This is a genomic window from Candidatus Thalassolituus haligoni, assembly GCF_041222825.1.
GTDB classification, from domain to species: domain Bacteria; phylum Pseudomonadota; class Gammaproteobacteria; order Pseudomonadales; family Oceanobacteraceae; genus Oceanobacter; species Oceanobacter antarcticus.
The window spans coordinates 4,280,606-4,338,093 of the sequence record NZ_CP139482.1 but is presented as its reverse complement, the minus strand read 5'-3'; the positions used below and the strand labels follow the sequence as shown (position 1 = coordinate 4,338,093).

Below are 57,488 nucleotides of genomic sequence, written 5' to 3'. Positions count from 1 at the left end.
GATGACGACTTCTACTTCCACTGATTAACGTTAGGCATTCCTGAGTGACAGAACACGAGTCCAACAACCTGAACGACAACCTTCCGAATGACACCGCCACTTCCCTGCCTGAAGGGGATGAAATTGCGGCGGAGCAAGCGTCTGCAGACGACAAGCCGGTCTATCGTCGTGGTATCAAAAGCTTTGTGATCCGCGCCGGTCGCCTGACCAAAGGTCAGGAACAGGCCCTGGAGCGCAAATGGACGGAGTGGGGTCTGGAATTGGCCGACGGCCCAATCGTTCCGTCTGACGTGTTTGGGCGTGCCGCTCATACCGTACTGGAAATTGGCTATGGCATGGGCCAGTCACTGGTCGAAATGGCCGTTCAGGCCCCTGAAAAAAACTTTATCGGCGTGGAAGTCCATCTGCCAGGTGTGGGCTCCTTGCTGAATTTGGCGGAAGAAGCGGGGGTTATTAATGTGCGCACCTACAAGGATGATGCCATTGAAGTGCTGAAACTGATTCCGGATAACAGCATCGATACCATCCAACTGTTTTTCCCCGACCCGTGGCACAAGAAAAAACACCACAAGCGCCGCATTGTACAAACTGAATTCGCCCAGACCCTGCGCCGTATTCTCAAGCCGGGTGGCATCTTTCATATGGCCACCGACTGGGAAAACTATATGGAACACATGATCGAGGTAATGGATGCGCAAGCAGGGTACGAGAATATTGCTGGCTCCGGCCAGTGTGTTGAACGCCCGGACGAACGCCCGCTGACCCGCTTTGAAAAACGGGGTCAGGGTAAAGGCCACGGCGTTTGGGATATCAAGTACCGCAAAGCTGACTAACACCCGATAGTAATAGCAAAGATGCATCGTTAAGTGATGGCATCGGATACAGAATTAACTATTCAACGTCTGGCTTCGACGGCCGACGTCTGACGGAGCATCAACATGCAAAAGAAAGATAAAGAAAAAGTATTTGGTGGTGACTGGAGCGAAGCCCAACTGAGTGAATTTCTCAACGTCCCCAGCTACGATGGCGACAGCTCGGATTATATTGGTGCCATCCGTGCCTACCGCTACATGGTACCCGGCACGTTTGCCCAGTATATCGAACTGTTCAAGGCCCAGGGTCACGACCTGAATGCCACCAACGCTGCGGGTGACACCATTCTGGACACCATCAGCCAGCATGAGAAAGGCGCGGAATACGCCGAGATCCTGAAGGATGCAGGGGCCGTCTGACGTTCGACGTCGGGCGTTGTCTTCAAGTGGCAGAGGACGAATGTTGTCTGCTTTTACTGTTCAGACCATGCAATATCAAAATGCTTGGCCAGTTTTGCCAGGCGTTTATCCTCTGTCCACAGAACGCTTTCCGGGCTGATCAATACCGATGCCAGCAGGTTGATATCAATCCACCCGCATCCCATCCCAAAGAGCGGGTGTTGCTCAATAAAAACAAGCACCTCTTGCTGGGTTGAGTCTTTTTGGGGTTTAAGTGTGGCGAGCAAAGCTGGCCTGGCTTAATTTCCTCCCTGATTCATCCATCCCGTATTTCTTTGAACGAACAGCGCTACTCTGAGTCGCAATAACAGTGGTCTTGAGATTATGTTCAGGTTTTTCACTCAAATAACGAACAGGAGTAAGTCATGAAACTGATCGATAAGGTAGACAACGAGCCATTAGCAGCATTACGGGAGCAGCTGCAGCACGAGAGCGCTGTATTGCTGGAGGTGGAGGGTATCACTCCTTTTATGGTGCCGATGGCGGCGCAGCCGGATGCCGATGGCAAGCATATCTGGTTCTTTACTTCTAAAGATAATGAGCTATTTGGCCACCTGAGTGGTGAGCACAACGCTCGTATTTGTATCTCTAATGGTACCGAGAATTTTTGGGCTCAGGTGAACGGTTCGATCAAGGAGTTTTTCGACAGTGAGAAAGTTGCCGAGCACTGGTCTGTTGCAACGGAGTCCTGGTTCGAGCAGGGCAAGCTCGATAGCAAGCTGACACTGCTGGAGTTTACGGTGCATGAAGCAGATATTTCCTGCTCAACGGATAGCAGTCTGACATTCGGCTTTGAAACCATGAAAGCTCTGGTCGGTGATCAAGATGAGCCGCATATCAGTATCCATCGTCACCTCGTCGTAGAGTAATTTGGCGGTCAGTTGTTAACTGATTGGTGTCATTTTCAGCAAGCTCGACTGAGTGATTCGGCCTGGTGAGTGCAAGCTCAGCCGGGCTTTCCACGTGGAACATCTCCTTTTTAATCAACAAGGTATGCAGCGTTAACAATCAGGAAAATTTCTTTGGTCTGGCGCGTTGTACGCCATATGTCTACGTCCTTGCAGGATGTTTGAATTCCGTTTTGCCAAGCCGTGATTGGCTGGCTCTCGCGTAAGCGCTTATTCGTCTCTGTGTTCCCGCTGGCTTGAAATATTGGCACGGCGCCAGCCAGTCTTGCCTCACGTGGGTGGTAAGGATTCCTAAGTTAACCCCGTCTTAACCCTGCCTTAACCCATCAATGACTTATGCTGTGGCTATCAGAATTTATTGTTGGTGTTGCTCCGTTGCGATTGCGCACCTGTCCTAATTTTCGTTAGAGGTAGTCATCAGTAATGAAGCATCTTCCCCTCGTTGTCGGAGCCTTGATCGTAGGTGGCCTGCTGTCCGGTTGTCAGCAAGAACCGAATTCGTCATCTCGTGCCGAGATGACGCCTGAAGTCAGCGTTATTACGGTCAGTACTGCAAAAGTGGTGCTTACTCGGGAGCTCAAAGGCCGTACCACCGCGTCCATGGCAGCCGAAATACGGCCGCAGGTGGGGGGTATTATCAAGGAGAGGCTGTTCAAGGAAGGCTCAGACGTGAGCAAGGGGCAGGTATTGTACCAAATTGACCCGGCCAGCTATCAGGCGACTTATAACGAAGCCAAAGCCGATCTGAGAAGCGCTGAATCTTCCGTGCAATCGGCCCAACTCAAGGATCAGCGTTATACCGAGCTCGCAAAGATCGAGGGGATTTCCCAGCAGGATGCCGATGATGCTCATGCCACTTATATGGATGCTGTCGCCAGTATCGACAAATATAAGGCTGCTTTGGAAAGTGCCCGTATCAGTCTGGAATACACGGGTTTGAAAGCCCCGATTGCTGGACGCATCGGTATTTCCAGTGTGACTCCCGGTGCGTTGGTGTCGGCTTCTCAGGATACGGCGCTGGCAACCATTCGTGCCCTTGATCCGATTTATGTGGATATGGCTCAGTCGAGTACTGACTTGCTGGCCTTGCGCAAAACCCTGGCGCGCAACGGCGTGGATTCTGGTAGTGCCGAGGTGAGCCTGATTCTTGAAGATGGCAGCCGTTATGATCACAAAGGCCAGTTGCGTGTGCGTGAAGTGTCGGTGGATGAATCGACTGGCTCGGTGACTCTGCGGGCGGAATTCCCGAACCCTGACGGGCTGTTGCTGCCAGGCATGTTTGTCCGTGCCGAAATCAATGAAGCCGTGGATAACCAGGCTATCCTGGTGCCACAGCAGGGGATCGCGCACGACAATCAAGGCAATGCCGTGGCTCTGGTGGTGACTGCGGGGCATCAGGTTGAAAAACGATTTGTTGAAACCGAACGGTCGATCGGTAACCAGTGGCTGATCAGTTCCGGCCTTGAGGCGGGTGATCAGTTGATTGTCGAAGGCAGTAGCAAGGTCGCCGCTGGCAGTACCGTCAAAACTGTGGCAGCGATGGTTAATGAAGATGGGTCTATCAAGCTTGGTCTGACCAGTCGCAGCAGCGGCCAATAGGGGAGAGACCAAATGATTGCCAGTTTCTTTATCCAGCGCCCGGTGTTTGCCTGGGTCATTTCTATCGTCATTATGTTGTTTGGTGCTCAGTCAATTTTAACGTTGCCCATTTCCCAGTATCCGGATATTTCGCCTCCCAGTGTGCGCATCCAGACCACCTATACCGGTGCTTCCGCAGAAACGGTTGAAAACAGTGTGATCCAGGTGATCGAACAACAGCTGACCGGTATCGATGGCTTGTTGTATTTCAGTTCGTCCAGTTCAGCCTCTGGTCAGGCCACCATTTCGGCCACTTTCGAGCAGGGTACGGATCCGGATACTGCGCAAATGCAGGTGCAGAACAAGATTCAACAGATTACTTCGCGCTTGCCGGAATCGGTACAGTCCCAAGGGGTAACCGTGCAGAAATCGCAAAGTGATTTTCTGCTGATCGCTGCTATTTATGACAGTAAGGATGCTTCCAGTACCTACGATATTTCCGACTATATCGCCAGCAACCTGCAGGATCTGCTGGCCCGTATTGAAGGCGTCGGCAGCACGCAGGTATTTGGTGCCCAGTATGCTATGCGTATCTGGCTCGATCCGGTGAAACTGGCGACCTATGGTTTGATGCCGACCGATGTTGCCAGCGCGTTGTCGGCCCAGAATACCCAGATTGCGGCTGGTAATATCGGTGCCCAGCCCGCTCTGCCGACTCAAGAACTGAATGCCACGGTGACCGCCCAGTCCATTTTGCAAACCGCTGAGCAGTTTCGCGCCATTATTCTCAATCATGACAGTACCGGGGCTATCGTCACCCTGGGGGATGTTGCTCGGGTTGAGCGGGGTAGCGAGAGTTATGCCTTTGAAGGCAAGCTTAACGGCCACCCGGCTTCCGGTATTGGCATCAAGCTGGCACCGGATGCCAACGCCCTGTCTACGGCTACTCGGGTAAAGGAAGTCATCGCTACTTACGAGCAGACCTTGCCAGACGGTTATCAGGTTGCCTATCCCAAGGACAGTACGGACTTTATCAAGGTGTCCATTGAAGAAGTGGTAATGACCCTGTTCGAAGCCGTGGTGCTGGTGATTCTGGTGATTTATCTGTTTCTTGGCAGCTGGCGTGCAACCCTGATTCCGGCGGTGGCGGTGCCTGTGGTATTGCTGGGCACCTTCGGAGTGCTGGCAATCTTTGGTTATTCCATCAATACCCTGACCATGTTCGGTATGGTGCTGTCGATTGGTTTGCTGGTGGATGACGCGATTGTGGTGGTGGAAAACGTCGAACGAGTGATGCATGAAGAGCGGTTGTCACCGCGCCAGGCAACCATCAAGTCGATGTCAGAAATCAGCAGCGCGCTGATCGGTATTGCGGTGGTGCTATCGGCGGTGTTTCTGCCGATGGCATTTTTCAGTGGCTCAACCGGTGTGATCTACCGCCAGTTTTCCATCACGATCGTGTCGTCGATGATTCTGTCGGTGATCGTGGCGCTGACGTTGACCCCGACCTTGTGTGCCAGCCTGCTCCGGCCATCGGATGCCGATAAGCCCCGGCGCGGATTTTTTTCCTGGTTTAACCGCACATTCGACCGTTTGAGCCTGGGTTATAAAGGGGGCGTCGGCCGGTTTATTCATCAGCCTATTCGCTGGATTATTGGTTACGGCTTGATTATTGCCGCCTTGGCGCTGTTGCTGGTACGCCTGCCTACCGGTTTTCTGCCGGAGGAAGATCAGGGCAGTACCATGGTGCAATTCAGCCTGCCGACTGGCGCTTCGATCAATCGCACCTTGCAGGTCAGCAAGCAGGTTGAGGATTTTTACCTCAATCAGGAAGCGGACAATGTGAATGCGATATTCACTATTGCCGGGTTCAGTTTCTCTGGCAGCGGCCAGAATGCCGGCATGGGTTTTGTCTCCTTGAAAGACTGGTCTGAACGTACAGGTGAGGAAGATTCGGCCAGTGCTATTTCTGGCCGGGCAACCGGTACTCTGTCGGCCGTTCGTGACGCCAGTATTTTTGCCATGTCGCCGCCGGCTATTCGTGGCCTTGGCCAGAGCAACGGGTTTACCTTTGAACTGCAGGCGGCTCCGGGAACCAGCCGTGAACAGCTGGCAGCACTGAAGGATGAACTGTTGGCCAAGGCGAATGCCAGCGACAAGCTCAGTGCTGTCCGGCTTGGTTCTCTGGCCGATACGCCAGAGCTGAAACTGAATATCGACCAGTCCAAAGCAGTGGCTTTGGGGCTGTCGCTTGCGGATGTTTCCAGCACTCTCAGTTATGCCTGGGCGGGTTCTTATGTGAACGACTTCCTCGATAACGGCCGTATCAAGAAGGTTTATGTGCAAGGTGACGCCGAATACCGCTCAAAGCCGGAAGACCTGCAGCACTGGTATGTAAAAAGTGACGACGGCAGCATGACGCCTTTCTCGGCCTTCAGCTCGATTGGTTGGTCATCTGGGCCACAACTGCTGAGCCGTTATAACGGTCTGGCTTCCTATGAAATCCAGGGCGCAGCGGCAGACGGTGTCAGCTCTGGTGATGCCATGAATGAAATGGAAAAACTGGCCGCAGAACTGTCTGGCAAGGTCAGTTATGCCTGGAGTGGTCTGTCGTATCAGGAACGCCTGGCCAGTGGTCAGTCGTTGCAACTGTACGCGATTTCAATCTTGGTGGTGTTTCTGGCGCTGGCGGCTCTGTATGAAAGCTGGTCGGTGCCTTTCTCGGTCATTCTGGTGATTCCGCTGGGGGTGTTGGGGGCTGTTGTCGCCGCTACTGCTCGTGGTCTGGAGAACGACATCTACTTCCAGGTCGCGCTGTTAACCACTATTGGTTTGTCGTCGAAAAACGCCATTTTGATTGTGGAGTTTGCCGAAGCTGCTTATCAGAAAGGAGCTTCGCTACTGGATGCCACCATTGAAGGGGCCTTCTTGCGGCTGCGACCGATCCTGATGACCTCTCTGGCGTTTATTTTTGGCACCCTGCCGCTGGCGATATCCACCGGTGCTGGTGCCAACAGCCGTATCTCCATTGGCTCTGGCATTGTTGGCGGTACTCTGACGGCTACTGTACTGGCGATCTTCTTTGTACCGCTGTTTTTTGTACTGGTGCGCGGTGTGTTCCCGGCTCGCCAGCAGCAGAATGACGATGACAACCTTGATGCTGCAGGAGTCTGATATGACGACGCAAACCGTGACCCACCCGATCAGACCTGCCTTGCGACTGTTGCCTCTGGCGCTGGCCGTATTCTTTGCCGGATGCGCCAATCTGGCCCCGGATTACCAGACCCCGGATGCGCCGATAGCCGACTCCTGGCCTCAAGGTGAAGCCTATGGTGACAGCAATCTGGCCGGAAATAGCACCGTTGAACGTACTCGGGTGGCCGATCTTCCGTGGCAGACTTTTATTCAGGATGAGCGCCTGCGTAACGTGATTCAGCTGGCGCTGGATAACAACCGCGACCTGCGTGCCACACTGGCCGACGTTGCTGCTGCCCGTGCCACTTACAAAGGGCAGTCAGCGGCAGAATACCCGCAAATTGATGCGGCGCTGAGCGGTGCGCGCGCACGCACGGCCAACAGCTCTGGCGGAGCCACGACGGCCAACAGTGCCCAGGCTACCGTCGGTCTGAGTGCGTATGAAATCGATCTGTTCGGCAAAGCCAGTAACCTCACTGCCATGGATCGGGAAGCCTGGTTATCCAGCGCTGCAACTGCCCGTGCTGCACAGATTACCCTGATCAGTGAAACCGCCAATGCCTGGCTGACGCTGGCTGCGGATCAGAACCTGCTGGCACTGGCCAGAGAAACGGCAGAGAACGCCCGCAAAGCCATGGAAATCACCCGCCAACGGCTGGCGCTGGGGGTCGATTCTCGTGTTGATCTGAGTAGTGCCGAAACCACCTATTACAGTGCCCGTGCCGATATTGCCAGCTACACCACTCAGGTCGCCCAGGATAAAAACGCCCTGTGGTTGTTGGCGGGACACGAGCTGGATACCGGCCTGTTACCGGCTGCCTTGCCAGACAGCCAACAGCTGCTGACCGAGGTTGCGGCGGGGATTGCTTCCGAAGTCTTGCTGCAGCGTCCGGATGTACTGGCGGCAGAACACGATCTGAAGTCGGCTTATGCCAATATTGGCGTGGCCCGTGCCGCCTACTTCCCGTCACTGAGCCTGACGGCCACGGGTGGCTTGACCAGCGCGGCACTGGCCGACCTGTTCAGCGGTGGTGCCACTACCATCTGGAGTATTGCCCCGAGTTTGTCGCTGCCGATCTTCACCGCTGGTGGCACCGACGCCGATGTTGAATACGCCAAAGCCGGGCAGCAGAAGTCTCTGGCGACCTATGAATACACCCTACAAACCGCCTTTCGCGAAGTAGCCGACGTACTGGCTCGTCGTGGCACCCTGCAGGATCAGCTGAATGCTGAAACCGATTGGGTGAACTCCGCCCAGCGTAGCTACGACCTGTCCATGGCCCGCTACAAGCTGGGCGTCGACAGCTTCCAGGATACCCTGACATCACAACGTACACTGTACAGTGCTCGGCAATCCCTGATTGCAACGCGGATGACGGATCTGTCCAACCGCATTAATCTATATCGGGTGTTAGGGGGCGGCTTGGCAGCAGAAACAAAAACAACGGCTGCTACCGCCGTCGTGACCCACTAACTGGCTACAGTGAAACAGTGGAGAGGCAGGAAGGGCAAACCCCGATACCTGGATTCGGGGTTGATTGAGCTGCGGAAAGCCAATCGCTGGCGCAGGGTCAGAGACCCACGCCAGGATTGACTCCCTTAACGCACAATCCGTTAAAGGCAATAGCCACCATCGATGGTTACTGTGGCATTCCGTGCTCCCAGGCTGCTTTCCAGTGCCAGGTATTTAATCGCCGGGACAATATCTGCTGGTTCTAACATACGTCCAGCGGGGGTTTGGGACATGGCTTGTTGCAGTCCTGCTATGGCGTCGTTATCCATGCCGGATTTGGCCTGGATTTCAGTTGCGGTGACGCCAGGACGAACACAATTCACTCGAATACCCTTGTCGGCCAATTCCACGTTCATGGCACCCATGGCACCTTCAAATGCGGCTTTGCTGGCGGAATAGGCAATGGTGCTGGCAAAGGCCTTGCCGACAACAATACTGGAAACAAACACCATACTGCCTGGATTCTTCATACGCTGGCTCAGTGTCTGGGCCAGTAACAGAGGGCCAGTGAAATTGACGCGCATTGTATGTTCCAGTACGTCCAGAGTCATGGTGTCGAACGGCTGTGGCTCAAAAATCCCGGCATTGAGTATCAGCGCATCCAGATGGATACCTTGTGCGGTCAGGGTTGCTGACAGCTGCTCAATGTCTGCAGGTACTGCCTGATCGCATATCAGCCCTTGAACCGGGTTGCCGGTGTGTGTGGTGTTGAGGGAATGCAGTGCCTGATCAAGCTTTTCCGGGCGACGTCCGGTAATGATGACCTGATGGCCAAGTTGCTGAAAACTCTTGGCGGCGGAATAGCCGATGCCGGAGGTAGCGCCGGTAATCAAGATCTGTTTCATGCTGGAATCCGTGTGTGATAGCTGATAGCGCCAGTCTGGACTGGACTCCTGTTTCTGATAAGAGGCATATTGAGCGTCTTACTGTTTCTAATTGACGACGTATTGGCTGTTTTTCAGGTGATGTTTATGAATGATCTTTATGGGCACCTCCCCCATTTGTATGTGTTTTTAACGGTGGTTGAGCAAGGCAGCTTTCAAGCAGCGGCGCGGCGACTGGCCTTGCCGCGTTCCTCGGTCAGCAAACGGGTGGCCCAGCTGGAGACCCAACTGGGCCTGAGGTTATTGCAACGGAGTACGCGGCGTCTGCATCTGACGGCAGAAGGTCAGGCATTGCTGGAAGCAGCACAGCCGTTGATTGCTGCCATGCAGCAAGTGGCCAATGTGACTCAACAGGCCGCTCTGGTGTTGCGGGGCAAGGTGGTGATCAGCAGTTCAACCCTGATTGGCGAGCGCTATCTGCTGCCCTTGCTGGTGGGTCTTAAATGTGAGTATCCGGGGATTGTGGTCGAGTTGCGTTTGACTGATCTGGTGGTTGACCTGATTGCTGATGGGGCCGACCTGGCATTACGTATTGGCAATTTGCCAGACTCGTCCATGGTGGCCAAACGTGTTGGTACCAAGCGCTGGGGGTGTTTTGCCAGCCCGGATTATTTGGCTCGTCATGGTATACCGCAAACACCGGCCGAGTTGGCTCAGCACGAGTGTCTGTTATTTCGCAGCCGCAGCCAGGTGCTGGATCACTGGGTATTTGCAGCGTCAGGGGAAGAAGTCAGTCTGAAAATAACGGAGGCCCACTCTGCCGATGATGGTCGCACGCTGGTGGCGATGGCCTGTAGCGGGCTTGGTATTATCTGGGGCGATCCGAACTGGGTGAGGGCCGAGTTGGAGCAGGGCAGATTGGTCGAGGTACTGGAGAGCTGGCGATCAGGGGTGTCATCACCGATCCATTGGTTAAGTCTCGGTAAGAGTGCAAGAAATCCGGCGGTAGAGGTGGTGTGGCAACATCTGGGAGAGCGTCTGCTAACGGCGTTGAGCTAGCTGCCATAAAAAGAAAAAGCCCGGCGAATGTGCTTCGTCGGGCTTTCCACGTGGAACATATCCTGTTAAATCAACAGCATATGCAAGCGTCAGTCATCAGGAAGATTTCTTTGGCTTGGAGCGTTTACGCTCGTTTTCAGTCAGCAACTTCTTGCGCAGACGAATGCTGATAGGTGTTACTTCAACCAGTTCATCGTCTTCAATGAATTCCAGCGCCTGTTCCAGTGTGTGTTTCACTGGCGGGGTCAGGTTGATGGCTTCATCGGTACCGGACGCACGGACGTTGGTCAGCTGCTTGGCTTTGGTCGGGTTAACCACCAGGTCGTTATCACGGCTGTGCAGACCGACGATCATGCCTTCGTAAACTTCCGTTGCCGGAGATACGAACAGACGACCACGTTCCTGCAGGGTGAACAGGGCATAGCCCAGAATCTTGCCTGGAACCATGGAAACCAGTACGCCGTTGTGACGGGTAGATCCCAGTCCCGTCTGAATTGGACCGTAGTGGTCAAAGACGTTGGTCAGAATGCCGGAACCGGAGGTCATGGTCATGAACTGCGAGCGGAAGCCAATCAGGCCACGGGCTGGCATCATGAATTCAAGACGAGTACGGCCTTTGCCATCGGGAACCATGTTGGTCATCTCGGCGCGACGGTTGCCCATCTCTTCCATGATGGAACCCTGGTGTTCATCTTCAACGTCAATCACAACCTGTTCGTACGGTTCTTGCAGAACGCCGTCGATTTCACGTTGTACAACTTCTGGCTTGCCGATACCCATTTCGAAGCCTTCGCGACGCATGGATTCGATCAGTACCGAGAGGTGCAGTTCGCCACGGCCAGAGACCTTGAATTTTTCTGGGCTGTCGCCAGGCTCAACTCGTAGCGCCACGTTGTGGATCAGCTCCTTGTCGAGACGATCCTTGATGTTGCGGGAGGTGACGTACTTGCCTTCTTTACCGGCAAACGGTGAGTCATTAACCTGGAAGGTCATGCTCACGGTTGGTTCGTCTACTGTCAGTGGCGGCAGCGCTTCAACATGACCGACGGCACACAGGGTGTCGGAGATGTTCAGGCCTTCAATACCGGAAACACAGACGATGTCCCCTGCGGAAGCTTCTTCTACGGTAACCCGGTTCAAACCATGGAAACCTTTGACTTCCAACAGGCGACCCTTGCGGGTTTTACCGTCAGCACTAATCAGCTGAATATCCGTGCCCGGCTTGAGTTTACCGCGAGCGATACGGCCAACACCGATAACACCCACAAAGCTGTCGTAGTCCAGTGCCGAGATTTGCATCTGGAACGGGCCGTCAAGATCCACTGGTGGTGGAGTAACATGGTCGACAATCATCTGGAACAGTGGTGTCATGTCGTCTGCCATGTCGTCCGGATCGGTACCGGCAATACCATTCAGGGCAGAAGCATAGATAACCGGGAAGTCGAGTTGCTCGTCGGTCGCACCCAGGCGGTCGAACAGATCAAAGATCTCGTCCATCACCCAGTCTGGACGAGCGCCAGGACGGTCGATCTTGTTGATCACCACGATTGGGCGCAAGCCACGCTCAAACGCTTTCTGGGTGACGAAACGGGTTTGTGGCATCGGGCCATCAACCGCATCAACCAGCAGGCAAACGGAGTCAACCATGGACATCACCCGTTCAACTTCGCCACCGAAGTCGGCGTGTCCTGGTGTGTCGACGATATTGATACGGTAATCATTCCAGCGAATCGCAGTGTTTTTCGCAAGAATGGTGATGCCGCGTTCTTTTTCCTGATCATTCGAGTCCATGACTCGCTCGCCACCCTGGTCTTTTCGGTCCAGAGTGCCGGATTGCTCCAACAGTTTATCGACCAGGGTAGTTTTACCATGGTCAACGTGAGCAATAATGGCGATGTTTCTGAGATTGTTGATCACAACAAAAGCCTTGGTTAAAGTTTGTGCAAAATTGGCGGGCGATTATACCTGACTTCGGATCGATGCGGCATGTCAATTTCATTATAAGAAAAGCGCCATTACTGTGCTCATGGATTTCGGAAACAGAGCACTTGAACCTATACTGGGCACGCAGCCTGGCAGGGGTCAGAAAAACCGATTCGAATGCACCTATATGGTTCGTTTAAATCTAATTGGCACTGTAAGTGTGCAAAAAATACGATTAAAGGTTTGAAAATGCCTTGAATTTTGTGCTCTTCCCAACGTGCCTCCAAATGGCACGCGAATTGCTCTTTTTTCGGGCATGCGAGCCGGGGTTGGACCCCATTATCGGATATGAACCAGCATCTGGAGATAAGAAAATGTCAGAGAACACTCTGAATCTGATCAAAGAAAATGACGTTAAGTGGGTTGATCTGCGTTTTACCGACTCAAAAGGTAAAGAGCAGCATGTAACTATTCCTGCCAGCTATGTGGATGAAGAATTCTTCGAAAATGGTCAGATGTTTGATGGTTCATCCATCTCGGGCTGGAAGGGTATCAACGAATCCGACATGATCCTGATGCCGGACGATACAACTCCTTTCATGGACCCGTTCACTGAAGATTCAACGCTGGTTCTGCGTTGTGACATTATCGAACCAAGCACCATGCTGGGTTATGAGCGTGATCCACGTTCTGTTGCCAAGCGCGCTGAAGAATACCTGAAGTCTACAGGCCTGGGTGATACTGCATTCTTCGGTCCAGAGCCTGAATTCTTTATGTTCGACGACGTCACTTGGGGTCAGGATATGCAGGGTTCTTTCTGCAAGATCAACTCCGACGAAGGTGCATGGGCGACGGCTTCTGTAACGGAAGGCGGCAACCTGGGTCACCGTCCTCGCGTTAAAGGCGGTTACTTCCCTGTTCCTCCTGTCGACAGCCACCACGACATTCGTGCTGCCATGTGTAACACCATGATGGCCATCGGCCTGGACGTTGAAGTACATCACCACGAAGTGGCTAACGCTGGTCAGAACGAAATCGGTGTGCGTTTTAATACACTGGTTAAGAAAGCTGACGAAGTGCAAATGATGAAGTACATCGTCCACAACGTTGCTGCTGCCTATGGCAAAACCGCTACCTTCATGCCGAAGCCAATCGTGGGTGACAACGGTTCTGGTATGCACGTGCACCAGTCTTTCTGGAAAGATGGCGAAAACCAGTTTGCCGGTGACGTTTATGCAGGATTGAGCGAAACAGCGCTGTACTATATTGGCGGTATCATCAAGCACGCCAAGGCACTGAACGCGTTCACCAACCCGTCTACCAACTCCTACAAGCGTCTGATTCCAGGCTTTGAAGCGCCGGTCATGCTGGCATACTCTGCCCGTAACCGTTCTGCTTCTATCCGTATTCCTTACGTTGCGTCGCCAAAAGGCAAGCGTATCGAAGCGCGTTTCCCGGATCCTACAGCGAACCCATACCTGGCATTTGCTGCCATGCTGATGGCTGGCCTGGATGGCATCAAGAACAAGCTTCACCCTGGCGATGCCGCTGACAAGGATCTGTACGACCTGCCAGCAGAAGAAGCTGCAGCGATTCCACAGGTGTGTGGTTCACTGCGTGAAGCTTTGGATTGCCTGAAAGCTGACAGTGCGTTCCTGACTGAAGGTGGTGTTTTCACTGACGATATGATCGAAGCCTACATTGACCTGAAAATGGAAGATGTTTACCGCGTAGAGCATACGACTCACCCGGTAGAGTTCGACATGTACTACTCCGTTTAATCTTCGGATTATCGGTTAGTAATAAGAAAGGTCGCTTCGGCGGCCTTTTTTTGTGGCTTATCAGCGTTGTTTTCAACGGGTACGCAGGAGGACAGAAGGACGTGGAGAAAACGACCAGAGAATTATGGAATTCATATCCACTTCGGAATGCCCTGCCTGACTGGCGTGATGATTGGCAGCAATCGGCTCCCGAGGCATTGCTGAGCGCGTACCGGCATTATTATCGGCTGGCCGAGAAGGGGGTCTGCCAGCACCGTATGGGGAAGCTGACGAGCGCTGGCTTTGATATTGCGGTGCAGTATTGGGAGTGCCCTGAGGCGGTAGGCAATCTTATTCTGGTGCATGGTTATTACGATCATGTTGGGCTGTATGGCAGCCTGATTGATTTTTGCCGGGAACAGCGTCTGAATCTGGTGGCGTTTGACCTTCCTGGTCATGGTCTGTCTGGCGGTGAGCCTGCCAGAATCGACGATTTTGACCAGTACGAAGCAGTCTTTTTTGATGTCTATCAACAGGCTGAAAAACAGCTGCCAGCGTTGCCCTGGCTGGCTGCTGGGCAGAGTACCGGGGGAGCCATTCTGGCCAGCTATCTGCTCAAGCGACGTCCGCTTGCAGGTCAATCCGGGCCGCTGGAAGTGTGGCTGCTGGCGCCCTTGTTGCGGCCGGTCGGGTGGCGCAGTGGCCGCTGGGTGCACGCCCTGGCGCGCTTGTTTGTTAGCCGGGTGCGGCGGCGGTTCGCGCTGAGCGGAAATAATCCGCTGTTTGCTGAATTTATTGCGAGTGGCGATCCTTTGCAATCACGGCATCTGAGCGTGCACTGGGTAACGGCTCTCAAGCGCTGGCTGGCCTGGATCGAACGGCAGCAGCCATTAGTCTATCCGGTACGCATGATCCAGGGCACTGCCGATCAAACGGTAGACTGGGGCTACAATGTACCGGCTTATCAGCGGTTGTTTCCCGACTTGCGGCTGACGCTGATAGAAGGCGGGCATCATCATCTGGTGAATGAAACTCCAGAGCGGCTGGAGGCAGTTTATCGTGCCTTGTTATCGGGTCTGGATGCCGTGTTGCCTGCCAAGGCTTCGGAGTAGTGCTTTGGTGTCAAAACAGGGCAGGGAGTCGCCTGCCTTTGGGACAGCGCCTTGTGAATGGGCAATATCCGTGAAGCAAGTCAATTATTGACCTGAATGTGTGCTTGTCGGCCGCCAGAGTCCGGCTCTATGCTGTGATCCGAAGTAGGGCAATGTCAGGGTCTTAGCGCCGATTTCCGGGTTTGTACTGATGAAACTGTTACCGTCTGGAACAATGTTTAAAAACAGTTGAACTATTTTGGTGCAGATGAAACCAATTAATATTTTAGTCATTACTTGTGACTAAAGTGGCAGAAATATTGCTGAAACACGGACAAAGTAGCCGCACCTGCCTGTTGTCGTACAGGTAGAACACGAGCATAAAAAGTAGAGCTTAGCTGGAGTCACTTTCAATGAAGAAACCAGATTTACTGGTCTTTATAGGATTGGTTGTTATTTTGGGTGCCGCGATTACCGGCATGACAATCAACGAAAATCAGCGTCCGTCTGCCGTTCTGGCATCGGAACACACTATTCGCTAGAGCGCTGACACATTCGCAGCGCGGTATCGGTAGCAATAGCAGATAACGGAATATCCCAGACTTCTGCAGGAAGCGCAGAAACGCACTGAAACTCATGGGCACAGCCAATGAGTCGCGGCTTGTTGCCTGCGTGTCGGGTAAAGGCTAGTGATCGGTCGTAAAAGCCGCCCCCCATACCCATGCGATTGCCATGCGGGTCAAAAGCGACCAAGGGCAAGCAAATCACCGACAGAAATTTTGCCTGTTGGTGCGTGTTGTAACGGAAATCCGGTTCGGCAATGCCAAAGCGGTTGGTGCTCATGCGGGTGGTGGCCTGGTAGCGAACAAATGCCAGTTCCCCCTGACGTAGTGGGTGCAGGGTGGGCAAGTAGACGGCCTTACCCATCCGGGTCAGTTGTTTGATGATCTGCTCAGGGTTTATTTCTCCATCATTTACCAGGTACAGCGCTATTCGCTTGGCGGCAAGGAGCGCACCTGGCTGTAACAGCGTGCGTTTCAGACCGTAGGCCGCTTGATGTTGTTGCTTTGGTGTTAAGGCACGACGTTGCTGGCGCATGGCCTTGCGAAGCTGATGCTTGTTCATAAAAATCGAAGCAAATCGGAAAGGAACCCCGCCGCACCGCTGTCGGAAAAAGCCCTTGAACCCAATGGTTCAAGGTGGTGGGTCATTCGCTGAATAAGGCTTTCCGGTAGTCGGACATGCGCACAACAGCGACTGAAACCCTCCGGGGTTGTGGTCATCGGCTCGAGGTCTTTGTCGACTGGCCAATGCAGCAGGGAGTTTGTGAAGTATATCAGAGATCAGTGGCTCTGCGAAAAGTCTGCGACAGGACGCTCAGAGTTCGCGCTGGATCGAGAGATTCAGCGCGCTGTCGAGACGGGTGTTCAGGTCTTCGAAAATACTGGCTTGCTGATCCAGCTCACTTTGCATTTCGAGCAGCTGATGGGCAATGTTCAGCGCCGCGATAACCGCAATCCGATCAGTGCCAGGCACCTTGCCCGAGGCTGATGTGGCATTTTTTATCTCGACCATCTTTTGATCCAGCAGCCGTGCGGCATCACGCAGCTGCTGCTCGGCGCCCGCTGGGCAGTTGATTCGATATTCACGTTCCAGAATGGTGAGATTCAGGATCCTGGGGTCATTGGCCACAGTTGCGCTCCAGCACTTGCAATTTTTGTATCATTTCATGAACCTTGCGGCGTGCCGCTTCATTCTGCTGTACCAGTCTGGCCCGTTCAGACTGCCAGTTCACCTCTTCTGCGCGCATGCGCTGGTTTTCTTCTCGCAGTTCCTGATGGATTGCGAGCAATTTCAGGATACGCTGCTGCAGGCTGGGCAAGTCGTTTGCTGGCATAACATCCTTCTGGTTCAGAGCCAAACTGGGGCTACTACTATAAGAGCCGTCCAAGTGGCTGGTCAATCAGGCTGTCAATTCGTTGTAAAGCGGGAAACCCGAACGATGGCAATGTTAGAATGGGCAGATTGATTATATTGAGGTTGTTATGAAAATTGACTTTGCCAGCACAGCGGATATCTGGCTGGAAGCCCGTTGTTACCAGTCCCCGTCGGCCTTGCACGGCTGGTTGAGTGGTTATCTGGCCAGTGGTTCCCGTCTTACTCACAAACAATGGCTGACAGAAGCGACGGATTATCTGGAACTGGAAGCTGCCCCGGAACCGCCACTGTCGGACATGTTGCCAGAATTTTATGACTGGGTGCTTGCAGTGATCAGTGCTGAAGAAATGGCCTACAGTCCATTATTACCGAGTGATGAAGATGCTGACGTCGCCGAGCAGGTGGAATGTCTGGCAGAGTGGAGCAAGGGCTTTCTGGATGGCTTTGGTGCTTCAGAACGTTCGGCCGGGCAGTTGCCGGAAGACGTTGTTGAGGTCTTGCGTGATCTGGATGCCTTTTCCCAGGCCCAGGTTGACGATCTTGACGATGCGGGCAACGAAGGCATGTATCTTGACCTGTCTGAGCACGCCCGCGTGGCTGCTCTCACGGTGTTTTACAATATGAACCGTTCTGCAGGTTCATCATCGACAACCCTGCACTGATCTGGAGATGGTATGAAACTGGAAGCATCCGAATACGCTCGTCGGCGCCAGCAGTTGATGGCGCAAATGAGTGATAACAGCATCGCTATTATTCCATCGGCTCCTGTCCATGTGCGTAACCGGGATGTGGAATACCTGTTTCGTCAGGATAGCGATTTTTATTACCTCAGCGGCTTTGACGAAGAGCATTCGGTGCTGGTGTTGATTCCGGGCCGTGAACATGGCGAATACGTGCTCTTCTGCCAGGAAAAAATCAAACAACAGGAAATCTGGACCGGACGACGGGTAGGGCCAGAAGCGGCGCCCGACGTGCTGGGTGCGGATGATGCGTTCCCGATCACCGACATCGACGACATCCTGCCGGGGCTGATCGAAGGAACCGATAAAATTTACGCCAATCTGGGTGTCAGCCCGGATTTTGACCGTCAGCTGATGGGCTGGGTCAACCATATCAAAGCCCAGGTACGTAACGGCTCACACCCGCCACGGGAATTCAGCGGGCTGGATCATATCCTGCACGAAATGCGACTGATCAAATCGGAGGCCGAAATCGCCCTGATGCAGCGTGCTGCGGATATCAGTGCCGCCGCTCATTGTCGAGCCATGCAAATGGTGCAGCCGGGAATGTTCGAGTATCAGCTGGATGCCGAGTTGATGCGCACCTTTATGGCGGCGGGCAGCCGCTGGCCAGCCTATCCCTCCATTGTGGGGAGCGGTGAAAACGGCTGTATTCTGCACTACACCCGCAACGATGCACCGATTCAGGACGGCGACCTGATTTTGATCGACGCCGGTTGTGAGCTGGACTATTACGCCTCGGATATTACCCGTACTTTTCCGGCGAACGGACGCTTTAGCGCTGAGCAAAAGGCGCTTTATAACCTGGTTCTGGACGCCCAATATGCGGCGCTTGACTGGATCAAGGCCGGAAATCACTGGAATGATCCGCACGATGCGGCAGTGACGGTACTGGTCGAAGGACTGCTGGCACTCGGCCTGTTGTCTGGCGACGTGGATGAGCTCCTCGAATCCGGTGAATACCGCCGCTTTTATATGCACAAGACCGGCCACTGGCTGGGAATGGATGTGCACGATGTCGGCGAATACCGGATTGATGGCGCGCCAAGGCTGTTGGAAAACGGCATGGTCATGACGGTGGAACCTGGTCTTTATGTGGCCCCGGATGACGAGACCGTCGAGGCGCGCTGGCGCGGTATCGGTATCCGTATTGAAGACGATGTGGTTGTACGCCCGGATGGCTGTGATGTACTGACTGCCGGAGTGCCAAAAACAGTCGAGGAAATTGAAGCCCTGATGCAGGGTGGAATGCAGGGTCAATTGACTGACTGAGGGCAATGCCCGGTGTATTTTCCTGACGCTGGTGGGTGGCGGATCGTGGAGGGCTATTGACCCTGGTGCGGGCTGCCCGTCAGAGTACTGCCTGCCGAATAGCGAGCCATATTCATGACCAACTCTGTCTCATCTTCCACCGCCTTTGATCTGGTGATTCTCGGAGCCGGAATGACCGGCGCCAGTCTGGTGCACCTGCTACAGCCTGCTTTGCAAACTGGCATGCGTATCGCCCTGATCGATCGCCAGCAAATCCACTGGACTGAGGATGTACTGGAACGCCCCCCCAGTTTTGATGGCCGTGCCACGGCGCTGGCCTGGGGTTCGCGTCAGTTGCTGCAGCGAATGGGTTGCTGGGAGGCGCTGATCGATCGAGCCTGTGCGATTCAACATATTCAGGTATCTGATCGCGGCCGTTTCGGGCAAACCCATTTGCACGCCAGTGAGCAGGGCACCGAAGCTCTGGGCTATATCGTTGAAAACGCCGTACTGGGACGAGCCCTGCTACAAGGGCTGGGCGCTTACCCGAATGTAACCTTGTTGTCAGACACCGACGTCCAGCGGGTTGATATGATCTCTGGTGGCAGTCAGCTGACGCTGGCTGGTGGCGAGAGCATTACGACGGCTTTGCTGGTGCTGGCCGATGGTGGTCGTTCTGGTCTGGCGCAGCAGTTGGGTATCCGGCAGCAGCGTGAAGAGTATGACAGTGTCGCATTGGTGACTCAGGTCGAGATGGATCGTGAGCATTTGCACTGGGCTTACGAACGTTTCAGTGATCATGGCCCGGTGGCATTTTTACCTTTGCAGCAGCGCCACTTTGCCGTGGTCTGGACGTTGCCTCCCGACGATTGTGAACGCATTCTGGCCTTGCCTGATCCGCTGTTTGCCGAGCAGTTGCAGCAACAGATTGGCTACCGCTGTGGTCGTATAAAACGTATTGGCGAGCGCTTCAGTTACCCGCTGGCACTGGTGTGCAGTTGCGAACAGGTACGGCGTGGATTGGTGTTGCTGGGTAATGCTGCTCACAGTCTGCACCCGGTAGCAGGGCAGGGCTTTAATCTGGCGCTGAGAGATACTGCTGCCCTGGCCGCACGACTGCTGGAAAGCTGGGCAATGAAGCGACCGTTAGGGGATCTGGCCGTATTACTGGATTACGCCCAGCAGCAACAGCGTGATCAGGGCAATACGATTATTGCCAGTGATCTCTTGCCGCGCTTGTTTGCCCACCCCGGCAAGTTGACGGCGCTGGGACGTGGTGCGGGGCTGATGGCCTTGGCCAGCCTGACCACACCGCGCCGCCTGCTGGCACTGCATGCCATGGGGCTTGGCCAGCCAGCGCCCCGTTTTGCGTCTGCGCCAATTTCGGCTCAATCCTTTTCCCGGTTGGAGTCTGCCGATGCGCTATGACATTGTAATTATTGGTGCCGGACTGGTGGGTCAGTCGCTGGCGGCGGCGCTGGCGAGTGGTAACCCGGCCCTGACGGTCGCACTGATTGATCCGGCTTTGGCGACACCGCCTGACTTGCCACCAGAATTACTGCCAGCGTTGCCGGATTTGGCCGCCAGCGGGCTGGACAGCTTTGATCTTCGGGTCAGTGCCCTGACGGCGCGCAGTCAGCACTTGCTGACGGCAATCGGCGCCTGGCAATGGATACGGCCAGCACGACGTCAGCCTTACACCCATATGACGGTGTGGGATGCGGAAGGCACCGGAGAGGTCAATTTTGATGCCGCCGATCTACATGTGCCCTGTCTCGGTCATATTATTGAAAATCGCGAAACCCTGGCCGGGTTGCGGCAGCGACTGACTGCCTGTCCGGCGGTGACATTGATAACGCAACCGGTGCGTTATCTCGATAGCCGTCGGGCCGACGGCCTGACGCCGGTGGTGCTGGAGCGAGGCAGCGGGCAGGACAGCGGCGGGCAGAGAGACACCTTGCTGGCCAGCCTGGTGGTGGGTGCCGATGGTGCCCACTCCCGTGTGCGGCAATGGGTTGGGCTACCGACCAGTGAATGGGATTACCAGCATCAGGCGCTGGTGGCGACTGTATCCACTGAGCGGCCAATGGCGGCGACGGCCTGGCAACGTTTTCGACCGCAGGGACCATTGGCATTATTACCCATGCCTACCAACCCCCGGCTGGCCTCGATTGTCTGGTCGACCAGCGACACAGAAGCCAATACCTTGATGGCGCTGGACAATGCGGATTTTTGTACCGCATTGTCAGCGGCATTTGAACAGCGTCTGGGTGCGATCACCGCCTGTTCACCACGCGCCGCGATTCCTTTACGTCAGCGTCATGCCCGACGTTACTGGCAGGATGGTGTGGTATTGGCAGGAGATGCCGCTCACACCATTCACCCGCTGGCCGGTCAGGGGGTTAATCTCGGTTTCAAGGACGTGGAAGTGTTGGCTGAAGAAATTCTGGCGGCGGTGGCGCGAGGTATCTCTCCAGGGCACGATCAGGTTCTGGCCCGTTATCAACGCCGGCGGCAGCTTGATAATCTGGCGACCATGGCTGCCATGGAAGGCTTCAAGCGCCTGTTTGCCGCCGATGCTCCACTGATCCGGTTGCTGAGAAATAGCGGTATGACGCAATTTGACCGGCTGTTACCGGTCAAACAGCACGCGATGATGCAGGCGATGGGGCTGTGATGGGGCTGTGATGGGGCTGTGATGGGGTTGTAGTGAAAGCGGGTTTGGTGGTCGTTTGTATCACTGGCGGTGCAGCAATGCATGAAGAGTGCAGGAATGGTTCGCTGCCAGTGCCCTGAACCGATATAATGCCCGGTTCTTTTTGCTCCGCCCTATTGAGGTCTCCATGTCTGAAGCTGTTTCCTGTCTGCGATTGAATCCACAGGCCGAGCGCCGTCTTAAGTCCGGCCATTTATGGGTTTACAGCAACGAGGTGGACATCAAAAAAACACCGCTGCAGGGGCTGCAAGCAGGTAGCCAGGTGGTGATTGAAATGGCCAATGGCAAAGCGCTGGGCAGTGCGGTGATCAGCCCGGATCAGCTGATTTGCGCACGACTGATCAGTCGCGACAGCAAGCAGTTTCTGGACAGCTCTCTGATTGTGCATCGCCTCAAGGTGGCACTGAGCAGTCGTGAACTCTGGTATCCGGAGGGCTGTTATCGCTGGGTCTATGGCGACAGCGACGGTCTGCCGGGTCTGGTGGTTGACCGCTTTGGCGGCGTCGTGGTGGTACAGATCTCCAGTGTATTGATGGAAACCTTGCGTCAGGAAATTGTCGACGCGATTATAAAGGTCATCAAACCGGACGCCGTGGTGTTGAAAAATGACGGCAAACTGCGTGCGGTTGAGGGCTTGCCGGAATACGTTGAAGTGGTCTACGGCGAGCTGGAAGATAATTGCGCACCGCTGATCGAAAATGGCACCCGTTTTATGGCCCCTGTGATTGATGGTCAGAAAACCGGCTGGTTCTACGACCATCGCGAGAATCGTGCGGTACTGAATCGTTTGGTTACTGGCAAACGGGTGCTGGATGTTTTCAGCTATATCGGCGGCTGGGGAGTACAGGCCGCACGGCATGGTGCTGCTGAAGTGCATTGCGTGGATTCGTCTGCCAAGGCGCTTGACTGGGTCGCCCAGAATGCAGAATTAAACGGCGTTGCTGATCGTATGACCTGCTGGGAGGGTGACGCTTTCGAAGCCCTGCGTCAGCTCAAGGACAGCGGTGAGCGTTTTGATGTGGTGGTGGTTGATCCTCCGGCACTGATTCCCCGTCGTAAAGACATTAAAGCCGGTGAACAGGCGTATCACCGCTTGAATCAACTGGCCATGCGGTTGCTGAATCGAGATGGCTTGCTGGTCGCTGGCTCCTGTTCCATGCATCTGGGAGAAACCCGTTTGCCAGGGATCATCCGTACCTTGGGGCGGGAGCTGGATCGAGACGTGCTGATTCAGCATGTCGGCAGTCAGGGTGCCGACCACCCAGTGGTTCCGGCGATCCCGGAAACCCGTTACCTCAAAGCCGTGTTTGCCCGCGTGTTACCAACGCGTTAACTTCGACAACCACTACCGTAGGGCCCGGCTCCGTCCGTGGCCGTTGTCGTCCGTGGCCGTTGTCGTCCGTGGCCGTTGTCGTCCGTGGCCGTTGTCGTCCGTGGCCGTTGTCGTCCGTGGCCGTTGTCGTCCGTGGCCGTTGTCGTCCGTGGCCGTTGTCGTCCGTGGCCGTTGGTCCGTGTCGTCCGTGTCGTCCGTGTCGTCCGTGTCGTCCGTGTCGTCCGTGTCGTCCGTGGCCGTTGCGTGTATTCCCGCCGTGGCCGTTGCCCCATTTTATGGGGCGTTTCGGAAGGGTTCAGTGTGTATCGGGCAATGTCAGGCGTAACACGCTGGCGGTTTGTTGCAGCAAGGTATCCAGCTGCTCAATGTTGTGAATCAGTAACGTCGCCGCTGGTGTCTCTGTTGTGTCGGATGCCCCAGCGTTGGTGGTTGCGGCTTCGGTGGCGGGCGTCAACGCCTGTGCCAGCGTGGTTTGCCATTGCATCAGCAAATCCGGTTGTGTAGTACTTAATAACGGCACCAGCGCACCGGGGTGGGATTCACTGCCCAGTAGCCAGAGTTGCATGCCTTGCAGCAAGGCGAGGCTGTCCTGCTGGCTGCTGGCGCTGAACTCACTGCTGTTTCCCGACAAGCGTTTTTCCAGCAATTCGGTTCTGATCAATCGCGCACTGGCGCTCATGCCAGCCTGCAAGGCGGCTGCGGGTGTGCTGCTGGCAACCAGTCGAGCGTAGTAGCCAGTGTCCCGTTCCCAGCGACGTTGCAAGCGGCGCAGATGGTCAAGCAATTGTGCAGTGACCAGTTGCAGGTATTGGCGACGGCGATCCTGGTTGATGACGCCAGGCGGGGTGTCTTTGTTGAGGTGGTTATCAGCGGTGTTGTCGGCATGAGTCGCGGTATTCTTGTTGCTGCTACTGCCCGCGACCGCTGTTATGGTTTCAGTCCGCAGATAGTCGCTGGCACTGCGCTGTCCGTCACTGCCCCAAAGCAAAAATTCAATAACATGAAACCCCAGGCTGACAGATGCCGGATCGGCGAAACCATGCTGCTGTTGTAGCGTGTCGCTGCTCAGTGGCAGGGTCAGATCGTTGACGATACCGGTAAAGGGATAGCCTGGCAGATAGTCGATGTAGCCACCTTCAATCGGCCAGCTGTCAATCAGGCTCAGTGTTTGATGGTAACTGAGTCCCTGACGTTGCCATTCAACGGGGTCGGTTACCGGTAGAAAGCCATACAGGCGAGCACGTAAAAAACTGCTGTAACTGTCGCGCCAGGCGTCGCGGCTGGCTGCCAGTGTGAACGGGTTTGGATGGTCGAGCAGGGTGATAATGGCACTTTGCAGGGCCTCTGCGCTGGCACAAGCCTGGACATGGCTGTCAAGGGCTGAGTGAATCAGGTGGTCATTGATCTTTTCAGGATGCGTCGCCGGATCGCCGGTGAAATCGACTGCGGCAGGTAATGGCTGGGCTGGTACCGGTGCTTGATCACAACCGGCAACACAGAGCAGCAGTAGCCAGATAACGACTTGTTTCATTCGGTGTCTCTTGGTCGTACAGGGGAGCGTCGTACTGTCAATCATCACGTAATGAAATCACCGGCCAGCCTTGCTGGTTGGCTTCTGCCGCCAGGATGGCGTCCGGGTCAACAGCGACAGGCCGGTCAACCAGCCGTAATAATGGCAGGTCGTTGTGGGAGTCGCTGTAGAACCAGGCGCCTTCCATGGTTTGTTGGCGTTCATTCAGCCAGGCGTTGAGTCGCGTCACCTTGCCATCCTGAAAGCTGGGAATGCCCACGATAGCGCCGGTGTACTGGCCGTTGATGACTTCCGGGTGCGGCGCAATGATATTGTCGATGCCCAGTCGCTCGGCAATCGGGTAGGTGATAAAGCCGTTGGTTGCGGTAATAATCAGTAACTGGTCTCCCTGATTCCGATGGTTCTGGATCAGGTCACGGCTTTTCTGGCTGATCAGTGGTTCAATACGCTCTTCGAGAAAACGTTGGCGCTCGGCCAGCATCTGCTCAAGAGGGTGATCCAGCAACGGCCGCAAGGTAAAGCGCAGGTAGTCGTGAATATTCAGGGTGCCGGCCTGGTACTGCGCATAGAAATGGTCGTTGCGATATTTGTGCACCGCCGGGTCAACCAGGCCGCGATCAGCCAGATATTGGCCCCATGCGTGGTCGCTGTCGTCGGATAACAGGGTGTGGTCGAGGTCGAAAATTGCCAGAGCCAAGCGATCCTCCCGGACGGATTGAAAAAAGAGCCGTATTCTATTATGAATGGACGGCACGGGTCACATTTTTACAGGTTATTGAAAATCTATCGGTGTGGCGATGACTACATGAAAAATGACCCAGGAATGCCAGGATACAACGCATAATCGTGCTTTCTTGGCCATTTGGGCATTGACCCTGCGGTTTGAAAGCACTTTTTGATCATCCGATTCAAACAATCGGTCATTGGGTTGGCGGCTCTGATAACCCCCGTCTTGTTCTGCTGCTTGCCAAATTCTCATGGTTCAGGTGAGGATAAAGAATGACAATCAATACCAGCGAGTCGATGCATGCCGCTTGACCTTTGCGTTGAAATGGGCAAGTTTTGCAACTCTGTAATAATTCTCGGATGGCATTGTGATTGATGATCAGGGTTACCGCCCGAATGTCGGTATCATTCTGTGTAATGACCTGGGCCAAGTGCTCTGGGCCAGACGCATAGGACAGGATGCCTGGCAATTTCCACAAGGCGGTATCAAACAGGGTGAATCCCCGGAACATGCGCTTTATCGGGAGTTGACCGAAGAAGTGGGGCTGACGGCCGAGGATGTCCAGATTCTGGGGTGTACCCGTGGCTGGCTGCGTTATCGCTTGCCAAAACGTATGATCCGTCAAGGCCGCCAGCCGGTGTGTGTTGGCCAAAAGCAAAAGTGGTATCTGTTAAAGTTGACCACGGAAGAAGCACGAATCGACGTGGCCGCATCACCCAAACCGGAGTTTGATGGTTGGGACTGGGTTAGTTACTGGTTTCCGCTGGGTGAGGTAGTCGCTTTCAAGCGCGATGTATATCGTCGCGCAATGACTGAGTTGGCGCCGAAAATCGCTCGCTTGCAACGTAAAAGCACCAGTTGAGGTCCTATGCTCGACATACTTCGCCGAATCGTCCAGGAGGTCAGCAGCGCCAGCGATCTTAATGATGCCTTAAGAGTGGTGGTGGTGCGTATCCGTGAGGCCATGGAAACCGAGGTATGCTCTGTTTACCTGTTTGATGCGGACAGCAAGCGCTATGTGCTGATGGCCACTGAAGGTCTGAAGCAGGAAGCCGTTGGCCGGGTCAGCCTCTCTTCATCCCAGGGTTTGGTCGGGTTAGTAGGCGCACGCGCCGAGCCTATTAATATTGATAATGCCCCTTCTCATCCCAAATTCCACTTTTTGTCCGAGACCGGAGAAGACCCGTTTCTGTCGTTTCTTGGTGTGCCGATTATTCACAACAAGCGCCTGATGGGTGTGCTGGTGGTACAGCAGCGTGACAGCCGCCAGTTTGATGAAGGCGAAGAGGCCTTTTTGGGCACCATGTCGGCGCAGCTGGCAGGGGTGATTGCCCATGCCGAAGCCACGGGTAATATTCTTGAATTGACGCCCGCCAACACCGAGCGCAAGAGCACCCGCTTCAATGGTGCGCCAGGGGCTGCTGGTGTCGGGTTGGGAACGGGTTATGTGATTACGCCGGCCGCCGATCTGATCAGTGTGGTCGACAAGATGGCTGAGAGTATTGAGCTTGAACTGGAAAATTTTGACCGGGCATTGATTGCTGCGCGTGGTGAAATCCGCCAGCTCGGTGCCCAGCTTAGCAACGACTTGCGCCCGGAAGAGATGGCGCTGTTTGATGTGTATATCAATATGCTTGACGACAACGCCCTGGGTGCGGAAGTCACTGGTCGTATTCGTGAAGGCCATTGGGCTCCCGGTGCCTTGCGACAGGTGGTGATGCAGTATGTTGGCCACTTCCAGTTAATGGAAGATGTCTACCTGCGCGAGCGGGCGACGGATATTCTTGATCTGGGCACCCGGATTTTGGCTCATCTTCAGGGCGTTTCCGAAGATGAGCCGGAAGAAGATGAATTTCCGGATGACTGCATTCTGGTCAGTGAAGAGCTGACTCCGGCGATGTTGGGGGAAGTTCCTACCAGCAAGCTGCGCGGGCTGGTGTCGGTGAAGGGTTCCTCCAATTCGCACGTGGCGATTTTGGCTCGGGCGATGGGTATTCCAACCGTGATGGGGGTGGTGGATTTACCCTATGCCCAATTACATGGCAAGGATCTGATTGTGGATGGTTATCGGGGGGTGTTGATTTCCAATCCCAATGAAGAGATCCGCGAGCAGTATCAGGAAATTTACGAAGAAGAGCTGGCGCTGCAGGAAGATCTGGAAGTACTGCGGGACGAACCGGCGATTACTCTGGATGGTCATCGTATTCCGCTGTGGGTCAACACCGGTTTGCTGACCGATGCCTTGCGCAGCCTGGATCGCGGTGCCGAAGGTGTGGGTTTATACCGTACCGAAGTCCCTTTCATGATGCAGGATCGTTTTCCCAGTGAAAGTGAACAGCAGAAAATCTATCGTCAACAACTGGAAATGTTTGCACCGGCACCGGTGACTATGAGGACTCTGGATATCGGCGGCGACAAGTCGTTGACCTATTTTCCGATCAACGAAGCTAACCCCTTTCTGGGCTGGCGGGGTATCCGGGTGACACTGGATCATCCGGAAATCTTTCTGGTACAGGTGCGGGCGATGCTGAAAGCCAGTGAGGGTCTGAATAATCTGCGCATCATGTTGCCGATGATCAGCAGTGTGCATGAAGTCGATGAGGCGTTGCACTTGATCTATCGTGCCCACGCCGAAGTCATCGAAGAAGGTTGCGATGTCGATATGCCACAAGTGGGGGTGATGATCGAAGTGCCCTCGGCGGTATTCCAGATTCGTGATCTGGGCTTGCGAGTCGACTTCTTGTCGGTCGGCAGTAATGACCTGACCCAGTATCTGCTGGCGGTGGATCGTAATAACCCGCGGGTTGCCGATCTCTATCAGGCGTTTCATCCAGCGGTGCTGTCGGCCCTCAAAATCATTGCAGAAGCTGCCCATGAAGTGGGTAAGCCGGTCAGTGTCTGCGGGGAGCTGGCGGGTAATCCGCTTGGCAGCGTGCTGTTGATGGCGATGGGTTATGACATGTTATCGATGAACGCGACCAATTTACCGAAGGTGAAATCGGTAATCCGGGGCATCAATCTGGAGTGGGCGCAACGTCTGCTTGATCAGGTGATGCAGATCGAGAGCGCTCATGTGATTGCGGCGATGGTGCAGCTGGCACTGGAAAAGGAAGGTTTCGGTCGCATCATCGGCCCGGCATCAGGCCGATGCTGATGCCGGTGTCCTGTTGATCCTGCCATTCAATCGCTCTCTAGCGGGTGTCTGATTCGTTTTGCAAGGTGGCTGTTCGTCCGTTAGTCAGGCACCTGAAAGCGGCGCGACTGACCGCTTTCACCATTATCAAGCCAGAGTTGCTCTTCAATTGCCAATCGCTGCCTGCGGCCAATCAGGCTGCTGCTGCTACGGGTGCCGTAGCGGGCAGAGGTAATAAACTGGGCCGATAATAGTCGTTCCAGTTCAGCTGTTACGCCGGTATCGGGTAAGCACTGGTCTGGCCATGGCACCCGCCGGTTCAGTAGCCGGGTTAATTGATGCTGATCTCCCTGCCATGTTTGTAACTGCGTCCGCGCCAGTTGGGCTTTGGGCCAGTCGCTGTCGAGCCAGGCATTGCTGAGTACGTGTTGCCCCGGAGTGACGGCATGAGCCGTGGGTTGCGGCGTATTGGTGATGTACCACAGTTGTTCGGGTGTACCACACAGCAGATTGAAACGGCCATATTGCGATGCTTCTGACAGCAGCGAACGGGCAAAGGCGGCCGGTGTTTGGGTACTATTGAGATAGCGGGTTACCAGCTCGCCACGGGAGCGAACATTATCGGGTGGGTTGGGTAAACGAATATTAGTGACGGCGGCGAAGCGCAGGTCCTGGGTGATGCCAAGCCAGGTGCCACCTTGTTGTAAATCCTGCCCGGCGAGCAGTGTTGGCTGGCCTGGCCAGCGATGCAGGGAGGCAGTCGGGCGGGCATGAAACTCATCACGATTGGCGGCCAGGGCCAGCCATTGTTCTGCACCGGGTTGCCAGTCAAACACGATCAGGCACATGCGGGTGTCCTTAATAGACAGGGTCTTCAAGGTTACCGCTATCGTCACCGCTTGGCGACCGTTGCCCGGTTGGCGTCGTTGTTCGCCATTGACGTTGCGCTGGGTCATAATGCGCGCCTTGAATTTTCTGCCCGGGAGGTGGTCTGTGGTCACGCTGTTGATGTATCTCGCCGTCGGTGCCTTTGCCGGGACACTGGCCGGGCTGTTTGGCATTGGCGGTGGCATGATCATTGTTCCGGCGGTGTTGTTTGCGCTGGCAGCCGAAGGCGTCGGCGTTGATGTGATGACCCATATGGCGGTCGCTACCTCGCTGGCGACGATTGTATTTACCTCCGTCAGCTCAATCCGTGCCCATCTCCAGAAAGGTGCCATCGACTGGCATATGGTGTCGCTGATGACACTGGGTATCGTCGTTGGCACCAGCCTTGGTGTGGTGTTGATTGCTGAGGTACCGGGGCCGCTACTGTTGAAAATTATTGGTGTCTTTGCAGGATTGCTGGGGATTCAGATGTTTTTTGGCTTGCAGCCGCGACCAGGTGATTTACCTCCTGGGCGCAAGGAGCTGGCCGTGGCAGGGGCGGTTATTGGTTTTGGTTCCTCCTGGTTCGGAATTGGCGGCGGGACGTTTGCAGTGCCCTATCTGAGCTGGCGCAAGATTGATATGCGGCGGGCGGTGGCGACGTCGGCGGCCTGTGGTTTCCCTATCGCGCTGACGGGGACGCTGACTAATATCTGGTCGGGCTGGGGCAACCCGGAGTTGCCTGCCTGGAGTTCTGGATTTGTCTATTGGCCCGCAGTTGCCGGTATTGTGCTGACCAGTGTGCCGTTTGCCCGGCTGGGTGCTCATCTGGCTCACCGGCTGGATCAGGGCAAGCTGAAAAAAGCGTTTGCGGTGTTGTTGATCTGTGTGTCGATCAAGTTTTTGAGCCTGTCATTTTGATGTCGAACTGGCCCGCTAGACTCTTATCGCAGTATCCATTGTCCTCGCTTCTGGCCGGGGTAACTTTTTTGCAAGGACGTCACCATGTTGACCTATCCCGAGATTGATCCTGTTGCATTGGCCATTGGGCCATTAAAAATTCACTGGTATGGCCTGATGTATCTGCTGGCCTTTGGTGCCGCCTACTGGCTGGCAACCTGGCGGGCACGTCGGCCTCGCTCCGGCTGGAACGATCAGCAGGTGTCGGATCTGGTCTTTTTTGGTGCCATGGGAGTGATTTTGGGTGGCCGTTTTGGCTATGTCTTGTTTTATAACTTTCCGCAGTTTCTGGAAGACCCGTTATGGCTGTTCCGGGTTTGGGAAGGGGGGATGTCGTTTCATGGTGGCCTGTTGGGCGTACTGGCAGCCCTGGGCTGGTTCAGTTTCAAGTACAAAAAGAATTATTTTGATGTAGGCGATTTTGTTGCACCACTGGTGCCGATTGGCTTGATGTTCGGCCGTATTGGTAACTTTATTGGGGGTGAACTCTGGGGCCGTGTGGCAGACCCTGCGCTGGTGCCCTGGGCGATGGTGTTCCCTCGTGCAGACGACTTGCCGCGTCACCCGTCGCAGTTGTATCAGGCCGGTCTGGAAGGTTTGCTGCTGTTTGTGGTGGTGCTGTGGTACTCCAATCGTCCGCGTCCCAGAATGGCAGTGGGTGCCGTTTTTCTGTTCGGATACGGTATTCTGCGCAGTGTCGCCGAATTTTTCCGCGAGCCGGATGCCCATATCGGATTTGATCTGTTTGGCTGGATGAGCCGTGGGCAGTTGTTGAGTCTGCCGATGATTCTGGCCGGATTGATTTTGCTGGTGGTGGCTTATCGTCGTAACCGCTTTGCGCCAGTCAATTGAGCATTTTTTGATAAAAAGGGTAATGTATGAAGCAGTATCTGCAACTGATGCACCATGTACGTGAGCACGGCGTGTTCAAGCAAGACCGCACCGGCACGGGCACCTACAGCTGTTTTGGTTATCAGATGCGCTTTGATCTCAGTGAGGGGTTTCCGCTGGTGACCACCAAGAAACTGCATCTGCGCTCGATTATTCATGAGCTGTTGTGGTTCCTCAGTGGCGAGACCAACATCCGTTACCTGAAAGAAAACGGGGTGTCGATCTGGGATGAGTGGGCCGATGAGGATGGCAACCTAGGGCCAGTGTACGGCTCTCAATGGCGCTCGTGGCCGACCGCGAAGGGTGAGCATATAGATCAGATCAGCCAGCTGATTGAGCAGATCAGGAATAACCCCGATTCTCGCCGTCTGATTGTCAGTGCCTGGAATGTCGGTGAGATCAGTCATATGGCCTTGCCTCCTTGCCATGCGTTTTTCCAGTTTTACGTCGCCGATGGCAAGTTGTCTTGCCAGTTGTATCAGCGCAGTGCCGATATTTTTCTCGGTGTGCCCTTTAATATCGCCAGCTATGCCTTGCTGGTGCATATGGTGGCGCAGCAATGTGATTTACAGGTTGGTGATTTTGTCTGGACTGGTGGTGACGTGCACCTGTACGCCAATCACCTGCAACAGACGGATGAACAGTTGTCTCGCACTCCGCTGCCGCTGCCGAAGCTGGTGATTCAACGCAAACCTGAATCACTGTTTGACTATCATTTTGGCGACTTTGTTATTGATGGTTATCAGCATCATCCGCATATCAAGGCACCGGTTGCAATCTGAGCCAGAGCCGCCGCTCTGGGGTCTGATCGACATCAGCCCCTGCTTGTTCCAGTGATATCCATGCCCCTGATCAGGGGCTGTCCATTCCGATAAAAGTATCAGAATCCGGCACCTTGCTGATCCGTGTCTATACTCAGAATTCATGATTGATCTGAAGTTGAGCGTTATGGATTCAAGCGCGCCATCTTATCGCTGTACCAGATTGCTGGTGTGTGCACTGGATGCGGGGACAGAGTCTCCCCGGTTGGTCACCCGTGTGCCGCAGGAATGGCTGCCCTCGTTGGAGCAACTCATTGAGCGCTGGCTTGGTGCTGGTGATGTTATTTGCCTTGTCAGCGGTCAGGCTGACGATACCCTGCTGGATACCGTCCGGCATGTGCGATTGCAATTACCAGCAGCGGCACTGGTGATTACCCTGGATGCGATCGACAGCGAGGCGGTAGCACGGTTGATTCCTTGTGGTGTACAGGAGGTTTTTGCTGCACAGCAGCTGGAACAGGCGCAGACGGATCAGTTATGCGAAGGCGCAGTCGTCCGGATGGAATACGAACAATCGCTGCGTCGTCTCAGCCATTTTGATCCGTTAACCGGCTTGGCTGGCCGGGGGTTGTTTCAGGATCGACTGGAGCAAAGCCTGATTCAGGCGCATCGCAACGGCACCAATGTGGGGTTGTTGTTTATCGACCTCGACCGTTTTCGGGTGGTGAACGATGTCTACGGCCATCAGCTGGGCGACCGGTTACTGATCGCGAGTTCACAACGGCTACAGGAAAAACTGCGCCGTTCGGATACGGTCGCCCGGCTGGGCGGTAACAGTTTTGCCGTGATTCTGGATGCCGTGCGGGGTGTCGAGGTGGTTACTGCTATTGCGCAAAAACTCATTCATGCGCTGAAAGCGCCTTTCCGCATCGATGGCCATGAAATTTTTGTAACGGGCAGTATTGGGGCGGATTTGTCTTGTGAGGCGAACTACGATTCCGGCCAGATGGTGCGCCGTACCGAGTTGGCATTACACCAGGCCAAGCGCGATGGCCGTAATGGCTGTCAGGTTTTTACGCCACAAACCGCTCCTATGGACAAGATTCGATTGGGGCTGGAAAGTGCCTTGCACCATGCTCTGGAGCGGGATGAACTACGACTGGTGTACCAGCCGCAAATCTCAGTGGTTGGTCAGCATTTTGTCGGTGCTGAAGTGCTGTTACGTTGGGAGCATCCGGTATTGGGATTGGTATCACCGACGGTATTTATTCCGGTGCTGGAAGATACCGGGCTGATTGAACCGTTTGGTGAGTGGGTGCTGCGACGTGCCTGCCAGCAGTACAAGCGTTGGCTGGATGACGGCGTGGTCGGTTTGAACAGTAAAATTTCCGTTAACCTTTCCCCGCGCCAGTTTCGTCAGCGCGACCTGGGAGAACGTATTCAGGCGGCGATTCAGGATACCGGGCTGCCACCGACCAGTCTGGCCCTGGAAATTACCGAAAGTACCTTGATGTACAACCTCGAACAAGGCGCGGTTTTGCTCCGTCAGTTACGACATCTGGGCGTCAGTATTGCCATTGATGACTTCGGTACGGGCTACTCCTCATTGGCTTATCTGAAAGACCTGCCGATTGATTATCTCAAGATCGACCGCAGTTTCGTCAAGGATATTGTCACGGATCGCAATGATGCCGCGATCGCCAACTCGATTATTGGCCTGGCGCACAATCTCGGGCTGAAAGTGGTGGCAGAGGGGGTTGAAGAACAGAATATCCTCGACGTACTGGCAGATTTTGGTTGCGATCAGTATCAGGGCTATTTTTTTGCCCGTCCGGTTGCTGCCACTGGCCTTCCCTTGTTGATTGCTGGCTGCCACTGAGTCAAACAAATTGCTGGCTTGTTTGGGACTGGCTCTGTTGCCGGGTGGGCGTTATCATCGAGCGTTTCATCGTCTGGCTGGTAGCGGCCATGACATTTCCCCGGTTCGAAGCGGTTTTTTGCCATCATGAAGTTGTCCCTGATCGTTGCCCTGTCGCGCAATCACACTATCGGTCTCAATAACCAGTTGCCCTGGCACCTGCCTGGTGATCTGAAGTATTTCCGTGACAGCACCATGGGCAAGCCTGTCGTCATGGGGCGCAAAACCCATGAAAGTATTGGTCGGGCGTTGCCCGGTCGCGCCAATATTGTGATCAGTCGCCAGCCAGGCTATCAGGCCGACGGCGTGGCCGTGGTCAGCAGTCTGGAGTGTGCCATCGAACTGGCGGCCCGACTGGCACTGCAAACCGGTGCCGAGGAAGCCATGATTATGGGGGGGGCTGAGATTTACCGGCAGGTATTGCCGCTGGTTGAGCGCTTGTATCTGACGGAAGTGGATGCCGATATTGAGGGGGATGCCTTTTTCCCCGAGTTTGATCGTGCCGAGTGGCAGGAGCTGAGCAGAGAGGCGCATTCACCGAGTGACGATAATCCGTATCCCTACCGTTTTGTGGTGTACGAACGCAGATCTTGAGTCCAGCCCTTAATCCTCTCATCATAGCGGCCCATTGTATTGAGCAGGGTTCGGGCTGTGTCCAATTTACCATTAAAGGTGTTTGCTGGTGTCGAGGCGCTACAGCATATTCGTGACCATGGTTTGCAACCGGACGATATCCAGGTGGTGCTTGGAGCATCCGGTGGCCCGAAATGGCTGGCACTGGCAGCGATGGATCGTTACCTGCTCAGTGAGTGGTTCAAACATCGTACCGAGCCGCTGCATTTGCTCGGGACTTCGGCCGGTGCCTGGCGGCTCAGTTGTTTCGCCCGCAATGAGCCGCTGGCCGCGCATCAACGTTTTCTGGAAGCCTATGTTAGCCAGCGCTACTCGGCCAAACCCACGCCATTGGAAGTGGCCGCTGAATGTCGCCGTATGCTTGATCTGGCGTTGGGCGAGCAGGGCATCAGCGAAATCCTGGAACATCCCTTTATGCGCTATCACACCCTGGTAACACGCTGTCGGGGTCTGACTGCCAGTGATACCCGATGGCTGCAAACAGCCGGTTGGCTCGGGGCTATCGGGGCGAATCTGTTGTCGCGCAAGGGCATGCGACCCTGGATTGACCGGGTGTTGTTTCATCATCCTGAGAAACCGCCGATCGACTATTTCCCTCATTTACCCGCCCGTCATGTGACATTGACCGCAGATAACCTGCGTCCAGCGATCCTGGCGACCGGTGCGATTCCACTGGTAATTGCCGGGGTACGTAATATTGCCGGTGCGCCAGCAGGTACTTACCGGGATGGCGGTATTACCGATTACCAGTTTGACCTGCCAGTGTTGCCGAAAACCGGTTTTGTGCTTTATCCCCATTATTTTGCCCAGGCACCCAAGGGTGGCTGGTTTGACAAGCGCTTGCACTGGCGAACGGCTTCTCGTGAACATTACCGCCGCACCATCATCGTGGCACCGTCATGGGAGTTTGCGGCTACCTTGCCGGGAGGGCGGATCCCGGATCTGGATGATTTTTACGACTTTGATTACCCTCAGCGCTGCTTGCGCTGGGAGCAGGCACTGGCTGCTTGCGAAGCGTTGGCGGATGCCCTGGATCGGATTCACAGCCAGCAGCGCTGGGCCGAAATCGCCGAACCCTTGCCCTGGTAAAGACAGAACGAGCACAATTGACTCTTGAATATTTAATCCGGTGCCGCTCTGGGCTTTCGGATGGTGTCGAATCACGAAGCCGGTTTGCAGGCCTGATGGGTCACGTCAAAAACCGGCAACACTCGCGCAGAGTCGTGCAGGATTAAATAGATGTCCCCTCAACACTACCGCGACAGGAATCGTATGGCACGAGTGAGCGAAGTATTCCGGGTTTTTCTGCTGCTGGGGCTAACCTCCTTTGGCGGCCCGGTTGCCCATCTGGGTTATTTTCGTACCGAGTTGGTGGATAAACGCCGCTGGTTGAGTGACGCCGCATATGCTGACCTGGTGGCCTTGTGTCAGTTTTTGCCTGGCCCGGCCAGTTCCCAGGTGGGGTTTGGCTTGGGTTTGATGCGGGCCGGCTGGCCGGGAGCATTGGCTGCCTGGCTGGCGTTTACGCTGCCATCGGCGCTGGCGCTGGTGTTACTGGCAACACTGGCCAGTACCGCAGCGGGTAGTCTGGAGGCACTGTTACACGGTCTCAAGGTGGTGGCGGTGGCGATTATTGCTCATGCGGTACTGGGGATGGCGCGTAATTTGTGCCCTGATCGGGCGCGGGCGTCGATGGCGCTGCTGGCGGCGGCGCTGGTGCTGTTACTGGGAGGCTTGAGCGGACAATTACTGGCGATAATGGCGGGTGCCTTGGCCGGTGCGGTCTGGTGTCGTCATCTGGCTATTCCAGCAGCGGTGGCACCCTTGTTCGGGGTTTCCCGAGGGGCTGCAGTAGTGGCTCTGGGGGTGTTTGTCGTTCTGTTGGCCGGGTTGCCCTGGATGGCAACACTGACCGCGCAGCCCGGTTGGCAGATACTGGACAGTTTTTATCGCGCTGGCGCATTGGTATTTGGCGGTGGGCATGTAGTGTTACCGCTACTGGAAGCCGAAACCGTTCAGGCCGGTCACATCGGAGCGGATGCCTTTTTGGCCGGATATGGTGCCACTCAGGCAGTGCCAGGGCCGTTGTTTACCTTTGCCGGCTTTCTCGGTGCTGAATGGGCGGCGGGGTTGGGCGCATCCGGGACAATGATCTGGAGCCTGGCCGGGTTGGCGTTAGTCGCCGTGTTTTTGCCAGGATTGCTGTTGTTGATCGCGGTGTTGCCATTCTGGCAATGGGCTGGTCAATGGGCGGGCTTGCGGGCGGTGATGGCGGGTGCGAATGCTGCTGTGGTGGGTATTCTGGGAGCGGCACTGTATCAACCCGTCTTTACCAGCGCCATTCAATCATCCGCTGAACTGGTGCTGGCGCTGCTGTGTTTTGTTTTGCTGACGGCCTGGAAGGCACCTTCCTGGTTGGTGGTGCTGGTGGGTGCGGGTGGTGGTTTGTTGCTTGGCCCATAGGCGCCTGATCAATTGCTAATCCTTGTCGGACATCAGATTGCCCAGCAGCAGGTGACTGTATTGCCGTTCCTTGTTGTAGGATTTGTCGCGAAAGAAGGGCCGTCCGGCGCGCCACAAGTTGAAGCCCAGTTCCGCCGACCAGCGTTTGGCCTGGACTTGTGCCTGCTTGGCAGCGGGGACTGTTGAGGCGGCTTGCGGCGGTTTTTGTGCCCACAGAATCCAGTTGCCATCTTTTGTTGTGGCATGCCGTGTTATGGGGAAGCGTTGCTTTAACTTCCACAGCCAGATGGCCTGATCGCGGTGTTCGCGCCACAGGTTCAGTACCAGCCAGCCACCAGGAGCCAGATGCTGGTGGCAGTGATCCAGAAAGTTTTCCTGCAGTTGTTGCTGATCCAGTCCGTCGGCCAGAAACAGATCGCTGAGTAACCAGTCGGCAGCGTTGGCAGGCGCTTGCGCCAGCCAAACGCCTGCATCGGCAATATTGACGTTGAGGTGGTCATTGCGAGGCAGGGCAAAATACTGTCGTGCCACCTGTAAGACCGCAGCGCGTAGTTCTACCACGTTGATTTGGGCGTCGGGGAGCAGGCGGTGGATGGCACTGGTCAGTAGTCCACCACCCAGCCCCAGCAGGCTGATCTGCTGCGGGGGTTGTTCGGTAAACAGTAACAGCGAAGCCAGCATGGCGCGGCTGTATTCATGCTGCAGCTGTATTGGCTGATGTTTGAGCAAGCAACTTTGTTCATCAGCGGTGCCGAAACTGAGGTAGCGTTTATTACCATCGTCGAACACTTGTATGACGCCATAGTCGTCGTAGCGTCGGTGTATTTCATTGGCAGCAATAAACCACTCACTCATAGTGTGATGCCTGTGTTCAGAGTGTTTTCAGGAATACCTTGGAGTTGCGCTGGAAGTTATAGAGCTTCTGACGCTCTTCGGGTAGATCAGATACTTGACCAGGCACAAAGCCTTGCTCAATAAACCAGTGTGCGGTTCGGGTCGTTAGCACAAACAGTTGTTGATACTGACGTCTGCGGGCTTCCTGTTCGATCTGTTCCAGCAATAGCTGGCCGCGATGGCCACCACGATAGTCGGGATGCACGGCCACACAGCCAAGCTCGGCACGATCATCAGAATAAGGATACAAGGCGGCGCAGGCGGTGATCATGCCGTCACGTTCGATGACGTAAAAGCGGCTCAACTCGGTTTCCAGCAACTCCCGTGAACGGCGCACCAGGATACCGGCATCTTCCAGCGGTTTCAGCAGGGTGAGAATGCCACCAACATCATCAATTCTGGCGGGCCGCAGCTGGTCGTAAGGATCCTGGCTGATCATGGTGCCCTTGCCTTCACGGGTAAACAGCTCTTGCAGCAGCGCGCCGTCGTGGTGAAAACCGATCAGGTGGGCGCGTGGCACGCCCTGGCTAACGGCTCTCAGTGCCGCTTCGGCATGGTTGCGTGCTTCGCCGCTGATTTGTGGCAAGCGTTCTTCCAGTGCACGACAGGTCAACTGTTGCAGGGTATGGCCAGTGTTATCCAGCAAGCCGTCATCCTGACCCATCAGAATCAGTTTGTCGGCGCGCAGGCTGGTGGCGGTGTGGCGGGCGACATCTTCAACGGCGAGGTTGAAGACTTCCCCTGACGGTGAGTAACCCAGGCAGGACAGCAGCACAATATTACCGGCCGCCAGCAGATCCGTAATGGCGCTGTGGTCTATCCGGCGAACTTCGCCAGTGTGCTGGAAGTCGATGCCGTCAATCACCCCCATGGGCCGGGCGGTGACAAAGTTGCCGCTGACAACTCGCATGCGGGCACCGTGCATGGGAGAGTTGGGCAGCCCAACCGACATGCGTGATTCAATATCGGCCTTGACGTAGCCAACGGCAGCCTTGACGGCAGTCAGGGCCTGACGGTCGGTGATACGGAAGTCCTTGTGGAAGGTACTCTGTGCCCCCAGGCGCTCAAGGGCCATGTCGATTTGTGGCCGGGCACCGTGCACCAGTACCAGGCGTACGCCGAGACTGGTGAGCAGGGCGATATCCTGCACGACGTTGGTGAAGTTGGCATCGGCGATGGCATCACCTTCGAACATCAGCACAAAGGTTTTGCCCCGGTGCGCATTGATGTAGGGGGAAGACTGGCGGAACCATTGCACGTAAGCGGTGGTGTCAGGGGTCACTGGCGTCAATGCTGTGTCTCAGGCAAATAGGGTTAATAAACTGATTTAACCACGCTCACCGGCTGCGGACTACTTCCGCCGCTGAAATGGCAGTCTAGCGGCGGCGGTGCGAGTGGCAGATAATGGTCAGCGGCTCTCTTCGAGACAAAATTGCTGTATCAACGAGCGAATCAGCTCGACCCCCGGCGCTATCTGGCTGAGCGCCAGAAATTCATCGACCTGATGAGCCTGATCAATACTGCCTGGCCCCATGACGATGGTTTCAAACCCGAGTGCCTGCAGAAAGGGCGCTTCGGTAGCAAAAGCGACGGCTTCACTGCGATGGCCGGTCAATCGCTCTGCCGCTTGCACCAGCGGGCTGCTGGCAAGGGTTTCAAACGGTTCGATACCCGGGAAGTGGGTTTCCAGTTCAAAAATTACGTTATTCCGGGCAGCTATCGGACTCAGCCGCTGGCGAATTTCGTGGCGCAAATCGTCATTACTCATACCGGGCAAGGCGCGCAGGTCGAAGGCCAGTTCGCAACTGCCGCAAATCCGGTTGGGGTTGTCACCCCCGTGGATGCAGCCAAAGTTGAGCGTGGGGACCGATACGGCAAAATGGGCATTGCTGTACTGCGCAGCCAGCTCCTGGCGCAGGTTTTTCAGCTCACCAATAACATCGTGCATGGCGTCAATACTGTTGATGCCCAGTGCCGGGTTGGACGAGTGTCCAGCACGTCCGGTCAACCGTACGCTTTCCATTATAATCCCCTTGTGCATGCGGATAGGGCGCAGGCTGGTGGGTTCACCGACCACCGCATAACGGCCCTTCAGTCGGCCCTGGCGGGCGAGGTCGCGGGCGCCGCACATCGAGCTTTCCTCGTCGGCAGTGGCCAGAATCATCAAGGGTTGTTTGAAGTCGCTGGTATGAAACGCCTGTACGGCTTCCAGTACCAGTGAGAAAAAGCCCTTCATATCGCAGGTACCCAGGCCATACAGACGACCGTCCCGCTCGGTAAGGGTGAAGGGGTCTGAGATCCAGCGTTCCGGGTTGCAGGGCACGGTGTCGGTATGTCCACTCAGCACCAGGCCACCATCCCCCGTTCCTCGTGTCGCCAACAGATTGGCTTTGCCTGGATTACCTGCCACCGGCAGAATTTCAGTGGCAAATCCCAGTGTTTCAAACCAGCCGGCCAGGCTCTGAATCACCGCCAGATTACTCTGGTCGTATTGGGGCAGCACCGAGCTGATACTGTTGTGACCAACCAGTGTGGACAGGCTTTCGACAAATGTGGGTACTTTCTTGACAGAATTGGACATGGAGCAATGACCTTGTGCTTGCGCAACCTGACGAGCGTCATGACAATAGCGTCATGACTTATGAAATCGAGCTCAAATTACGTTTTGCTCCAGACAAGACGGCGGCATTGCAGCAGGCGCTGGATAGTCGGGCAACCCGTGGCGGACATTCTACGCTGAACAATACCTACTTTGACACTGAGGAAGGAGCCTTGTCGCGCCAGACCTGTGCCTTGCGGATTCGACAAAAGGGAGAGACCGCCTTCGAGCAAACCCTGAAGACCCTGGGTAGCAGTCAGGGCGGCTTGACGGTGCGCCATGAGTGGAACTGGCCACTTGATCAAGGGCAGCTGGATGCCTCCTTGCTGGCCTCCGACGAGGTGTTGGGGCACTGGCCTGAAGGCATCTCTGCTGACTCCCTGATGCCCCTGTTTAACACTCACTTTGAACGTCAGCGCTGGATTTGGCAGCTGGGTCAGAGTGAGGTGGAAATTGTGCTGGATCAGGGCCTGGTACAGGCGCAAGGAGCCGAGATACCGCTGTGTGAGCTGGAGTTGGAACTGTTGCAGGGTGACCCGGCAGTGATCTGGAGGATGGCGGAAGCGCTTTGTGCTGAAGTGCCCTTGTGGATCAGCGATATCAGCAAGGCTGAACGGGGCTACCGGCTGCTCGGGCTGGGCCGCGACTGGCAACAGCCGGGTGATGTTTTTGAGGTCGGTGTCGACTTCGCCAATTTGCCAGATCAACTGAACAATTGCTTCGAATGGATCAAGCGGGCGTTAGAGACCCTGCTGTGGGAAGCTCCACCACCCACCACTCAACTGGCCGTCGGCTTTGCCGCCCACCTGCTGGCATTTTTTACGTTGGCCCGGCTGGAGCCGTCGTACCGGCAATGCCTGCCGACAGTGACCTTGGTTAATCCGTCGCTGGCACTGACGAGTGCCTGTCTGGTACGGACTGAGTTTGCCCAGCAGTCGCCGGTTGTACAATGTGCGGTCACAGATATAGCCGAGTGGCGTGATCAGCCGATGCTGGCTCAGACCTTGTTGAAATTGGGTCGCTGGTTGTGGCAGTTGCAGACGAGTACCAGCACCCCGCTGCCGCAACAGGGTAAGATGACATTCGACCGGTTGCTGGCACAGTGTCAGAGTGATCCAGAACATCGTGGGGCAGGGTTGGAACAGCCACAACGGCTGGTCGAATGGATGTTACTGGACGACGGCCTGGCATTGACTTCCCGCTGGCATCATGATGTTCGCACCAGCGCTGCCGAGCTACTGGGTTTACAGCTTGAACTAACGGCTATTCGACATTACACCCCGACGTTGAATAGCGAAGACTGGCGACAACGTTGCCAGCAGCGGGATGACCGTCGGTTACATCTGTCCAGCTTGCTGATCCAGCTGTCAGAACAACGCCCCCTAGTTTAATCCACTTCACTACCCCGGAGTTTTTCCATGCAGTCTAGTGCTGATCGCCAACTGAGTCTCACCGGTCTGCTGGAGGATATGCGCAGAGACAAGTTGCTCAGCTCTAACGATTATGAACAGGCGTTGGGCATTCGCCGTCAATCTGGCGAAGCCAGCCTTCATCCGCTGACCTTGCTGGCGCGACAGAATTTTCACGATGCCCGTCCGAACGGCAAAACGTTGACAGAAGATGCCCTTTGCGAGTGGCTGGCCGGTCGAGTGGGGATGACTGCCTGCCAGATTGATCCACTGGAAATTGATGTGCCCTTGGTCACGGATGTGATGTCCTATGCCTTTGCCGAACGTCATCGTATTCTCGCAGTGCGGGTGACCAGTGATGAACTGGTGGTGGCTACGGCGGAACCGGATGTGGCCAGTTGGGTGGGTGATCTGGAGCATGTCTCCCGGCGCACAATTCGCCGAGTACTGGCGGCACCTTCATCCATAGAGCGTTATCGGGTTGAATTTTATCAGCTGGCCAACTCGGTTAGCCGTGCGCGTGGTGATCATGCCGGTGCCAGTGCGGTACAGAATCTGGAAACCATGCTGGAGCTGGGCAAGGCCCGAGCTCCAGACGCCAATGATGAGCATATTGTCAATATTGTTGACTGGCTGTTGCAGTACGCTTTTGATCAGCGCGCCAGTGATATTCACCTGGAACCGCGCCGCGAGGTAGCCCATGTCCGCTTCCGGATTGATGGTGTACTGCATAATGTGTACGAGTTGCCTGCCCAGGTGGGCACTGCGGTGTTGGCGCGGATCAAATCGCTCGGACGTATGAATATTGCTGAAAAACGCAAGCCACAGGACAGTCGGCTGAAGTCAAAGACGCCTTCCGGGCAAGAAGTGGAATTACGTTTGTCGACCTTGCCAACCGCCTTTGGTGAAAAGCTGGTGATGCGTATTTTTGATCCGCAGGTACTGGTGCGCAGCTTTTCCGAGCTGGGTTTTGGCAAGGAAGACCAGCGCCGCTGGCAGCAAATGGTCAGCAATAATCACGGCATCGTATTTGTCACCGGTCCTACCGGTTCCGGTAAAACGACGACGCTTTATTCCACGCTGAAGCAGTTGGCGACGACGGATGTAAACGTGTGCAGCATTGAAGACCCGATTGAAATGGTGGAAGCGTCTTTTAATCAGATGCAGGTGCATCCGGGTATAGACCTGACCTTTGCCAGCGGGGTGCGGGCTTTGCTGCGGCAGGATCCTGACATCATCATGGTAGGAGAGGTTCGAGACCTTGAAACGGCAGAGATTGCGGTGCAGGCAGCGCTGACGGGTCATCTGGTCTTGTCGACGTTGCATACCAATGATGCGCCTTCGGCGTTTACCCGATTGCAGGAGTTGGGTTTGCCAGCTTATCTGATACGCTCCAGTGTGCTGGGTGTGATGGCGCAACGGTTGATTCGTTCATTGTGCCCTCACTGCAAGAAAAAACAGCCCACTGACGAAGCGGTATGGAAGCAATTGACGGCACCATGGTTGGTGAAAACCCCCGAACAGGTGTACACCGCCGTTGGCTGTCTTGAGTGCCGAGGTACCGGTTATATGGGCCGTATGGGTATCTATGAAGTGATGCCGATGACCGAAGCACTGGAACCCCTGGTCAATGAGCAAACGGATCAGCAAAAACTGCGGCAGGCCGCGATGAAAGAAGGCATGCACAGCTTGCGTCTCAGTGGTGCCCACAAGGTCGCAGCGGGTTTGACAACAATGGAAGAGGTAATGCGTGTCGCGCCATTAGCTCGTCATTCAAGCTGATATGGTTAACAGCAATTCAGTAACGCGAATCGTCATGGAGCGTAAAGCCTCCAGCCGCTACAATGACTGACAGCTAATCAAGGTAACAGGACATTCAGGTGCAAAAACTCGTTCCTCCGATTATCGATCTCGAAGCCTCAGGCTTCGGTTCAGGCAGTTATCCGATAGAAATCGGATACGCGCTGGAGGATCGTATGGTTAATTGCTGCCTGGTGCGCCCGGCCCCGTCATGGCGACACTGGAGCGATGATGCGGAAAAAATTCATGGCATTTCACGCAACATGCTTGAAGAGGACGGTCTGAGTCCTCGCGAAGTGGCATTACGTCTGAACGATGCCCTGCGTGGCAAAACCCTGTACTCCGACGCCTGGAGTTATGACAGTTCCTGGCTTGGACGGTTGTTCGATGAAGCCGAGCTGATACAGCGCTTCCGCATTGAGACCATCAACCGCCTGCTTACCCAGGAGCAGATGGAAGCATGGCACGACACCAAAGACAGTCTGTGGGCTGAAATGAGCATAGATCGCCATCGTGCTGCCAATGACGTACGGGTGTTACAGGAAACGTTCTTGCGAGTCACTGGACGGATCTGAATTCAGCATCGCGGGTGTTGCTTGTTCTCTCGACCCTTATGTTCGGGGGTTTTCTCGTCATTCTGTCTGTTATGCTGTCACCCGCGGCGGTTCTGGTTAGTGCCGTTAAAAACTTGCGGGTTGGTTCGCTGGTTTTGTATTGCAAACATGGCTACATTGGATGCCCCTCATTCGGGCCCTACCGGCCTCTGACGAGAACTGGAGATAAGAATGGATGTCAGCCAGTTAATACCACTGGCAGCGCAGCTCGTGACCCTGGTCGCCCTGTTTCTGGTGGTTACCCCGTTAAAAAAACGTCTTGATCAAATTGAATCCCGTCAGAAAATACAAGCTGCCGAGCAGTCAGAGCAATATAAGCTCAGCTCAGAAACTCTGGACAGTGTGGTTAATGAAATCAAGGATCACTTCGAAATCAGCCTGAACAATCTGCTGCGCGATACCGATGACATCAACAACAATCTGAAAGTTAATGGTGAACAAAGCCAGCGCGCACTGGAATTGCAGGAATTGGCATTCAGTGAAGCCACCACCGGCAATACCCGGATTCAGGATGTGTTGTCGGAAAACCATCGTCGTCAGCAAAAATTGATTGAAGACCTGACCCGTACTTCGGTGGCTGCATTCCGTGAAACGACCGCTCATGTGCAGGGGAATGTTCACCAGGCGCTCGAAGTGCACAACGGCGCATTACTCAAACTGAGCGAATCTTCCCAACGTATGCTTGGCGGTATGACTGCGAATTTCAGTGAAATAAGCAAGGAAATTGCCACCCTCAAAAAGGCGGTGGCAGCGATTATTAACTTCCAGCGCAGTTTTGATCACACAATAGCCACCCGTTTAGAGCAGGCGCTGGAACCGGTGGGCGAGCAGCAAAAGCAGCACTTGGCGGAGCTTCACTCGGTATTTGAGCGTCAGGGTCAGCAACTGGAGCTGGCCGAAACATTCATAACCACATTGGCGGACATCAATCGTTCCTTGCAGATGCAGCGGCAGCAGTTACATGACGTGAGCGAGAACAGCAGCACTGTTGCTGATATGACGGAAAACCTGGTGCGTAACCAGCTGGAAGCCAGCACCTTTGAGCGTCGGCATGAGTCCCTCAGCCAGGAAGTGGCAGAACTGTCAGTGATGATGCAGCCGCTACTGGAATCCATTCATGATACGCATCCGGCGGCGGCTGGTGATGCCACAGTACTGGCTGAATCACTGGATGCGTTGCGTCTGACACAGCAGCAGGCGACGACTGAACTACATGACCTTCGGCAAGTGATGCAGTTGTTACGTCTGCAAAAACTGGTTTCAACCAGTATTGCTAACCAGGCACTGTCGACCGATATCAGTGCCAATGGTGCCCGTATAGAAACTGCGGATACGGTGCAGTATTTAAGCCCGTGCCGTATCGAGCAGGTAGAAGACAAGTCGACAGGGGAGTCAACCCGATTCAAGTTTGATGATAGCGGTCGCAAGCTGACGGCGGAAACCTTTATCAGTGATCGTCTCAAGTATCGGATGCATTTTGATGTGGCCGGTAATCCGACCCGCTCCTCCGAATACGATGAGCTGGGTCGGGAGGTCTTTCAGTACGACTACAATCCGTTTGGTGAACTGGTCAGGAAGACTCAGCTGCATTATGACCCGACGGGTATGGCGGCTGGCAGCACCGAAACCTTGCTGGTCTGATTAACGATACAGGTTGGCTTTGCCGTTGCCAGCGTCAGGCTGGGTCTTGAAACGGCGATGTAACCACAAATATTGTGACGGATGCTGGCGTAATTGCTGTTCGATAAAAGCATTGGCGACACGGGCGTCCTCGACGTCGTCACCGCTTGGAATCGGCAGCGGCGGATGGACAGTAATGTCATAGCCAGAATTGTCATCACGGCGGAAGTAAGTCAGTGGCATGACCGTTGCGTTGCCTGCTTTGGCAATGCGAGAGGTCGCGGTAATAGTCGCGGTCGGAATACCAAAAAAATCCACAAAGACACTGTTCTTGCGGCCAAAATCCTGATCTTGCGCGTACCACAGGACTTCGCCCTGCTTGAGGCAACGAATAAAGGAGCGGATGTCCTTGCGGGTATAGCAGCCAGTGTAGAGTTTTTGCCGTTGTTGCTCCATCAACCAGTTCATCACTGGGTTGTCTTGTGGCCGATAGCTGACGTTAGCCGGTAATTGGGTGACAAACAGCGCGCCTGCCAGATCCAGCATGGAGTAATGTGCTCCCAATAATATGACCCCTCGGCCAGTGGCCAGTTCGGCCTTCAATTGCTCGAAGCCGTGAAAATGGGTGCGATCCAGCAGATAGTCCGGCCGTCGGAACCAGCCGATCAGGGTTTCCATCAGACCAATACCGTTGTCGATAAAGATTTGCCGTACCAGCTGGGTTTGTTGTTGCTCGGTCTTTTCTGGAAAGCAGAGGCGCACGTTCACCGTCGCAATATGGCGGCGGCTTTTACCGGTTTTGTACAATATCAATCCCAGTGTTTTACCAAGCGCCAGTTGAATCCGATAAGGCAGGTAGGTCATGGATATCAGCAGGCCGGTTCCGAGCCAGACAGGCCAGTAACGGGGATGTAACAGGTGCTTCGGCGGCATGGGAGAATCTCTTTCGACGTCCGGCAGATCCGGCAGGGCTGCCGGATCTGAACCTTTTGTGTGGGTAATACACTCAGTGCTGGTCGAGCCAGTTCATATAGGCATAGACACCGGTTTTGACATCGGCAAAGGAGTGGTCGTAGCCGACGCTGCGCAGGGCACCTATATCCGCTTCGGTAAAGCTTTGGTAAGCACCCTTGAGGTGATCCGGAAACGGCATGTATTCCTTGCGGGCGCTGTTGCCCTGTTCGCCATGCCAGGTGATCACGGCATCGGCAACGTCATTAAAGCTCTGGCATTGACCTGTTCCCAGGTTAAAAATGCCACTTTTCTCCGGGTTGGCCCAGAACCACAGGTTGACCTTGACAACATCACCCACAAACACAAAGTCGCGGCGCTGCTCGCCATCGGCATAACCATCACAGCCAGCAAACAGCTTGCAGAGCCCGCTGGCCTGAATCTGGTTATTAAAATGGAAGGCGACGGATGCCATGGATCCCTTGTGTTGTTCGCGCGGGCCATAGACGTTGAAATAACGGAAGCCAACGACCTGGCTCTGAAACAGCGCCGGTGAGCTGCTACGCAGTTGGCGTACGTACTGGTCGAACTGCCACTTGGAGTAACCATACACATTCAGTGGCTGCTCGAAACTGCGTTCTTCCTTGAAGACCGCACTGCCACCATAGACGGCGGCACTGGAGGCATAGAGGTAGGGAATGCGTTTTTCGAGGCAGGCATGCAGCAGGATTTTGGAGTATTCGTAATTGTTCTCCATCATGTACTTGCCGTTCCACTCGGTGGTTTCGGAGCAAGCACCTTCGTGAAAAATAACCTCAACATTATCCAGCAGGCCGTCATCTCGCTGTACTCGCTGGATAAAATCATCCTTGTCGAGGTAGTCGGCAATGTCGCAGTCGGCCAGGTTGTAGAATTTTTTGCCGTCGCTGAGGTCGTCGACCACAATAATGTCACTGCGGCCCTGTTCGTTCAGGGTTTTGACAATGTTGGCACCAATAAAACCGGCGCCGCCGGTAACAATGATCATGCCTTGTTCTCCTCGGAATTCTGGATACGTTTGACGATGGCACTGGTAGAGCAGTTGTCTTTGAAGCTGAGGATGATGACCTCGCCGCCGTTGTCCTGAACACAGCGTCCACCGGCAATCTGGTCAACGCTATAGTCTCCACCCTTCACCAGAATATCCGGTAACAGGCGACAAATCAGGCGCTCAGGGGTGTCTTCGGCAAAGGGCACGACCCAATCGACACTTTCCAGTCCGGCGAGCACCGCCATTCGGTGATCAATCGGATTGATCGGCCGACTCGGGCCTTTCAGACGGCTGACGGAATCATCGGCGTTGACCGCGACCAGCAGCCGGTCGCCGAGGGCCTTGGCTTCCTTGAGATACTGCACATGGCCCGGATGCAAGATATCGAAGCAACCGTTGGTCATCACCAGGGTTTCGCCACGTGAGCGGGCCTCTTCAACCAGTATAGCGAGGCTGTCTTCGTCAAACATGCCGGCTCCCTGGTGGCTTTCGCTGCGTAACTCGGCGCGCAACTCTTCTGTGGTGACGGTCGCGGTGCCGAGCTTGCCAACCACGATACCGGCGCCAGTGTTGGCCAGAATCGTGGCTTGCTGGAGGTTGCAGCCAGCGGCCAGTGAGGCCGCCAGCACCGAAATGACGGTATCGCCAGCGCCAGTGACGTCAAAGACTTCACGGGCGCGGGTTGGTAGGTGGAACGGCTGCTGATCCCTGCAAATCAGCGTCATGCCTTTTTCGCTGCGAGTAATCAGGATGGCGCCCAGCGCGTAGGTGTCGATCAGGGCTCGACCTTTGGCCACCAGTGTCTCGTCATCCGGGCAGTGACCCACCACGGCTTCAAATTCGCCTAGGTTGGGGGTAATCAGGCTGGCGCCACGATAACGTTCAAAATCGGTGCCCTTGGGGTCGACCAATACCGGGGTGTTGGCGCGGCGGGCGGATTCAATCAGCCGTTGCGGGTTGTTCAGGGCACCTTTGCCATAGTCTGACAGCACCACGACGTTGGCCTGGCTGATCTGCTGGTCATAGGTCTCGACCAGTGTCGTTATATCGGTGGCATGAAAAGCTTCTTCAAAATCAAGCCGGATCAACTGCTGCTGACGGCTGATGATACGCAGCTTGGTGATGGTCGGGTGACTGGCGTGTTCGAGAAAATAACAACTCACCCCGGCCTGCTGTAACAAGCCGGATAACTGGCGGCCATTGTCGTCGTTGCCGGTAATCCCCAGCAGCTCAACATGGGCGCCAAGCGTGGCAATGTTGAGGGCAACGTTACCAGCACCACCGGCACGGTTTTCACTGTCCTGGATCCTGACCACGGGCACAGGGGCTTCTGGAGAAATACGGGAAGTCGGACCTTGCCAGTAGCGATCCAGCATGACGTCACCAAACACAAGCACGTTGGCCTGGTGGTAGTCGGGAACTTTGGTATCCATCGTTATTAACGCGCTGAAAAAGGAGGGCCGAGTCTAGCACAATGGCTTGTTGTGCTACCATTCTCCGCCTTGTTCCAGCGAGAGAACTCACTTGTGGCGCGGCTTGCCTATACTTTTTTACTGACCCTGATAATGCCTGCTCTGCTCTGTCGCATCTGGTGGCGCGGGCGACAAAATCCGGGCTATCGCCAGCGTGTTGGCGAACGGTTGGGCTGGGTGATCGCTCAGACCCAGCCTGGCGCTATTTGGATTCATGCGGTTTCTGTCGGTGAGACGCTGGCGGCGGCACCGCTGATTGAGCAGCTGTTACAGGATTATCCGGATCGCACTATCTGGATAACCAGTACCACACCGACCGGAGCGGCACAGGTCGAACGTTTGTTCGGCAACCGGGTTAAGCGCAGTTTTATGCCCTACGACCTACCGCTGTGCTGGTGGCTGTTTTGCCGTCGGGTCAAGCCTGTCTGTCTGGTGGTGATGGAAACAGAATTATGGCCGAATTTGCTGGCATGCTGCCAGCAACGCCGGATTCCAGCCTTGCTGGCGAATGCCCGGCTGTCGGCACGCTCGGCGCGAGGCTATGCTCGCCTGGCTGCGCTGACCCGTCCTATGTTGCAGCGTTTGACCCGTGTGGCGGTACAGAATGAGGTGGATGGCCAGCGCTTTCTGGATCTGGGTTTGCCCCCCGCGCGGCTGACGGTGTGTGGCAGTCTCAAATATGACGTGGTGGTGCCTACGAGTATTGAGGATCAGGCTCACGATTTACGTCAAGGCTGGGGAGCTGATCGCCCAGTTGTGCTGCTGGCATCCAGTCATGAGGGCGAAGAAGCGCTGTTGATGGCTGCAGCTCGACAATGGATGCAACGCTGGCCGCAGCTGTTGCTGGTGCTGGTGCCCCGACATCCGGAGCGATTTGACCCGGTAGCACAAACCTGTCTGGACGAAAGCTTTATTGTGGCCCGTCGCAGCCGGCAGGAGTCCGGCAATGGTTGTCAGATTTATCTGGCGGACTCTATGGGTGAAATGCTGCTGCTACTGGCGGCAGCGGATGTTGTGGTGATGGGGGGGAGTCTGGTGCCGCGAGGTGGCCATAACCCGATCGAACCCGCTGCATTGGGCAAGCCGGTACTCATGGGGCCTCATTATTTTAATTTTCAGGCCGTGGTGGATGAGCTGGAAGCCGAAAAGGCATTACAGCTGACAACATCCTCTTCGTTGGTGACGGATGTGGCGCGATTGCTGGACGATCCGCAGCAGCGGCAGCAAATGGGTTACGCCGGACAAAACAAGGTTCGGCATAGCCGGGGAACGGTCGCCCGGCTTGCGGCAGAGGTGGCGGTGTTAGTGCCGTAAGGTGCTGGAGGCGGTGTGAATGGCTGTCGGAAGACTCTGCACGTCTCTGCGACGGGATATTGCGGAAATCTCCGGGTCTTGCGTTCAATAAAATGATTAATAACTGGCGGTTAACAATGCGTTTGTTTTTGAGTGGCAGTCCATTGTGGGGGAGGATTTCCTGGTGCTACTGGATTGGCGGCTGTGTTTATGGGCTGACCCTGGTGGTGTTGCTGACAGCGGCCTCGTGGGTAATGGCCGCTGAGGCCTTGCAGCTGCTGGCCGTAGAGGAGCCTCCGGCCAGCTATACCGATTCGGATGGCCGCATCAGTGGCTATGTGACGGATATTGTTCGTGAAATCCAGCGGCGTACCGGCAATGACAATACGATTCGTATTGTACCGGAGCAGCGGGCATTGGAGCTGGCGCAGGAACAGGCTAATGTCGTGCTGTTCGGTTTTTCAAAAACACCGCTACGGGAACTGAATTTTCATCTGATTGCCCCGGTATTGAGTAAATCCTGGGTGCTTTATGGTCGCAAGGACTCGGGTTTGACGCTGGAGTCGCTGGAGGACTTCAAGGGACTGGCAGCGATTGGCGTGGTACGAGGTGATATCCGCGCTGAATATTTGCAGCAGCACCAGTTTTTGAATCTGAACGAGGTGTCGCGACATGAGCACAACGTCAAGAAACTCTATCACCATCGAATTGATGCACTGTTCTACGAGCCGCTTGGCCTGGCCGATGTGTGTGCCAACCTTAGCTTGCCACTGTTAGCTTTTGAACCCTTGCTGACGGTGCGTCGATCTGAGGTATACATCATGATGTCACGCTGGGGCACCACCAACGAGATGGTTGAGCAATGGCAGTCGGCTGCCCGAGAGATGCAACAAGACGGTACGTTTGAGCATATTGCCCGGCTTTGGGCTGATAAAATTTATCAGCGTTACGGCGTTCATAGTGAAATCAAAGACGGCATGCTGAATTTCTGAGCAATCAGCAGCGGGCCGTCCAGTACGCAGGCGTCTGATCAGTCGCTGCTTTCCAGTTGCTCAGTCAGCTCCATCCAAACCATTTCGATGTCTTCCAGTTTGGCTTTGGTGTCAGTCTGTTCGGCTAACCGCTGTTTCAGATCGTCCTTGCGGGCGTCTTCGTAGAGACTGCTATCGGCGAGTTTTTCTTCTACGGCGTTAAGCAGACCTTGCAGCTTTTCCATTTGTTTTTCTGCGGCTTGCTGTTGTTTGCGCAACGGTGCCAGGCGTTGGCGGCGTTCAGCATCCAGGCGCTTCTGTTCCTTGCGGTCAACGGCATTGGTCGTGGCGTTCGCGCTGTGGCCGTCAGTGCTGCCAGGGTCGACATGGGCAGCACCCCATTGGCCACGGTTGTTGAGGTATTGATGATAATCGTCCAGGTCACCGTCAAATTCCTGCACCTTGCCATGATCGACCAGCCAGTATTCGTCGACACTGGCCTTGAGCAGGTGGCGATCGTGACTGACGATGAGGATGGCACCGGGAAAATTCTGCAGCGCCAGGGTCAGGGCTTCGCGCATCTCGATATCGAGGTGGTTGGTCGGTTCATCCAGAATCAGCAGGTTGGGCTTCATCCAGGCGACGCAGGCCAATGCCATACGAGCTTTTTCACCACCGGAGAAGGGTTCGATCACTTCCAGTGCGCGCTCGCCATGAAACCCGAAGCCGCCGAGAAAGTTGCGAATCGACTGCTCGCTGGCCTTGGGCTTCAGCCGTTGCAGGATCAACATGCCGGAGGCTGAGGTATCGAGGGATTCGAGCTGGTGCTGGGCAAAATAACCGATGTGCAGGTGCTCGCCACGGGTACGTTCGCCGTTGAGCAGCGGAATTTCTTCGCACAGGGTTTTTAACAGGGTCGACTTACCGGCTCCGTTCGGGCCAAGTAAACCGATACGGTGACCTGGTACGATGGACAAGTTAACGCCGGGGAGCAGTATCCGGTCACTACTGGGCTGGTGATAACCCAGGTCGGCCTGCTTCAAGGTCAGCAGCGGACTGGACATCTGTTCGTGACAGGGGAATTCAAACCGGAACGGCGAGTCGACGTGGGCCGGTGCAATCAGCTCCATACGTTGCAGTTCTTTCAAACGGCTTTGGGCCTGCTTGGCCTTGGATGCCTTGGCGCGGAAGCGGGCGACAAATTTTTCGATCTCTTCAACACGGGTTTGCTGCTTCTCGAACAGGGTCTGTTGCTGGGCCAGCTTTTCTGCCCGCAAACGTTCGTAGGCGCTGTAGTTCCCCGGATAAAGTGTCAGCTTCTGCTCATGCAGATGGACAATATGGTCGGCGACACCGTCGATAAAGTCACGATCATGAGAGATAAACAACAGCGTGCCGGGGTATTTGCGCAAATACCCTTCGAGCCACAGCGTCGCTTCGAGATCAAGGTGGTTGGTTGGCTCGTCGAGTAATAGCAGGTCGGATGGCATCATCAATGCCTGCGCCAGATTCAGCCGAATACGCCAGCCCCCGGAAAAGTCTTTCACCGCACGCTGCAAATCGGTTTGGCTGAAGCCCAGGCCATGCAGCAGTTGCTCGGCCTTGACGGGAACTTCGTAGCCCTTGTGCTGATCCATGCGGTCGAGCCAGAGGGTCAGCTGGTTATCATCGGTGGCGTTGGCGATGCCAGCCTCGATAGTGCGATAGGGCTTGTCGCCGTCAATCGCGTAATCCAGTGCGCTGCGCTCGCTGGCAACCACTTCTTGCGCCATATGAGAAATTCGCCACTTGCCGGGAACCTCCAGATCTCCACCATCCACCGTCAATTCGGCATTCAGTAGTGCAAACAGACTGGACTTGCCAGCTCCGTTAGGGCCGATCAGTGCCAGTTTCTGGCCATCATGGATACGCAGGCTGGCATTTTTCAACAGGGTTTGCGTACCCCTTTGCAGGGAAACCTGATTAAATTCGATCATATTCGACAAGTGACTAAAGGTAGCGGCAATGGCGGCGCAGTGTGCCACAGAATCCCTGGACAACCCACTGTGGCAATTCGCCCAGCGGTTTTACCAGGTGAACAGCGTTGAGCAGCGGTTGCTTGAGCTTCAGGATGAGGGGGTCGATGTACTGCTGGTGCTAGCGGCATTATGGCTGGCCAGTGACTGGCGCGCTTGGCCAGAAGATGAGCCGTTCCAACAGGCGTTGACCGGCTATGTAGGCTGGCGTGACAGCGTTATTCGGCCGTTGCGGAATATACGCATCACGCTGCCGCGAGAGCAGGACAGCAACCGTTTTGCTGGCAGTTTTCGTCAGCGAGTCAAAGACCTGGAGCTGGAAGCGGAACAGTTCGGTCTTGCTGGTCTGTTTTCTTTGCTGGACGACGTTGCCGATGACTGTCCAGAAGATGAAAGTCTGGCCGATTGTGTGATGGAAAATCTGGCGTGGGTGCCGGGGTTGCCGCGAATCGATCCGCATGATGAGTCGCCCGAACCACTGATCGACGCACTGGAGGTTTATCTCGAACTGGTGTAACTCACCTGCCGCTGGCAATCCGGCGTGTGGCGGCGCTGTTAGCGCGTCAGTCGACGACAGAACTCGACTCGGGCGCGGGTGTCGTCCAGCCATGCCAGCAAGGCGTCCCAGTGTGCCAGATCCTGGGTTTCGACCTGCTGGTCGTCGATGATTCCCTGCCCCAGTTCGCTGGTTCTCACATAGCGTTGGGTATCCCTCAGGGTGGTAATAAAGGGGATGCCGAGACTCTTCAGAAACAACGTCAGCTTGGTGTAAACCAGGGTGTTCTTTCGGGTTCGGTTGGCGACCACCGCGATTGCTCTAGGTGATTGCCGAAAACTTGGTGACAGCATGACATCCCGAATAAATGTCGTCGCAGCGCGAATATCGATAGCCGATGGCAGCACTGGTATGATCACCGCATCGCTGTGCCGGATGCGGTCGCTGAGGGCATTACCTGTCAGTCCGGCCGGAGTATCAATCACAATCATGGCGGTGTTGCTGGGTACTCGCATTTCCCAGCTGCGAGTGCCCTGGGTCTGGCTCCGCCGAGTGGCACTGACACCGGTAATGTCGGGAAGCGCTCGATCCCGTGCTGCGAGCCAGTCAGTGGCCGACGCCTGGGGATCGTAATCGATCAGCGCGGTAGGCAGCTGTCGGGCGGCAAAAAAACTGGCCAGATTGGTTGCCAGCGTCGTTTTACCACAGCCGCCCTTGGCATTGGCTATCAGCACCCGAAACGGCTTTTCGTGACGAATTACCCGAACACCGGCATCCTTGCTTGGCGATCGGGTGGCATTTGTCGCAGAATCACTTCCCGTTGCGGAGGCATGGGCCACGGTCTTTTCTCCCTCTTCTGAACGTCGTGCAGGTGTCCGGAATACCGGGTTTCGGGTTAAATCGGGTAGTACCTGCAGACACAGATGCTCTGAAGCATAGGCTACAATCAACAAAAAATAAGCGTATCAAGGGATGATCAAATGTTAAAAGCCAGAATTCTGATTCCGCTGGCATTACTGTTGGCCGGAGCATTCATAGCACCTTACTTTCTCAAAGGCCCGGACGGCAAGCCATTGATGGCGTTTGTTGAACAAGTGGATTCGACGCTGTCGACGGCCGCAACACGGCAAATCTATTACAAATGGCAAGACCCCGATGGTATCTGGCATTTTGGTGATGAAGTACCTGAGGGCATTAATGCGATACCGGTGCATGTGGATACCGCTGCCAATATTCTGGCACCAACTAGCGTCCCTAAACCGGAAGCGGACGACAACACTAAAAAAAAGGGACTGGCTGCAACGGACGATCCCGACAGGGTAAAACCGGGCCTGGAAGCCCTGTTTAACCCCAAGGCTGCCGAGCAAACACTGAATGACGCCAAAGCGGTGCAGGAAATGCTGAACGAGCGGAATAACCAGTTGGAACAAATGACGCGTTAAGGCCTGACAATCTGCCGCCATTGCCAAAACAGTTGACGGCAGCAGCCAGAGAAGCTGGGCTGATGTGGGTTATTGCAGCTGATAGACCTGGCCGTTGGTGCCCACCGCCAGATAGTGGCTGCTGCCGAAGGCAACGTCTTCAACCAGGACTCGGGGCTGATTCCAGACGCTATTGCCGGTGATACGCCATTGGCGGAGTAGGGTGCCATCGGTGGTGTGCCACAGACTGACCAGGCCATCACTACTGCCGGTCAGCAGTTGTGATCCATCGGCCGAAAAGCGGGCGCAAGCATAATAGCCCGCCGGTTTGGGCAGCTCGATTTGCAGTTGCCCTGAGGATACTTCCCATAACTTGCCGGTTTCCCTCAGCGCCGAGCTGAACAGCCAGCGGCCATCGCGGCTCAGGCTGACGGTACGCACCTGATTGCCGTGGGCAAGGCGCAGCAGTTCCTTGCCGGTTTCCAGTTGCCAGATCCGGGCCGTAAGATCGTCGCTGGCACTGGCGGCGAGCTGATCACTACCATCCAGGTCGACATCAAATACCGCGCCATCGTGCTGCAGGCGCTGGCGAATACCGCCGTTCTGGATGTCAAACAGGGTGGCGGTGTAGTCTCGCATCGCCAGCAAGGCGTAGCGCCCGTCACTGCTGAGGGCCAGGTCTTCAATATCACCAGGGGTGTTCCAGAAGCTGACGGCTTCGCCGGTCTGGCGTTGCCAGAGGACGATGGTGCGATTGTCGGCGCTGGCAACAAAGTGCTGGTCGGCGGAAAAGGCGCTGGCCAGTACGCCGGTATTGCTGCCTTCGCGGTGGTTCCAGTCAAAATGGCGTTCCGGTGGCCACAAACTCCAGAGGCTGCCGCCGTTATGGATGCTGCCCACCATCAGCCATTGGCCATCCTGACTGAAGGTTGCGGAATAGACTCCCTGGTTGGCGACCGTGGCAGTGGATTCCGGCGCATCACCACCTGGTAAACAACCTGTCAGTAACAGGCAACAAAGGGTACTGGTGACCAGCCGGGCACTGGTTTTCAAACAAGGCATGATCCATCTCCTGACCGGCAATTGCAGTGGTGCCGGAAGTCACACAGAGCGAAACCGAGGTTGCGCAGGGACGGCTGAATAAGAGGCAGCTGGAGAGAAGTGTAGACGAGGATAGTCGGGCGGGTGCTTCGAAACCGGTCGTGGGTTTCGAAGCGGTATAGGGATTACTCGGTGACCAGCTCACGATGCGCGGTGTGCAGCCGTTCAATCAGCTGGTCTTCCAGCTGGAAACGTTCTTCCAGTACTTCGCCCAGACGCGACAGGTCTTCTGACAGTTTGGTCAGCTGCTCCAGATCACAGGAACGATCGTAGCTGTCGTTGAAGTCGACACACTGAGTGGTCAGTTTATCCAGATTTGGCACGACCTGCTGGGCAAATTCCAGACCGCCGTCGGCGTATTCGCGGGCCTCGACCATCAATCGCTCGTAAATCTCAAAATGCCCGGCGGAGCAATAGTCCATCATCCCCTGGCAAAAATTCTGCAGCAATTCGGCCAGTGGTGTTTCTTCATGGCACAGCGGTTTGGCGGTGGAAAGATGACAAAACTGGACGATCAGCGCCTGGCGTTCATTCAGCCAGCTGTCGATCATTTTATGGACGCCACCCCAGCGTTCTTTGGCAGTGTTGACTTGTTCTAGCATATGGCACTCCTGTCTTTGGTCGTGAGTCTGTCCCCTGTGTTAACAACAGGACAGAGAACAGCCTCTGCTGGCGTTAAAAGCCAGAGCTGGCGTGATCAATATAGGCAAGGTTAAAACCCCTGTGCAAGCGGCTTTTTTAACATTTGCCGCTTGCAATCTGGCGAGTATCTGCTTGTTGGTCAGGACTTCCGATCACCGCGACGCCAGCTGCTGATC

General features: G+C 55.2%; 53 protein-coding genes and 1 other RNA gene (2 of these 54 running past the window's edge). 33 read left to right on the top strand and 21 right to left on the bottom strand.

Going from position 1 to position 57,488, the window contains the following annotated elements; all coding sequences use genetic code 11:
• The 3 genes from SOJ49_RS19615 to SOJ49_RS19605 form a co-directional block, all read left to right on the top strand.
• Positions 1-28, top strand: the final stretch of a protein-coding gene (locus SOJ49_RS19615; protein ID WP_369856157.1) for a DUF423 domain-containing protein. The gene continues 365 nt to the left of window position 1, outside the view; only the last 28 of its 393 coding nucleotides appear in the window; the start codon falls outside the window, past its left edge; it ends in the stop codon at positions 26-28.
• A gap of 94 nt (positions 29-122) precedes the next feature.
• Positions 123-833 (top strand): tRNA (guanosine(46)-N7)-methyltransferase TrmB, encoded by a 711-nt coding sequence (gene trmB / locus SOJ49_RS19610; protein ID WP_369858093.1) that lies wholly within the window; start codon positions 123-125, stop codon positions 831-833.
• A gap of 105 nt (positions 834-938) precedes the next feature.
• Entirely contained in the window at positions 939-1,232 is a 294-nt protein-coding gene (locus SOJ49_RS19605; protein ID WP_369856156.1) for a PA4642 family protein, read from the top strand.
• A gap of 53 nt (positions 1,233-1,285) precedes the next feature.
• Here SOJ49_RS19605 and SOJ49_RS19600 read toward each other — a convergent pair whose 3' ends face one another.
• Positions 1,286-1,498, bottom strand: a complete 213-nt coding sequence (locus tag SOJ49_RS19600; protein WP_369856155.1) for a hypothetical protein — start codon at positions 1,496-1,498, stop codon at positions 1,286-1,288.
• A gap of 138 nt (positions 1,499-1,636) precedes the next feature.
• Between SOJ49_RS19600 and SOJ49_RS19595 the strand changes: the two genes are divergently transcribed.
• From SOJ49_RS19595 to SOJ49_RS19580, 4 genes are all read left to right on the top strand, one after another.
• Positions 1,637-2,140, top strand: a complete 504-nt coding sequence (locus SOJ49_RS19595; protein ID WP_369856154.1) for a pyridoxamine 5'-phosphate oxidase family protein — start codon at positions 1,637-1,639, stop codon at positions 2,138-2,140.
• Positions 2,141-2,602: 462 nt separating this feature from the next.
• Positions 2,603-3,778 carry an efflux RND transporter periplasmic adaptor subunit gene (locus SOJ49_RS19590; RefSeq protein ID WP_369856153.1) on the top strand — a complete coding sequence of 392 codons (1,176 nt, stop codon included), beginning with the start codon at positions 2,603-2,605 and terminating at the stop codon, positions 3,776-3,778.
• 12 nt (positions 3,779-3,790) lie between these two features.
• A complete protein-coding gene (locus SOJ49_RS19585; RefSeq protein ID WP_369856152.1) occupies positions 3,791-6,931 on the top strand; it encodes an efflux RND transporter permease subunit in 3,141 nt (1,046 codons plus the stop codon).
• Position 6,932: 1 nt separating this feature from the next.
• Positions 6,933-8,426 (top strand): efflux transporter outer membrane subunit, encoded by a 1,494-nt coding sequence (locus tag SOJ49_RS19580; RefSeq protein ID WP_369856151.1) that lies wholly within the window; start codon positions 6,933-6,935, stop codon positions 8,424-8,426.
• A gap of 140 nt (positions 8,427-8,566) precedes the next feature.
• Here the strand turns inward: SOJ49_RS19580 and SOJ49_RS19575 are convergent, their stop codons facing one another.
• Positions 8,567-9,310 carry an SDR family NAD(P)-dependent oxidoreductase gene (locus tag SOJ49_RS19575; RefSeq protein ID WP_369856150.1) on the bottom strand — a complete coding sequence of 248 codons (744 nt, stop codon included), beginning with the start codon at positions 9,308-9,310 and terminating at the stop codon, positions 8,567-8,569.
• Positions 9,311-9,436: 126 nt separating this feature from the next.
• Here SOJ49_RS19575 and SOJ49_RS19570 point away from each other — a divergent pair, with 126 nt between their 5' ends.
• A complete protein-coding gene (locus SOJ49_RS19570; RefSeq protein ID WP_369856149.1) occupies positions 9,437-10,348 on the top strand; it encodes a LysR family transcriptional regulator in 912 nt (303 codons plus the stop codon).
• Positions 10,349-10,444: 96 nt separating this feature from the next.
• Here the strand turns inward: SOJ49_RS19570 and typA are convergent, their stop codons facing one another.
• The gene (gene typA / locus SOJ49_RS19565) at positions 10,445-12,265 is read right to left on the bottom strand and encodes a translational GTPase TypA (protein WP_369856148.1); all 1,821 of its coding nucleotides are present in this window, start codon (positions 12,263-12,265) and stop codon (positions 10,445-10,447) included.
• Positions 12,266-12,645: 380 nt separating this feature from the next.
• Here typA and glnA point away from each other — a divergent pair, with 380 nt between their 5' ends.
• The 3 genes from glnA (at position 12,646) to SOJ49_RS19550 (ending at position 15,664) form a co-directional block, all read left to right on the top strand.
• Entirely contained in the window at positions 12,646-14,052 is a 1,407-nt protein-coding gene (gene glnA / locus SOJ49_RS19560) for a glutamate--ammonia ligase (protein WP_369856147.1), read from the top strand.
• Between the two features lie 257 nt (positions 14,053-14,309).
• The gene (locus SOJ49_RS19555) at positions 14,310-15,143 is read left to right on the top strand and encodes an alpha/beta fold hydrolase (protein ID WP_369856146.1); all 834 of its coding nucleotides are present in this window, start codon (positions 14,310-14,312) and stop codon (positions 15,141-15,143) included.
• A gap of 392 nt (positions 15,144-15,535) precedes the next feature.
• Positions 15,536-15,664: a hypothetical protein gene (locus tag SOJ49_RS19550; protein WP_369856145.1), complete on the top strand. Its 129-nt coding sequence runs from the start codon at positions 15,536-15,538 to the stop codon at positions 15,662-15,664.
• Here SOJ49_RS19550 and SOJ49_RS19545 read toward each other — a convergent pair.
• The 4 genes from SOJ49_RS19545 to SOJ49_RS19530 form a co-directional block, all read right to left on the bottom strand.
• Entirely contained in the window at positions 15,654-16,247 is a 594-nt protein-coding gene (locus tag SOJ49_RS19545) for a 5-formyltetrahydrofolate cyclo-ligase (RefSeq protein WP_369856144.1), read from the bottom strand. The two genes, SOJ49_RS19550 and SOJ49_RS19545, sit on opposite strands and share 11 nt — an antisense overlap.
• A gap of 21 nt (positions 16,248-16,268) precedes the next feature.
• A non-coding RNA gene (gene ssrS, locus SOJ49_RS19540) (6S RNA) lies at positions 16,269-16,447 on the bottom strand.
• Positions 16,448-16,499: 52 nt separating this feature from the next.
• A complete protein-coding gene (locus SOJ49_RS19535; RefSeq protein ID WP_369856143.1) occupies positions 16,500-16,814 on the bottom strand; it encodes a cell division protein ZapA in 315 nt (104 codons plus the stop codon).
• Positions 16,804-17,019: a DUF904 domain-containing protein gene (locus SOJ49_RS19530; protein WP_369856142.1), complete on the bottom strand. Its 216-nt coding sequence runs from the start codon at positions 17,017-17,019 to the stop codon at positions 16,804-16,806. The genes SOJ49_RS19535 and SOJ49_RS19530 overlap by 11 nt, the downstream gene beginning before the upstream one ends.
• 148 nt (positions 17,020-17,167) lie before the next feature.
• Here SOJ49_RS19530 and SOJ49_RS19525 point away from each other — a divergent pair, with 148 nt between their 5' ends.
• From SOJ49_RS19525 to SOJ49_RS19505, 5 genes are all read left to right on the top strand, one after another.
• Positions 17,168-17,722 carry a UPF0149 family protein gene (locus SOJ49_RS19525; protein ID WP_369856141.1) on the top strand — a complete coding sequence of 185 codons (555 nt, stop codon included), beginning with the start codon at positions 17,168-17,170 and terminating at the stop codon, positions 17,720-17,722.
• 12 nt (positions 17,723-17,734) lie between these two features.
• Positions 17,735-19,072, top strand: a complete 1,338-nt coding sequence (pepP, locus tag SOJ49_RS19520) for a Xaa-Pro aminopeptidase (protein WP_369856140.1) — start codon at positions 17,735-17,737, stop codon at positions 19,070-19,072.
• Positions 19,073-19,186: 114 nt separating this feature from the next.
• A complete protein-coding gene (gene ubiH, locus SOJ49_RS19515) occupies positions 19,187-20,479 on the top strand; it encodes a 2-octaprenyl-6-methoxyphenyl hydroxylase (RefSeq protein WP_369856139.1) in 1,293 nt (430 codons plus the stop codon).
• Positions 20,469-21,728 (top strand): UbiH/UbiF/VisC/COQ6 family ubiquinone biosynthesis hydroxylase, encoded by a 1,260-nt coding sequence (locus SOJ49_RS19510; RefSeq protein WP_369856138.1) that lies wholly within the window; start codon positions 20,469-20,471, stop codon positions 21,726-21,728. Before ubiH ends, SOJ49_RS19510 begins: the two co-directional genes overlap by 11 nt.
• Before the next feature lie 166 nt (positions 21,729-21,894).
• On the top strand, positions 21,895-23,100 hold the full coding sequence (locus SOJ49_RS19505) for a class I SAM-dependent rRNA methyltransferase (RefSeq protein WP_369856137.1): 1,206 nt from the start codon (positions 21,895-21,897) through the stop codon (positions 23,098-23,100).
• A gap of 295 nt (positions 23,101-23,395) precedes the next feature.
• Here the strand turns inward: SOJ49_RS19505 and SOJ49_RS19500 are convergent, their stop codons facing one another.
• Positions 23,396-24,631, bottom strand: coding sequence for an imelysin family protein (locus SOJ49_RS19500; protein ID WP_369856136.1), 1,236 nt, complete (start codon positions 24,629-24,631; stop codon positions 23,396-23,398).
• Between the two features lie 37 nt (positions 24,632-24,668).
• The gene (locus SOJ49_RS19495) at positions 24,669-25,328 is read right to left on the bottom strand and encodes an HAD family hydrolase (protein WP_369856135.1); all 660 of its coding nucleotides are present in this window, start codon (positions 25,326-25,328) and stop codon (positions 24,669-24,671) included.
• 397 nt (positions 25,329-25,725) lie between these two features.
• Here SOJ49_RS19495 and rppH point away from each other — a divergent pair, with 397 nt between their 5' ends.
• Positions 25,726-26,220: an RNA pyrophosphohydrolase gene (gene rppH, locus SOJ49_RS19490; protein ID WP_369856134.1), complete on the top strand. Its 495-nt coding sequence runs from the start codon at positions 25,726-25,728 to the stop codon at positions 26,218-26,220.
• Positions 26,221-26,226: 6 nt separating this feature from the next.
• Positions 26,227-28,512 (top strand): phosphoenolpyruvate--protein phosphotransferase, encoded by a 2,286-nt coding sequence (gene ptsP, locus SOJ49_RS19485; protein ID WP_369856133.1) that lies wholly within the window; start codon positions 26,227-26,229, stop codon positions 28,510-28,512.
• Between the two features lie 80 nt (positions 28,513-28,592).
• Here the strand turns inward: ptsP and SOJ49_RS19480 are convergent, their stop codons facing one another.
• A complete protein-coding gene (locus SOJ49_RS19480; protein ID WP_369856132.1) occupies positions 28,593-29,447 on the bottom strand; it encodes an NRDE family protein in 855 nt (284 codons plus the stop codon).
• A gap of 37 nt (positions 29,448-29,484) precedes the next feature.
• Here SOJ49_RS19480 and SOJ49_RS19475 point away from each other — a divergent pair, with 37 nt between their 5' ends.
• The 7 genes from SOJ49_RS19475 (at position 29,485) to chrA (ending at position 36,984) form a co-directional block, all read left to right on the top strand.
• Positions 29,485-30,279: a sulfite exporter TauE/SafE family protein gene (locus tag SOJ49_RS19475; protein ID WP_369856131.1), complete on the top strand. Its 795-nt coding sequence runs from the start codon at positions 29,485-29,487 to the stop codon at positions 30,277-30,279.
• Between the two features lie 84 nt (positions 30,280-30,363).
• The gene (gene lgt / locus SOJ49_RS19470; protein WP_369856130.1) at positions 30,364-31,170 is read left to right on the top strand and encodes a prolipoprotein diacylglyceryl transferase; all 807 of its coding nucleotides are present in this window, start codon (positions 30,364-30,366) and stop codon (positions 31,168-31,170) included.
• A 26-nt stretch (positions 31,171-31,196) separates the two neighbouring features.
• Positions 31,197-31,991 (top strand): thymidylate synthase, encoded by a 795-nt coding sequence (gene thyA / locus SOJ49_RS19465; protein WP_369856129.1) that lies wholly within the window; start codon positions 31,197-31,199, stop codon positions 31,989-31,991.
• Between the two features lie 166 nt (positions 31,992-32,157).
• Entirely contained in the window at positions 32,158-33,849 is a 1,692-nt protein-coding gene (locus SOJ49_RS19460; RefSeq protein WP_369856128.1) for a putative bifunctional diguanylate cyclase/phosphodiesterase, read from the top strand.
• A gap of 126 nt (positions 33,850-33,975) precedes the next feature.
• Complete coding sequence (folA, locus tag SOJ49_RS19455) at positions 33,976-34,482, top strand: type 3 dihydrofolate reductase (protein WP_369856126.1); 507 nt, start codon at positions 33,976-33,978, stop codon at positions 34,480-34,482.
• A 57-nt stretch (positions 34,483-34,539) separates the two neighbouring features.
• Positions 34,540-35,610, top strand: coding sequence for a patatin-like phospholipase family protein (locus tag SOJ49_RS19450; protein ID WP_369856125.1), 1,071 nt, complete (start codon positions 34,540-34,542; stop codon positions 35,608-35,610).
• A 150-nt stretch (positions 35,611-35,760) separates the two neighbouring features.
• Positions 35,761-36,984: a chromate efflux transporter gene (gene chrA, locus SOJ49_RS19445; protein ID WP_369856124.1), complete on the top strand. Its 1,224-nt coding sequence runs from the start codon at positions 35,761-35,763 to the stop codon at positions 36,982-36,984.
• 15 nt (positions 36,985-36,999) lie between these two features.
• On the opposite strand, the gene SOJ49_RS19440 is transcribed toward chrA, so the two are convergent.
• The 3 genes from SOJ49_RS19440 to argE all read right to left on the bottom strand — a co-directional run bounded on the left by SOJ49_RS19440 (position 37,000) and on the right by argE (position 40,459).
• Positions 37,000-37,839: a spermidine synthase gene (locus SOJ49_RS19440; RefSeq protein ID WP_369856123.1), complete on the bottom strand. Its 840-nt coding sequence runs from the start codon at positions 37,837-37,839 to the stop codon at positions 37,000-37,002.
• A gap of 16 nt (positions 37,840-37,855) precedes the next feature.
• Positions 37,856-39,160, bottom strand: coding sequence for an amino-acid N-acetyltransferase (argA, locus tag SOJ49_RS19435; protein WP_369856122.1), 1,305 nt, complete (start codon positions 39,158-39,160; stop codon positions 37,856-37,858).
• Positions 39,161-39,286: 126 nt separating this feature from the next.
• A complete protein-coding gene (argE, locus tag SOJ49_RS19430) occupies positions 39,287-40,459 on the bottom strand; it encodes an acetylornithine deacetylase (RefSeq protein ID WP_369856121.1) in 1,173 nt (390 codons plus the stop codon).
• Between the two features lie 14 nt (positions 40,460-40,473).
• On the opposite strand from argE, the gene SOJ49_RS19425 reads away from it, so the two are divergent.
• The 4 genes from SOJ49_RS19425 to SOJ49_RS19410 all read left to right on the top strand — a co-directional run bounded on the left by SOJ49_RS19425 (position 40,474) and on the right by SOJ49_RS19410 (position 45,941).
• Complete coding sequence (locus SOJ49_RS19425) at positions 40,474-41,868, top strand: inorganic triphosphatase (RefSeq protein WP_369856120.1); 1,395 nt, start codon at positions 40,474-40,476, stop codon at positions 41,866-41,868.
• Between the two features lie 27 nt (positions 41,869-41,895).
• A complete protein-coding gene (locus SOJ49_RS19420; RefSeq protein ID WP_369856119.1) occupies positions 41,896-43,668 on the top strand; it encodes a GspE/PulE family protein in 1,773 nt (590 codons plus the stop codon).
• Between the two features lie 98 nt (positions 43,669-43,766).
• A complete protein-coding gene (locus SOJ49_RS19415; RefSeq protein ID WP_369856118.1) occupies positions 43,767-44,261 on the top strand; it encodes a hypothetical protein in 495 nt (164 codons plus the stop codon).
• Between the two features lie 210 nt (positions 44,262-44,471).
• Positions 44,472-45,941 (top strand): hypothetical protein, encoded by a 1,470-nt coding sequence (locus SOJ49_RS19410; RefSeq protein ID WP_369856117.1) that lies wholly within the window; start codon positions 44,472-44,474, stop codon positions 45,939-45,941.
• Here the strand turns inward: SOJ49_RS19410 and lpxL are convergent, their stop codons facing one another.
• From lpxL to hldE, 3 genes are all read right to left on the bottom strand, one after another.
• A complete protein-coding gene (lpxL, locus tag SOJ49_RS19405; RefSeq protein ID WP_369856116.1) occupies positions 45,942-46,853 on the bottom strand; it encodes an LpxL/LpxP family Kdo(2)-lipid IV(A) lauroyl/palmitoleoyl acyltransferase in 912 nt (303 codons plus the stop codon).
• Between the two features lie 73 nt (positions 46,854-46,926).
• A complete protein-coding gene (gene rfaD, locus SOJ49_RS19400) occupies positions 46,927-47,898 on the bottom strand; it encodes an ADP-glyceromanno-heptose 6-epimerase (RefSeq protein WP_369856115.1) in 972 nt (323 codons plus the stop codon).
• On the bottom strand, positions 47,895-49,334 hold the full coding sequence (hldE, locus tag SOJ49_RS19395) for a bifunctional D-glycero-beta-D-manno-heptose-7-phosphate kinase/D-glycero-beta-D-manno-heptose 1-phosphate adenylyltransferase HldE (RefSeq protein WP_369856114.1): 1,440 nt from the start codon (positions 49,332-49,334) through the stop codon (positions 47,895-47,897). Before hldE ends, rfaD begins: the two co-directional genes overlap by 4 nt.
• Positions 49,335-49,466: 132 nt before the next feature.
• Between hldE and waaA the strand changes: the two genes are divergently transcribed.
• Both waaA and SOJ49_RS19385 read left to right on the top strand, forming a co-directional pair.
• Entirely contained in the window at positions 49,467-50,687 is a 1,221-nt protein-coding gene (waaA, locus tag SOJ49_RS19390; protein ID WP_369856113.1) for a lipid IV(A) 3-deoxy-D-manno-octulosonic acid transferase, read from the top strand.
• A gap of 116 nt (positions 50,688-50,803) precedes the next feature.
• Positions 50,804-51,658, top strand: a complete 855-nt coding sequence (locus SOJ49_RS19385) for a substrate-binding periplasmic protein (RefSeq protein WP_369856112.1) — start codon at positions 50,804-50,806, stop codon at positions 51,656-51,658.
• A gap of 38 nt (positions 51,659-51,696) precedes the next feature.
• Here SOJ49_RS19385 and SOJ49_RS19380 read toward each other — a convergent pair whose 3' ends face one another.
• On the bottom strand, positions 51,697-53,613 hold the full coding sequence (locus SOJ49_RS19380) for an ATP-binding cassette domain-containing protein (RefSeq protein WP_369858092.1): 1,917 nt from the start codon (positions 53,611-53,613) through the stop codon (positions 51,697-51,699).
• Positions 53,614-53,641: 28 nt separating this feature from the next.
• Between SOJ49_RS19380 and SOJ49_RS19375 the strand changes: the two genes are divergently transcribed.
• A complete protein-coding gene (locus tag SOJ49_RS19375; RefSeq protein WP_369856111.1) occupies positions 53,642-54,169 on the top strand; it encodes a TIGR02444 family protein in 528 nt (175 codons plus the stop codon).
• A 38-nt stretch (positions 54,170-54,207) separates the two neighbouring features.
• On the opposite strand, the gene SOJ49_RS19370 is transcribed toward SOJ49_RS19375, so the two are convergent.
• Complete coding sequence (locus tag SOJ49_RS19370; RefSeq protein WP_369856110.1) at positions 54,208-54,987, bottom strand: AAA family ATPase; 780 nt, start codon at positions 54,985-54,987, stop codon at positions 54,208-54,210.
• 141 nt (positions 54,988-55,128) lie between these two features.
• Between SOJ49_RS19370 and SOJ49_RS19365 the strand changes: the two genes are divergently transcribed.
• The gene (locus SOJ49_RS19365) at positions 55,129-55,590 is read left to right on the top strand and encodes a DUF4124 domain-containing protein (RefSeq protein WP_369856109.1); all 462 of its coding nucleotides are present in this window, start codon (positions 55,129-55,131) and stop codon (positions 55,588-55,590) included.
• A gap of 69 nt (positions 55,591-55,659) precedes the next feature.
• Here the strand turns inward: SOJ49_RS19365 and SOJ49_RS19360 are convergent, their stop codons facing one another.
• From SOJ49_RS19360 to SOJ49_RS19350, 3 genes are all read right to left on the bottom strand, one after another.
• Positions 55,660-56,631 (bottom strand): WD40 repeat domain-containing protein, encoded by a 972-nt coding sequence (locus SOJ49_RS19360; RefSeq protein WP_369856108.1) that lies wholly within the window; start codon positions 56,629-56,631, stop codon positions 55,660-55,662.
• Between the two features lie 164 nt (positions 56,632-56,795).
• A complete protein-coding gene (rsd, locus tag SOJ49_RS19355; protein WP_369856107.1) occupies positions 56,796-57,272 on the bottom strand; it encodes a sigma D regulator in 477 nt (158 codons plus the stop codon).
• 179 nt (positions 57,273-57,451) lie between these two features.
• Positions 57,452-57,488 carry the final stretch of a disulfide bond formation protein B gene (locus SOJ49_RS19350; protein WP_369856106.1) on the bottom strand. The gene runs 476 nt beyond the window's last position, so 37 of the gene's 513 nt are visible here — the last part of the coding sequence; the start codon falls outside the window, past its right edge — the gene reads right to left on this strand; its stop codon occupies positions 57,452-57,454.

Excerpts from the sequence above, each read along its gene's own strand:
- SOJ49_RS19590 (WP_369856153.1), top strand. The coding sequence starts at position 2,603 with ATGAAGCATCTTCCCCTCGTTGTCGGAGCCTTGATCGTAGGTGGCCTG.
- SOJ49_RS19385 (WP_369856112.1), top strand. The coding sequence starts at position 50,804 with ATGCGTTTGTTTTTGAGTGGCAGTCCATTGTGGGGGAGGATTTCCTGG.
- hldE (WP_369856114.1), bottom strand. The coding sequence starts at position 49,334 with ATGGATACCAAAGTTCCCGACTACCACCAGGCCAACGTGCTTGTGTTT.
- SOJ49_RS19555 (WP_369856146.1), top strand. The coding sequence starts at position 14,310 with ATGGGGAAGCTGACGAGCGCTGGCTTTGATATTGCGGTGCAGTATTGG.
- SOJ49_RS19570 (WP_369856149.1), top strand. The coding sequence starts at position 9,437 with ATGAATGATCTTTATGGGCACCTCCCCCATTTGTATGTGTTTTTAACG.
- SOJ49_RS19545 (WP_369856144.1), bottom strand. The coding sequence starts at position 16,247 with ATGAACAAGCATCAGCTTCGCAAGGCCATGCGCCAGCAACGTCGTGCC.
- SOJ49_RS19530 (WP_369856142.1), bottom strand. The coding sequence starts at position 17,019 with ATGCCAGCAAACGACTTGCCCAGCCTGCAGCAGCGTATCCTGAAATTG.
- SOJ49_RS19365 (WP_369856109.1), top strand. The coding sequence starts at position 55,129 with ATGTTAAAAGCCAGAATTCTGATTCCGCTGGCATTACTGTTGGCCGGA.
- SOJ49_RS19360 (WP_369856108.1), bottom strand. The coding sequence starts at position 56,631 with ATGCCTTGTTTGAAAACCAGTGCCCGGCTGGTCACCAGTACCCTTTGT.
- chrA (WP_369856124.1), top strand. The coding sequence starts at position 35,761 with ATGTCCCCTCAACACTACCGCGACAGGAATCGTATGGCACGAGTGAGC.
- SOJ49_RS19480 (WP_369856132.1), bottom strand. The coding sequence starts at position 29,447 with ATGACCCAGCGCAACGTCAATGGCGAACAACGACGCCAACCGGGCAAC.
- SOJ49_RS19510 (WP_369856138.1), top strand. The coding sequence starts at position 20,469 with ATGCGCTATGACATTGTAATTATTGGTGCCGGACTGGTGGGTCAGTCG.
- SOJ49_RS19440 (WP_369856123.1), bottom strand. The coding sequence starts at position 37,839 with ATGAGTGAGTGGTTTATTGCTGCCAATGAAATACACCGACGCTACGAC.
- SOJ49_RS19375 (WP_369856111.1), top strand. The coding sequence starts at position 53,642 with ATGGCGGCGCAGTGTGCCACAGAATCCCTGGACAACCCACTGTGGCAA.
- folA (WP_369856126.1), top strand. The coding sequence starts at position 33,976 with ATGAAGTTGTCCCTGATCGTTGCCCTGTCGCGCAATCACACTATCGGT.
- SOJ49_RS19575 (WP_369856150.1), bottom strand. The coding sequence starts at position 9,310 with ATGAAACAGATCTTGATTACCGGCGCTACCTCCGGCATCGGCTATTCC.
- ptsP (WP_369856133.1), top strand. The coding sequence starts at position 26,227 with ATGCTCGACATACTTCGCCGAATCGTCCAGGAGGTCAGCAGCGCCAGC.
- rsd (WP_369856107.1), bottom strand. The coding sequence starts at position 57,272 with ATGCTAGAACAAGTCAACACTGCCAAAGAACGCTGGGGTGGCGTCCAT.
- SOJ49_RS19585 (WP_369856152.1), top strand. The coding sequence starts at position 3,791 with ATGATTGCCAGTTTCTTTATCCAGCGCCCGGTGTTTGCCTGGGTCATT.
- pepP (WP_369856140.1), top strand. The coding sequence starts at position 17,735 with ATGAAACTGGAAGCATCCGAATACGCTCGTCGGCGCCAGCAGTTGATG.
- SOJ49_RS19580 (WP_369856151.1), top strand. The coding sequence starts at position 6,933 with ATGACGACGCAAACCGTGACCCACCCGATCAGACCTGCCTTGCGACTG.
- SOJ49_RS19605 (WP_369856156.1), top strand. The coding sequence starts at position 939 with ATGCAAAAGAAAGATAAAGAAAAAGTATTTGGTGGTGACTGGAGCGAA.
- rfaD (WP_369856115.1), bottom strand. The coding sequence starts at position 47,898 with ATGATCATTGTTACCGGCGGCGCCGGTTTTATTGGTGCCAACATTGTC.
- argE (WP_369856121.1), bottom strand. The coding sequence starts at position 40,459 with ATGTCCAATTCTGTCAAGAAAGTACCCACATTTGTCGAAAGCCTGTCC.
- ubiH (WP_369856139.1), top strand. The coding sequence starts at position 19,187 with ATGACCAACTCTGTCTCATCTTCCACCGCCTTTGATCTGGTGATTCTC.
- lpxL (WP_369856116.1), bottom strand. The coding sequence starts at position 46,853 with ATGCCGCCGAAGCACCTGTTACATCCCCGTTACTGGCCTGTCTGGCTC.
- SOJ49_RS19380 (WP_369858092.1), bottom strand. The coding sequence starts at position 53,613 with ATGATCGAATTTAATCAGGTTTCCCTGCAAAGGGGTACGCAAACCCTG.
- SOJ49_RS19525 (WP_369856141.1), top strand. The coding sequence starts at position 17,168 with ATGAAAATTGACTTTGCCAGCACAGCGGATATCTGGCTGGAAGCCCGT.
- waaA (WP_369856113.1), top strand. The coding sequence starts at position 49,467 with ATGCCTGCTCTGCTCTGTCGCATCTGGTGGCGCGGGCGACAAAATCCG.
- thyA (WP_369856129.1), top strand. The coding sequence starts at position 31,197 with ATGAAGCAGTATCTGCAACTGATGCACCATGTACGTGAGCACGGCGTG.
- SOJ49_RS19595 (WP_369856154.1), top strand. The coding sequence starts at position 1,637 with ATGAAACTGATCGATAAGGTAGACAACGAGCCATTAGCAGCATTACGG.
- SOJ49_RS19550 (WP_369856145.1), top strand. The coding sequence starts at position 15,536 with ATGAAGAAACCAGATTTACTGGTCTTTATAGGATTGGTTGTTATTTTG.
- SOJ49_RS19410 (WP_369856117.1), top strand. The coding sequence starts at position 44,472 with ATGGATGTCAGCCAGTTAATACCACTGGCAGCGCAGCTCGTGACCCTG.
- lgt (WP_369856130.1), top strand. The coding sequence starts at position 30,364 with ATGTTGACCTATCCCGAGATTGATCCTGTTGCATTGGCCATTGGGCCA.
- SOJ49_RS19460 (WP_369856128.1), top strand. The coding sequence starts at position 32,158 with ATGGATTCAAGCGCGCCATCTTATCGCTGTACCAGATTGCTGGTGTGT.
- glnA (WP_369856147.1), top strand. The coding sequence starts at position 12,646 with ATGTCAGAGAACACTCTGAATCTGATCAAAGAAAATGACGTTAAGTGG.
- SOJ49_RS19500 (WP_369856136.1), bottom strand. The coding sequence starts at position 24,631 with ATGAAACAAGTCGTTATCTGGCTACTGCTGCTCTGTGTTGCCGGTTGT.
- SOJ49_RS19505 (WP_369856137.1), top strand. The coding sequence starts at position 21,895 with ATGTCTGAAGCTGTTTCCTGTCTGCGATTGAATCCACAGGCCGAGCGC.
- SOJ49_RS19420 (WP_369856119.1), top strand. The coding sequence starts at position 41,896 with ATGCAGTCTAGTGCTGATCGCCAACTGAGTCTCACCGGTCTGCTGGAG.